This window comes from Terrabacter sp. FW104-15G4B, assembly GCF_058790095.1.
Genome location: NZ_JBYTCI010000015.1, coordinates 1 through 57,671, shown reverse-complemented (window position 1 = coordinate 57,671; position 57,671 = coordinate 1). Strand labels below are relative to the sequence as shown.

The window sequence follows — 57,671 nt, the reverse complement described above, 5'->3', positions numbered from 1 at the left end:
CGAAGCACGGGGGTTGGCCTCGATGACGTAGAGGATGTCCTGGGCCAGGGCGAACTGGACGTTCATCAGGCCCCGGACGCCGATGCCCTCGGCGAGCTTGCGCGTCGCGACGCGCACCCGTTCGAGCTCGCCGTCGCCGAGCGTCGCCGGCGGCAGGGTGCACGAGCTGTCGCCCGAGTGGATGCCGGCCTCCTCGACGTGCTCCATGATGCCGCCGAGGTACATGTCCTCGCCGTCGAAGATCGCGTCGACGTCGATCTCGATCGCGTCGTCGAGGAAGCGGTCGATGAGGATCGGGTGGTCGGGGGAAGCCTCGGTGGCCTTCTCGACGTACGTGACGAGGGAGTCGTCGTCGTAGACGATGACCATGCCGCGGCCGCCGAGGACGTAGGACGGGCGCACGAGGACGGGGTAGCCGATCTCGCGGGCCACCACGAGCGCCTCGTCCGAGCTGTATGCCGTCCCGTGCTTGGGCGCGATCAGGCCGGCCTTGGCGAGCACCTGGCCGAAGGCGCCACGGTCCTCGGCGAGGTGGATGGCGCTCGGGGACGTGCCGACGATCGGCACTCCTTCGTCCTCGAGAGCCTGGGCGAGACCGAGCGGCGTCTGGCCGCCGAGCTGCACGATGACGCCGGCGATCGGGCCGGCCTGCGACTCTGCGTGGATGACCTCGAGGACGTCCTCGAGGGTGAGCGGCTCGAAGTAGAGGCGGCTGCTCGTGTCGTAGTCCGTTGACACCGTCTCGGGGTTGCAGTTGACCATCACCGTGTCGAAACCCTTGTCCCGCAGGGCAAACGACGCGTGGACGCAGGAGTAGTCGAACTCGACGCCCTGGCCGATCCGGTTCGGGCCCGAGCCGAGGATGATCACGGCGGGCCGCTCACGCGGCGCCACCTCGGTCTCCTCGTCGTAGGAGCTGTAGTGGTAGGGCGTCGTGGCGGCGAACTCGGCCGCGCACGTGTCGACGGTCTTGTAGACCGGCCGCACGCCCAGGGCGTGCCGCACGCCGCGGACCACGGCCTCCGGCATACGGCGGACGGAGGCGACCTGGGCGTCGCTGAAGCCGTGCCGCTTGACGAGCCGGAGCAGCTCCGGCGTCAGCTGCGGAGCCTCCGCGAGCATCGCGGCGAGGTCGTTGATCAGCGCGATCTGGTCGAGGAACCACGGGTCGATGCCGGTGGCCTCGTGAACCTCCTCGACCGTGCACCCACCGCGCAGCGCCTGCTGGACGAGCACGATCCGGCCGTCGGTCGGGACCTTGGCCTCCTCGAGCGCCCGCTGGGCGAGCAGCGGGCTGATCTCCCCGTCCCAGTGGAAGCTCGCGCCCCGCTTCTCGAGCGAGCGCAGCGCCTTCTGCAGGGCCTCGGAGAAGTTGCGGCCGATCGCCATCGCCTCGCCGACCGACTTCATCGTCGTCGTCAGCGTCGGGTCGGCGGCCGGGAACTTCTCGAACGCGAAGCGCGGCACCTTCACGACGACGTAGTCGAGGCTCGGCTCGAAGCTCGCCGGGGTCTCGCGGGTGATGTCGTTGGGGACCTCGTCGAGCGTGTAGCCCAGGGCCATCTTCGCCGCGATCTTGGCGATCGGGAAGCCGGTCGCCTTGGACGCCAGCGCGCTCGACCTCGAGACGCGCGGGTTCATCTCGATGACGATGATCCGACCGTCGGCCGGGTTGACCGCGAACTGGATGTTGCAGCCGCCGGTGTCGACGCCCACTTCGCGGATCACGGCGATGCCGATGTCGCGCAGCCGCTGGTACTCGCGGTCGGTCAGCGTCAGCGCGGGCGCCACGGTGATGGAGTCGCCGGTGTGCACCCCCATCGGGTCGAGGTTCTCGATGGAGCAGACGACCACGACGTTGTCGGCGTGGTCGCGCATGACCTCGAGCTCGTACTCCTTCCACCCGAGGATCGACTCCTCGAGGAGAACCTCAGTCGTCGGGGAGTACTGCAGCCCCTGGCCGCCGATGCGGCGCAGGTCGGTCTCGTCGTAGGCGAAACCCGAGCCGAGGCCGCCCATCGTGAAGGACGGGCGCACGACGACCGGGTAGCCGAGCTCCTCGGCGCCGGCGAGCAGGTCGTCCATCGAGTGGCAGATGATCGACTTCGCCGACTCGGCGCCACAGCGCTCGACGACGCCCTTGAAGGCCTCGCGGTCCTCGCCGAGCTGGATCGCCTCGACGTTGGCACCGATGAGCGGGCAGCTGTACTTCTCGAGAACGCCGTTCTCGTGCAAGGCGATCGCGCAGTTGAGCGCCGTCTGGCCGCCCAGGGTCGCGAGCACCGCGTCGGGCCGCTCCTTGGCGATGATCGCCTCGACGACCTCGGGGGTGATCGGCTCGATGTACGTGGCGTCGGCGAACTCGGGGTCGGTCATGATCGTCGCCGGGTTGCTGTTGACGAGGACCACACGGATGCCCTCCTCGCGCAGCACCCGGCAGGCCTGCGTGCCGGAGTAGTCGAACTCCACTGCCTGGCCGATGACGATCGGGCCGGACCCGATGACGAGAACGCTCGTGATGTCGTCGCGCTTGGGCATGCTCAATTGCTCCCTTCGCGCGCCGAAAGCTCTTGGTGGGTGGTCCGTCGGTTGGTCATGAGCTCCACGAATCGGTCGAAGAGGTAGGAGGCGTCGTGCGGCCCGGCCGCCGCTTCCGGGTGGTACTGCACCGAGTACGCGGGCAGGTCAAGGCATTCCAGTCCCTCGACGACGTCGTCGTTGAGGCACACGTGCGAGACGCGGACGCGGCCGTATGCCGTGTCGCTGTCCTTGTCGAGGGGCGCGTCCACGGCGAAGCCGTGGTTGTGGGCGGTGACCTCGACCTTGCCGGTCGTTCGGTCCATGACCGGCTGGTTGATGCCGCGGTGGCCGTACTTCAGCTTGTAGGTGCCGAAGCCGAGGGCGCGGCCGAGCAGCTGGTTGCCGAAGCAGATGCCGAAGAACGGGATGCCCCGGTCGAGCACCTGGCGCAGCAGCGTGATCTCGTGCTCGGCGCTCGCCGGGTCGCCGGGGCCGTTGGAGAAGAAGACCCCGTCGGGGCCGGACTCCCCCACCGCGAGGACGTCGTCGACCGTCGCGGTGGCCGGCAGCACGTGCACCTCGATGCCGCGCTGGGCCAGGAGGGCGGGCGTCATCGCCTTGATGCCGAGGTCGACGGCCGCGACGGTGAAGCGCTTCTCGCCCACGGCCGGGACGGCATACGGCTCGGTGGTGGTGACCTCGGCGGCGAGCGCGGCGCCGGCCATCTGCGGGCTCGTGCGCACCGCCTCGAGCAGCTCGTCGTCGGAACGGTCTGCGACCTTGCCGCTGAAGATGCCGACACGCATGGCGCCGCGCTCGCGCAGGTGGCGGGTCAGGGCGCGGGTGTCGATCTCGCAGATGCCGACGACGCCCTGGTCGACGAGCTCGTCCTCGAGGTCACGCGTCGCGCGCCAGTTCGACGAGCGGATCGCGGGGTCGCGCACGACGTAGCCGGCAACCCAGATGCGGGTGCTCTCGGCGTCCTCGCCGTTGACCCCCGTGTTGCCGACATGCGGTGCGGTCATGACGATGACCTGCCGGTGGTAGCTCGGGTCGGTCAGCGTCTCCTGGTAGCCGGTCATGCCCGTGGAGAAGACCGCCTCGCCGACCGTCTCCCCGAGCGCGCCGTAGGAGGCACCCCGGAAGATGCGGCCGTCCTCGAGCACGAGGGTGGCCGCCTCTCGGGTTCGGGCGGGCCAGCCGTCACGACTGGGCACGGTCAGGGGTGTCTGGGTGGTCACAGGTCTGCTCCCGAGGTGGTCGCGTTCGTCAGTTCTCGTGGGGTGCCCGCGTCGTTGCGGACGTCGTGGGTGACGCGCCCCGCGTGGACTGTCGCGATGACGGCTCCGTGCAGCGTGCGTCCGTGCCACGGGTTGTTGCGCGAGCGGCTCCGGCTCGTGGCGGCGTCGACGGTGACCTCGCGGTCGGGGTCGACGAGGGTGAGGTGGGCGGGGCTGCCGACGGCGAGCTCCCTTCCCTGGTGGGCGAGCCCGCCGATGCGGGCGGGTGCGCTCGACATGACGCGTGCGACGTCGGCCCAGTCGAGCAGACCCGGACGCACCATGAAGTGGCTGACGACCGAGAGGGCCGTCTCGAGGCCGAGCATGCCGAACGCCGCGTCGACGAAGGCGTGCTCCTTGTCGTGGCGGGCGTGCGGTGCGTGGTCGGTGGCGACGGCGTCGATGGTGCCGTCCGCCAGGCCGGCGCGCAGCGCCTCGACGTCCTCGCTCGGCCGCAGCGGCGGGTTGACCTTGTAGACGGGGTCGTAGCCGAGCAGCAGGTCCGTCGTCAGGGCCAGGTGGTGCGGCGTGACCTCGGCCGTGACGGCGATCCCCTGCGCCTTGGCCCATCGGATGACCTCGACGGTGCCGGCACTGGAGACGTGGGCGACGTGGACGCGCGAGCCGGTGTGGCGGGCCAGCATGACGTCGCGCGCGACGATCGACTCCTCGGCGATGCCGGGCCAGCCGGGCAGCCCGAGCCGGCCGGACACCTCACCTTCGTGGCAGCAGGCCTCTCGGCCGGCGAGCCGCGGGTCCTGCGCGTGCTGGCTGACGACGCCGCCGAAGGGCTTGACGTACTCGAGCGCCCGTCGCATGATCCGCGCGTCGTGGACGCAGTGGCCGTCGTCGCTGAAGACCCGGACCTGCGCTCGTGAGCGGGCCATCAGGCCGAGCTCGGCGAGCTCCGCGCCGTCGAGACCCTTGGTGACGGCGCCGACCGGCACCACTTCGGTGAGGCCGCACGCGCGCCCGAGGTCGAGCACGCGTTCGGCCGCCTCGGCGGTGTCCGTGACGGGGCTTGTGTTGGCCATCGCGAAGACGGCGGTGAACCCGCCGGCCGCGGCGGCCGCCGAGCCGGTGGCGATCGTCTCGGCGTCCTCGCGCCCAGGCTCGCGCAGGTGCACGTGCAGGTCGACGAGGCCGGGCAGGGCGACGAGGCCGTCGGCGTCGACCACCTCGGCGTCGCCCGGTGCGGAGACGGAGCCGACCTCTGTGATGACGCCTTCCTCGACGAGCAGGTCTGCGGCCTGGGCGCCGAGGAGCCGGGCGCCGCGGATCACGAGGCGTGTCATCGGACGGCTCCTTCGGTGGAGGGGACGGCGGCAGGGACGGCGGGGACCGCTACGGGCGTGTCGTCGCCGGCGAGCAGGTGGTAGAGCACGGCCATCCGCACCGCGACTCCGGCGGAGACCTGGTCGAGCACCACCGACTGGGGCGAGTCCGCTGCCTCGGGCGCGATCTCGAGGCCGCGGTTCATCGGGCCCGGGTGGAGCACGAGGACGTCGTCGTTGCGGGCGACGAGCCGCTCGAGACGGTCGCGCGTCAGTCCGTAGCCGACGGTGTACTCGCGCGCCGTCGGGAAGTAGCCGCCGCTCATCCGCTCCCGCTGGACGCGCAGCATCATGACGGCGTCGACAGGGCCGTGCTCGCCCTCGCCGTCGAGGACGGGATCGAGGTCCCAGCTCGTCGCGAAGCCGTCGGCCGCGCTCCAGGCGCCGATGCCGCTCGGCATGAGCGTCGGCGGCGCGACGACGGTGACGCGGGCGCCGAGCGTCTTCAGCGTGATGACGTTGCTGCGGAAGACCCGTGAGTGGGTCAGGTCGCCGACGATGACGACGTGCTTGCCATCGAGGTCACCGAGGCGCGTGCGGAGGGTGTAGGCGTCGAGCAGCGCCTGCGTGGGGTGCTCGTGGGTGCCGTCCCCGGCGTTGATGACACTGCACCGCACCCACTGGGCCACCTGGTGGCAGGCGCCCGAGGCGTGGTGGCGGATGACGAGGGCGTCGACCGCCATGGCGTCGACCGTCATGGCGGTGTCGCGCAGGCTCTCGCCCTTGCTCGTCGAGGAGCCCTTCGCCGACAGGTTGATGGTGTCGGCGGACATCCACTTGCCCGCGATCTCGAAGGAGCTGCGGGTGCGGGTGGAGTCCTCGAAGAAGAAGTTGATGATGGTGCGACCGCGCAGGGTGGGCACCTTCTTGACCTCGCGCCGCTGCAGGTCGTGCATCGAGGCGGCGGTCTCGAGGATGTCCTCGACCTCGGTGCGGCTGAGGTCCGCGGAGGAGATGAGGTGCTTGGTCATCGCGCGTCACCGCCGCTGATGCGCACGACGTCGAGTCCGTCCACCTCGGAGACGCGCACGTGCACGCGCTCGTCGCGCGAGGTCGGGAGGTTCTTGCCGACGTGGTCGGCGCGGATCGGCAGCTCGCGGTGGCCGCGGTCGACGAGGACGGCGAGCCGCACGGCGCGGGGCCGCCCCAGCTCGGACAGGGCGTCGAGGGCGGCGCGGATGGTGCGGCCGGAGTAGAGGACGTCGTCGACGAGCACGACAACCTGGTCGTCGATGCCGCCGTCGGGGATGCGCGACCGGTGGGCGGTGCGCACGGGGTTGCGGCGCAGGTCGTCGCGGTGCAGCGTGATGTCGAGCTCGCCGACGGGGACGGCGTGTCCCTCGACGTCCTCGATACAGGCGGCGAGGCGCCGGGCCAGCGGGACGCCGCGCGAGGGGATGCCGAGGAGGACGAGGCCCTGGCTGCCCTTGTTGCGCTCGAGGATCTCGTGACCGATGCGCCGCAGCGCCCGGGAGATATCACCCTCGCTCATGACGTCTCTGGCGTCGTCGGGGATGCTCGAACGGTCGCCGGATGGCTGGGCGGGCGCACTCAGGTCAGGGCAGGTCACAGCCGCTGGACCTCCTTCCCCGCCTCACAGGACGGTGGTTAAAGGATGTCTTCGCGAGGGAGTCTAACCCGGCCTCGGCCGTGGTCCCGACACGCGTCCGCGTCTCGGCACGGCGGCGGTGGGGTGCCGCGCGTCCACACGTGGAGCCGGCGACACGGCATACGCACGAAGCCACCCGCGAACGGGTGGCTTCCTGCAGGCAGGGCGGCTGAGCGGTCTCAGACGATGGTCGCCTTGACCTCCGCGAGGCGCGCCAGCAGCCCGTTGACGAAGGCCGGCGACTCGTCGGTCGACAGGTCGGTGGCGAGCGCCACGGCCTCGGAGATGGCGACCGCGTCGGGGATCTCGTCGTTCCAGAGCACCTCCCACGCGCCGAGGCGCAGGATCGCGCGGTCGACGGCGGGCATCCGGTCGAGGGTCCAGCCCTGGCTGTAGTCGGTCAGCGCCGCGTTGATGTCGTTCCAGCGCCCGACCACGCCGCGCACGAGCTCCGCGGTGTAGGGGTTGTTCGCGGCCCGCGACTCGCGGTCGGCGAGGCGCTCGTCGAGGAGCGCCTCGGCGTTGAGGCCGCGCTGGTCCGCCTCGAAGAGGATGTCGAGTGCCCGCGTACGAGCCTTGCTGCGTGCTGCCAAGGGAGTTCGCGTCCGATCAGTCGTTGACGCGGCCGAGGTACGACCCGTCGCGGGTGTCGACCTTGACCCGGGTGCCGGACTCCAGGAAGAGCGGCACGTTGATCTGCGCGCCCGTCTCGAGCGTCGCGGGCTTGGTACCACCGGTCGAGCGGTCGCCCTGCAGGCCGGGCTCGGTGTGCGTGATCTCGAGGACGACCGACGCGGGCAGCTCCACGTAGAGCGGCAGGCCCTCGTTGGTGGCCACGAGGGCGTTCTGGTTCTCGAGGAGGTAGTTGGCGGCGTCGCCGACGACGGTCTCCGACACGTTGAGCTGGTCGTAGGTGTCGGTGTCCATGAAGACGAAGTCGGTGCCGTCCTTGTAGAGGTACTGCATCGTGCGCTTGTCGACGTTGCTCGTCTCGACCTTCGTGCCGGCGTTGAACGTCTTGTCGACGACCTTGCCGGACAGGACGGCCTTGAGCTTGGTGCGCACGAACGCGGGCCCCTTGCCGGGCTTGACGTGCTGGAACTCGACGACGGACCAGAGCTGTCCCTCGATGTTGAGCACCATGCCGTTCTTCAGGTCGTTGGTCGTAGCCATCGTGACAAACCGCTTTCGTATGCCGGCCGGCTCGCCGGGTGCCGCTGGGCACGCAGGAGCCCCGGGCGTTCGTTGACGTGGGGAGTTGCCGCACGAGTCTAGCCGGGCGCCCTGCGGATCGCGGAATCGCACAGAGCCGCCGCCGACGGGCCCGGTGTAGGCTCACCCGCTCCCCCACCCCGCAACACACCGAGCAGGTCACGACTCACCGGCGTCCGATCCCGGTGGGTTGGCACCTTCTCGGTGTGTTCCGCTGCAGGAAGGCCGCCGCGTGACCTCGCTCGACCACGGACTCGACAGCGAGCTCGCCCGGGAGCAGGCCTACCTCGACGACGCGCGGGCGCAGCTGGCGCGGATGCGCCGGCTGGCCGAGTCGCTCGACGCGTCCAAGGCCAGCGACGCCGTCTCCGGCGAGGTGCTCAGCCGAGTGCTGGCGCGGCGCATCGCCTCGCTGCAGGACGACCCGCGCACGACGCTCTTCTTCGGCCGCATCGACGTCGAGGCCGTGACCGATCCGCCCGAGCAGTTCCACATCGGTCGTCGGCACGTCACCGACGAGGCTGGTGATCCCGTGGTCGTCGACTGGCGCGCCCCGATCTCGACGGCCTTCTACCGTGCCTCGCCGATCGACCCGATGGACGTCGTGCTGCGGCGGCGCTTCGGGGTCGACCGCGGGCGACTGACCGCGCTCGAGGACGAGCACCTGCGCGAGCAGGAGCAGCCGGACGGGATTGCGGGCTCGCTCCTCTCCGCCGAGATCGAGCGCCCCCGCACCGGCCCGATGCGCGACATCGTCTCGACGATCCAGCCGGAGCAGGACGAGATCGTCCGCAGCGATGTCGCCGTCAGCGTCTGCGTGCAGGGCGCCCCGGGCACCGGCAAGACCGCCGTGGGGCTGCACCGCGCCGCCTGGCTGCTCTACTCCTTCCGCGAGCGCCTCGACCGCTCGGGCGTGCTCGTCGTCGGGCCCAACCGAGCGTTCCTCGACCACATCGGCGCGGTGCTGCCCTCGCTCGGCGAGGTGCGCGTCGGGCACGCCACCATCGAGACCCTCCTCGACCACGGCAGTGTCCGCGCCGACGAGCCGGCCGACGTGGCGACCCTCAAGGGGGATGCGCGGCTCGCTGTCGTGCTGCGCCGGGCCGTGTGGGCGAGCATCGTGCGTCCCACGGAGGCGCTCGTGGTGCCGCGCGGCGTGCGCAAGTGGCGCGTGCCGGCATACGAGGTCGCCGAGCTCATCGACGAGCTGGCTGCCCGCGGCGTGCGCTACTCGGCCGCGCGTGACCTCCTCCCCCAGCGGCTCGCCCACCACGTGCTGCTCGAGATGGAGCGGGCCGGCGACGCGCCCGACGACCGCGTTCAGGACGCCGTCGCGCGGTCCGCGCCGGTCAGGAGGTACGTCGCGTCGGTGTGGCCGGCGCTCGACCCGCAAGCTGTCCTGCACCGGCTGTGGTCCGACGCCGGCGCGCTGCGGGCCGCGGCCGGTGACGACCTCACGGACGTCGAGCAGGGAATGCTGCTCTGGGAAAAGCCGATTCGGACGAAGGGCGCGGCCCGCTGGTCGCTCGCCGACATGGCGCTGCTCGACGAGCTCGACGACCTGCTGCGACGGGTCCCGAGCCTCGGCCACGTCGTGCTCGACGAGGCTCAAGACCTCTCCCCCATGCAGCTGCGCGCCGTCGGGCGGCGCTGCTCGACGGGGTCGGTGACCGTGCTGGGCGACATCGCCCAGGGGACCACGCCGTGGGCGACCCGGTCATGGGACGACGCGATGCGCCACCTGGGCAAGGAGGAGCACGACCTCGTCGTGCTCGACCGTGGCTTCCGCGTGCCGGCGCTCGTCATCGACTTCGCCGCCCGGCTGCTGCCGTCCATGGCGCCGGGGCTCGGCGCTCCCGTGTCGGTGCGTGAGAACCCCGGCCGGCTCGACATCCGTCCGGTGGAGGTCGACGACCTTGACGCCGAGGTCGTGAACGCGGTGCGGCGTGCGGCGGAGTCCCCCGGCTCGGTGGGTGTCATTGCCGCCGACGAGGCCGTGGACCGGCTCTCCACGGTGTTCGCGGCCGCGGGCCTGTCGCACGGGCGCCTCGACCGGGACCACGGTGACGACGAGGACCACCAGGTCGAGCTCGTGCCCGCGCGGGTCGCCAAGGGCCTGGAGTTCGACCGCACCGTCGTCGTCGAGCCGGCGGCGATCACGGCGGCTGAGCCCGACGAGCGCACGGGGCTTCGGCGTCTCTACGTCGTGCTGACCCGCGCCGTGTCAGAGCTGACGGTCGTGCATGCCGAGCCGCTCTCGGGCGCGCTCGCCTCTGCCTGACCGGGCGCTTGGGGTTGCGTCGTGACACGGGTGGTCACTGGAGCCCGCGGTGCGCCGCCCAAACCTCGCCGGCGCGATCGGCCGCTGCATCGACGAGCGCTGCCAGCTCGGGCCGGTCGGGAACGGCGAACGAGACGTACGCCCCTCGTCCGCCCTCGACCGGCCGGCCGTACGCCTTGGCCGCGAGGTGTCCGTTCGGCAGCATCCGGACGTTGAGGGTGTCGAGCCGGAACGTCTGCCCGCGGCGGGTGTCGGTCCACCGCAGCGGCTCCGGGATGGAAACGTTGATCGCCATCGCGCTGATGACGAGGTCCTCGTCCTCGTTCATGATGGCAGGCTCCCACGGCCCGACGGCCGAGGGCGCTTGTACTGGCGCGCGGCGATGCCCGAGCCCGTCTCAGGGCAGGAGCCGTGCGGTTCCCCGTGTGGACGAGGACGATCTCGTGCGCTGCGCGGCCGTTGATCGGGTAGCTGCTCCCAACGACGTCGACCTAGGTCAGGCCGCGGGCGGCGCCTCGCGGTGTTGGCTGAGCTCGGCTTTCGAGGCACCGCTCACGACGGCAGGATGTTGATCACCCGGGAGAGCACCACGGCGAGAACTGCCAAGGAGATCATCGACTGGACCGCCATCAGCGCCTTGACGCGACGGGTCAGCGGGAGGGTGTCCGTGGGACTGAACGCGACGACATTGGTGAACGCGACGTAGAGGTGGTCGGGGAATCGTGGCTGCCAGTCGGGTGGCGCCAGTCCCTCCGTGGAGGTCTGGGGGAACTGGAAGTCGGGATAGCGCTCAGCGCCGGCCTGGCGCGCGTCGGGGCCGCCGCCGTCGATCTGCCAGTAGAGCAGCCCGAAGGTGACGATGTTGGTCGCGAGCAGGGTCACAGCCGTGACGAGCAGCTGGGTCACCGTCGGTGGCGTCTCGCCCTGAGGAGTGCTTCGCAGGACAAGTGTCACGAGCCTGGCCGCGGCGGCGGTGTTCGCCCCGATGAGGACGGCGAAGAGTGACAGGACCAAGGGGCGGGCAGCCCGCGGGACAGGGCCAGGCTTGGCAGCAACGACGAGGAGGATGAGGACGACCATCGCCTCGATGGCGGGGACGGCCAGCGGCGGTCCTTCACGGATTCTCGCGGGCACCAGGACCTGCGGAAGGATGACCAGGGTGAGGGCGACCAGGGGCCAGACGTAGGTCTCCGGCGAGGATGCGGCACGCGTCTGCTCGGAACCGACGGCACCGGGCAGGCCGGGCTGGGCACCGGTCGACGGCTCGTTGGGCATGGGCCCATCATCCGCCGAGTAGGTACGGCCGTCAGCCGACCATGGATCTGGTGATGAGACGAATCCAGCTGGCCCGCTCACTGACACCCAGTCGAGCTCGTATGCCGTGGCCGGCACCTCCCGCACAGCACTCCGTTGCCGACCACGAGGCAATCTGCGGCATCGCCACCCTTCCCGACGTGGAGCAGTCGAGATCCAGCATGCCCGCGCCGTGGCATTCGAAGATGCAGGTGGGGTGCACCGGCCTACTGCGCTCATGCGCCGATGCTCCCGTCGACCCCCTCGCGCAGCAGGTCGAGATGTCCGCAGTGCTGGGCGTACTCAGTGATCATCCGGAGCACCAGCCAGCGCAGGTCGACGTCCTCGTACCAGTCCAGAGGCCTGGCGATGTCGTCAAGGTCGTGCGCAGCGACAATCTCGCGCGATACGGCACACTCCGCGCGCCAGGTCTCCTGGTCGGCGGCGAAGTCGGCGTCAGCAGGAGGGTTGAAGTCGAGGTCGGGCTGGTCTTCCGTGAAGAAAAGGAACGGCACGTCTCGGCGTTCGAAGTTCTGCTGGAACCACCAGCGCTCGACGCCGGCAAGGTGTCGGACCAGGCCGTGCACGGACATCGTGGACGGCGGCATGGAGCGGGTCCGCGCCTGCTCTGGGGTGAGCCCGCGGCACTTCATCTCCACCGTCGCCCGGTAGTACTCCAGGTATGCCGTGAGCGCCTCACGCTCGCCGGCCACGCGCGGGATGCGCGGGCGGTCGTCGTCGACCCAGACCGGCGCGAAGTCGTCGTCGGTGAGGCCGGATTCCGACCGGGCATCGCCGTCCGTGAGAGGGTCCTCCACCATGCTCGCCACTCTGCCATGACCTCCGGCGCGCGCTACGTGTCCGTGCCCAGACGAAAGCGCAGCGCAGGTCACCCCTGCGCGCCACCGCCCACGAGAGCCGGGGACGCGTCGGCCGATGACCGTGGCGGGTAGTTGGAGCGGTCGTGCTGCTGGCCGCGGGCGGGACGGCGTACGCGTGTGAGCATCGCGCTCCCCGGCGCCTCCAGGCGGTGAGCGCCGACAGAGTCGGCTCGCCACACCCCCGGCGGCCCTCATGCACGATCGCGTGGCTTGGAGTATGCCGTGACGTCGAGTCGAAGAGGGTGCCGACGTGCTTCGGCAGCGACGCGCACAGGTGGTCGGCGATAGTGGCAGCCAGCTACATGTCCGCGACGACCGTCAGTGGTCCGTCGAGGACGGCTGTGTGCACAGCAGTCTTCGCTTCGGCTCCGCAGTCGGTCTCCTCGATTGACGATTCACGATATGAGAGTGAGCCGCTCATCCAACCGCCGCCGTTGGCTCCTGTATGGGTCGGGAGTTGGGGCAGGTGTCGGCCATGGGACCGTTGGCTCGCACTCGACGAGCTTCAAGCACCTGTGGTCGGACGACGTTTGGTTCTGTGCCCTCAACTGCATCCGAGCGGCCCGCGATCGCCGTGCAGGGGCGACACATGCGTGCCGAGGTGACGGTCGGCCTCGCCGCGGGACGTGCAAGCGGCTCGTTCCATGTCGTGCGTGGCACCGGCGCGGTCGCGGTTGCGGCGGTCGTGCCAGTAGGCAGCAGCGATCACCAAGACGCCTGCCAGCCGCCAAGCCGGCCATCCTGTCGGTGAGCGGTGACAGGATGGCAGCATGTCGGACGAGGTGACGCCCGAGGAGTTGGCCGGCCAGTCGGTGATCTCCTTCGCCACCGTCTCCGACTGCGAGGCCTGGTTCGCCGAGCACTACGCCGACCACCGCGGCTTCTGGCTCAAGATTGGCAAGATGGGCGCGGCCGAGACGGTCACCTACGTCGAGGCGCTCGACGTCGCTCTCTGCCACGGCTGGATCGACGGGCAGAAGCGGGGATACGACGAGACCTACTGGTTGCAGCGCTTCACTCCGCGCGGGCGGCGGAGCAAGTGGTCGCAGACCAACCGGGACAAGGCCGAGGCGCTGATCGAGGCCAATCGCATGCGCCCGGCCGGGCAGGCGCAGGTCGACGCGGCGAAGGCCGACGGCCGGTGGGCGGCGGCCTATCCCGGTCAGAAGAGCGCCACGGTCCCCGACGACTTGGCTGCCGCGCTCGCGGCCGACCCGCAGGCCAAGGCGTTCTTCGAGACACTCACGGGCGCCAACCGCTATGCGATCCTCTACCGCGTCCACGATGCGAAGAAGCCGGCGACCCGGGCCACGCGCATCGCGAGGTTCGTCGAGATGTGCCACAACCACGAGACCGTCCACTGACTGGTGGCCAGGCTCGGCGATCTCGCGGATCGGCCGGGACGAGGTCGCTCACGGCGGCGTACCACCTCCGGACGTCAGCCGCTCGATCCTGGCCAGCAAACGACTAGGGGACGAGGGCCTTACGCCGACCGGTGTCGCCCCGCGGAACGTCCGGACATCGGCTGTGGGTAAGAGTCAGGCCTCGCGACGGGAAGCGAGACGGGGACCTCCAGGTCACCTCCGGGATGCCGCCCCTGGCTCTCCCTTCCGGCGCCGGACGCAGCTGCTCTCCGCCTTCTCACCGCCTGAGTCGACGAGACTCTGGTGTCAGACGAGGGCGCGCAGAGCGAGCAGGTAGCTCTGCAGGCCGAAGCCCGCGACCGTGCCGGTGGCAACGCCGGCGACGACCGAGGTGTGCCGGAACTCCTCGCGCGCAGCGGGATTGGACAGGTGCACCTCGACGAGGCTGCGACCGCTCGTCGTCACGATCGCGCACGCGTCGCGGACGGCATACGAGTAGTGCGTGAAGGCGCCCGGGTTGAGCACGACGTCGGCGCCCATGTCGACGGCCTCCTGCAGCCAGTCGATGAGCTCGCCCTCGTGGTTGGTCTGGCGGCAGTCGGCGACCAGGCCGAGGTCACGTGCCTCGCGCTGGACGGCGGCGTGGACGTCGTCGAGCGTGTCGGAGCCGTAGATCTCGGGCTCACGGGTGCCGAGCCGGTTGAGGTTGGGGCCCGACAGGACGAAGACCGTGGGTGCCGTCATGGCCGCGAGTCTAGTGAGCGCGTGCGCCGACGCGTCGCGACACGAGGCCGTAGGCCGCCTGCAACAGTGTGTCGTCCGGCCCCGCGAGCCGGGCCGGACGAGCCAGCCCGTCGAGCACGACGAACCGCAGCCTCGAGCCCCGCGACTTCTTGTCGCGACGCATCGCGGTCAGCAGCTCGTCCCAGCGGCCGGCGGCATACGTCGTGGGCAGACCGAGCGACTCGAGGACCGAGCGGTGACGGGCGACGAGGGCGTCGCCCTCTTGGCCGTCGAGATGACCGGTGAGGCGGGCGAGCTCGGCGACGTAGACCATGCCGACGCTGACCGCCTCGCCGTGGCGCCACGTGTAGTGCTCGACCTGCTCGATCGCGTGCCCGAACGTGTGGCCGTAGTTGAGGATCTCGCGCAGCGAGCTTTCGCGCAGGTCGGCGGCGACGACGTCGGCCTTGACGCGCACGGCGCGCTCGATGAGCTCGCGCAGGTGCGGGTTGGCAGCGCTGCGCGCGCGCCCCGCGTCGTCGGCGACCGCGGACTCGACGAGCTCGAGGATGACGGGGTCTGCGATGAAGCCGCACTTGACGACCTCCGCCAGTCCTGCGACGAGGTCGGCCCGCGGCAGCGTGGCGAGCACGTCGACGTCGCAGAGCACACCGGCCGGCGGATGGAAGGCGCCGACGAGGTTCTTGCCCTCCGCGGTGTTGATGCCCGTCTTGCCGCCGACCGCCGCGTCGACCATGCCGAGCAGGGTCGTGGGCACCTGGACGACGCGCACCCCTCGCAGCCACGATGCCGCGACGAAACCGGCGAGGTCGGTGACCGATCCCCCACCGACGGCGACGACGGCGTCGGAGCGGGTGAAGCCCGCCTGCCCCAGACGCGCCCAGAGGTCGGCGGCGACGCCCGCCGTCTTGGCCGCCTCGGCGTCGGGCACCTCGGCGACCTGAACGGCATACCCCGCCTCCTCGAGCGACGCGGTCACCCGGGACGCCAGCTCGGGAAGCGTCGGGGCGTGGACGAGCAGGACCCGCTCCACGTCGGGGCCCAACAGGTCGGTGACGCGCCCGAGCACGCCGGAGCCGATGACGACGTCGTAGTCGTCGCCGACGGCGATGGTCGTCGGGCCGGTGTCACCGCTCACGCGCGGGCCGCCTCGAGCTCGATGACGACATGGTCGACGACCTCGTCGGGAGTGCGCCCGGCGGTGTCGACCCGCACGGTCGCCACCCGCTCGTAGGTGGGACGGCGCTGGTTCATCATCGCCACCCACGTCGCACGCGGGTTGACCGACAGCAGTGGACGCGAGCGGTCGAAGCCGATGCGCCGGCTAGCGTCGGCGATGGCGACGTCGAGGAAGACGACGGCGTGGCCGGCGAGCGCCGACTCGGTGAGCGGGTCCATCACGGCTCCCCCGCCGAGCGACACGACGCCCCGCTCCTCGGCGAGCGCCCGGGCCACCTCGGCCCGCTCCAGGTCGCGGAACACGGACTCGCCGTCGTCAACGAAGATGTCGGAGATCGGTCGGCCCTGGGCCGCCTCGATGGCGGCGTCGACGTCGTGGAAGCGGACGCCGAGGCGCGTGGCGAGCGCCCGGCCGACGGTGGTCTTGCCGGCGCCGGGAGGGCCGACGACGACGGCCACGGGACGCGCGGGCGTGGCTGCTTCGTTCACCATGTGCGCAGCCCCTCCCGGATGCCGTCGAGGTATGCCGCGTGGTTGCGCGAGGTCTCCGTGACCGAGTCGCCCCCGAACTTCTCGAGGCACGAGGCGGCGAGGACCAGCGCGACCATGGCCTCGGCCACCACGCCGGCGGCCGGCACGGCACACACGTCCGAGCGCTGGTGGATCGCCGTGGCCGCCTCCCCCGTCGCGACGTCGACCGTCGCCAGCGCTCGCGGCACGGTGCTGATGGGCTTCATGGCTGCCCGGACTCGGAGCACCTGACCGGTCGACATGCCGCCCTCGGTGCCGCCGGCCCGACCGGTGCGACGGGTGATGACCCCGTCGACCAGCTCCATCTCGTCGTGCGCCTGCGACCCGCGGCGACGGGCCGTCTCGAAGCCGTCGCCGACCTCGACGCCCTTGATCGCCTGGATGCTCATCAGCGCCTGGGCCAGCTGCCCGTCGAGCTTGCGGTCCCAGTGCACGTGCGACCCGAGGCCCGGCGGCACACCGTAGGCGAGGACCTCGACGACCCCGCCGAGGGTGTCGCCGTCCTTCCGGGCCGCGTCGACCTCGGCCACCATGGCGGTCGAGCCGTCGGGGTCGAGGGCGCGCACCGGGTCGGCGTCGAGGCGCTCGACGTCGTCGGGCGTCGGCAGCGCAGCGCCTTCAGGCACACCGGCCGTCCCGATCGAGACCGTGTGCGAGACGAGGCGGATGCCGTAGGACTGCTGGAGGAAGCGCGCGGCGATCTCACCGAGCGCGACGCGGGCGGCCGTCTCGCGGGCCGAGGCGCGCTCGAGCACGGGACGGGCGTCCTCATGGCCGTACTTCTGCATGCCGACGAGGTCGGCGTGGCCGGGCCGCGGTCGGGTCAGCGGCTTGTTGCGCGCGACCTCCTTCTCCGCGTTGACGTCGTCGGAGGCGGCATACGCCTCGTCGCTCACGGCCTCGGGGCTCATGACGGTCGTCCACCTGGGCCACTCGCTGTTGCCGATTCGCACGGCGATCGGCGATCCCAGGGTGACGCCGTGGCGCAGCCCGCCGAGGAACTCGACCTCGTCCTGCTCGAACTTCATCCGGGCCCCGCGGCCGTAACCGAGGCGACGCCGCGACAGCGCGGCCTGCAGGTTCTTCGCGCCCACCTCGACCCCCGCTGGGAGGCCCTCCATCATGGCGACGAGGGCAGGGCCGTGCGACTCACCGGCGGTCAACCAACGCAACATGTCCCGATCCTCCCACGCAGCCCGGGACCGTCCCCGACGTGCCCGCTCCGCGGAACCGGCGCGGGCGACCGGCTCACAGGAGCGGGCGCACCTGCACCACGAGCGAGACGAGCAGCCCCAGCAGCATCCACGGCCCGAACGCGATGTCGTCCTTGCGCGTGCCGCGGCGCAGGACGAGACGCACGAGCCCGTAGACCCCCGCGAGGATGAACGCGGCATACGACGCGACGAGGGTCGTCGACACGCTGACGTAGCCGGTGGCGAGCCCCACGAGCCCTGCGAGCGTCACGTCGCCGAAGCCGAAGCCGCTGCCGAGCAGTGCCGCCACCAGGGCGAGCAGGAAGTAGATCGTCCACAGCGCCGCGCCGGCGATGGCCGCTCGGCGCAGGGCCTCCCAGTCCCCCGACGCGAGCGACGCGAGCGCGAGCTGCCCGACGAGCAGGGGGTATGCCGGCCGGGTCAGTCCGCGAGGCAGGCGGTGCACGTCCGCGTCGATCCAGGCAAGAGCGACGGCAACGAACGCGAAGGCGAGGTAGGCAGGGGTCAGGGCCCACAGCGCGACGGGCCCGAAGCGCCAGGCCAGCAGGCCCCAGAGCAGCGCCAGAGCGATCGGCACGATCAGGGACGACACGCGCGGATGGGGCCCCGTCTCGTCGTCGAGCCGGTAGCCCCCCGAGGCCAGCCGCCGTCGGAGGACCTCGCCGACCAGTCCACCGGCGAGGGCGATGAGCACGACGAACCACCACGGCGACCCGACGGGGTCGACCCACGTCATCGGCGGCATCACCGGGCCGCGAGGGCGTCGCGCAGGGCGGCCGACATGGCCGCCAGGGGTGCGGTCCGACCGGTCATCAGGCGCACCTGCTCGGTGGCCTGGTGCAGCAGCATGTCGGTGCCGTCCGCCACGCTCCACCCGCGGCCTCGGGCGGCGAGCTGCAACGGCGTCTCGCCCGCGCCGTAGACGACGTCGAGCAGGACCGGGAGCCGCGCGCCGGGACGCGGCCGTGGCAGGCGCTCGAGTCCGGTCACCGCCGAGGCCGGCACGGTGCTCACGACCGCATCGACCTCCGAGGCGGCCTCCCACCTACCCATCGGCACCACCTCGACGGTGATGCCGGCGGCCTCCGACTGCGCGAGCGTCTCCGGGCGCACCTGGTCACGCACCATGAAGACCACGCGGGCCGCGGCCGGGGTGCCCGAGGGGACGCCGGTGGCCAGGGCGGCCACCGCCGAGCGGGCCGTGGCCCCCGACCCGACGACGAGCAGGCTCCTCGGGCCCTCCGCCCCGGCGAGTCGCAGGGCCATGGTGATGCCGTGGACATCGGTGTTGTGCGCCGCCCAGGCCGGCGGGTCGGCGGTGTCACGCACGAGCGTGTTGGCGGCACCAGTCGCGGTGGCGACCGAGTTGGCCGTCGTGGCCGCCCGCAGGGCGAGCTCCTTGAGCGGCATCGTCAGCGACAGGCCGCGCCAACTGTCGTCGAGACCGGCGAACGCCGCGGCGAAGCTCGCCTCGTCGACCTCGCGCCGCTCGTAGGACCAGCCGGTCAGGCCGAGGTCGGCGTACGCGGCGCGGTGCAGCACCGGCGAGAGGGAGTGACCGATCGGGCTGCCCCAGACCGCGCAGCGGCGGACCGGGACCTGCCCGTCGCTCAGCACTTGCCCTTGTTGTCCGCGCACCACTTCTGGAACTGGGCGACGTTGCGCTGGTGCTCCGGGTAGGTCGCGGCGAACTTCGTCTCACCGGTGTCGAGGTCGACCGTGACGAAGTACAGCCACGGGCCGGCCACGGGCTTGGCCGCAGCCGCCAGCGCGCTGTCACCGGGGTTGGAGATCGGACCCGGTGGCAGGCCGGGGAAACGGCGGGTGTTGTACGGGCTGTTGCTGTCGAGCATCTCCTGCGTCGGGACGCCGCGCTTCTTGAAGATGTAGTTGACCGTCGAGTCCATGCCGAGCGACATCTTGCTGGCCAGGCGGTTCTCGATGACGCGGGCGACCTTCGCGCGGTCGCCCTCCGTCTTGGCCTCGCCCTCCACGAGGCTCGCCACGGTGACGACGCGCTCCATCTGGTCGGGCGCGATGCCGAGCGCGGCAAGCCGCTTGGTCGACTCGGCGACCATCTGCTTGATCTGGTCGAGGGCCGTGGACGTCGGGCCGAACTCGTAGCTGGCCGGGAAGAGGTAGCCCTCGAGATTGCCCTTGGCCGACGGCGGTAGCCCGAGCTCCGAGACCTTCTTGGCCGCGGCGGTGTACTCCGCGACCGGGATGCCGGAGGTGGCCGACAGTCGGGCGAAGATCTCGTTCGCCCAGAGGCCCTCGGGGATCACGACGCGGGTGATGACGCGGTTCTTGGGGTCGATCAGGATGGCGAGGGCGTCGGACGCCTTCATCTGCTTCTTCATCTCATAGACCCCGGGCTGGATGCCGGCGCTCTTCGGCTCCCCGTTGGCAGCGTCGATGAAGGCCTTGCTCGACTTCACGACATCCTCGTCGGCGAGCGTCTTGGCGATGGCGGTGCCCCCGGCGCCCGGGTCGACGGTCACCCGGATCTCACCCGAGCCGGGCCCGGCGTAGTCGTTGGACTCGAAGAAGGTCTCGACGACCGGCCGCAGCGCCTTGTACGCCACGGCGACGCCGCCACCGATGACCGCCAGGGCGAGCACGATGACCACGAGCCGGCGGGCCACCGACGGCTTGCCGCGGGGAGCACCGCCTGACGGAGCACCGCCTGACGGTGCCGCGGCGGCGCGACGGCCGCTCCGGCGGCGGGCTGCCAGCTCCTGCTCACGCATCTCCCGACGGCTCAGGGTCGGCCCGGCCGCCGGCGGCCCGGCCTGGGCGGCTCCCGTCTGCTCGAGGTGCTCGACATGATCGACGTTGTCGACGTGGTCGACGTACTCCTCGTGCTCGAGGGTGTCCTCGTGGTCGCCGAAGATCGATGACTCAAGGTGGTCCTTCATCGACGACGTTCCTTCTTCCGTTTGCCCCCCGGCGTGACGATTTCCCCTGGCGGCCTGCCCGAGAGCGCCTCGGTGTCGAGGGCCGACTGCAGGATGAGCACCGCGGCGGCCTGATCGACGACAGCCCGTTGCCCCCTGCCCGGGACCCCGCTCTCGCGTAGTCTGCGGTGCGCATCCACGGTGGTCAAGCGTTCATCGACCATACGCACCCCAACACTACCCAGTCGAGCCGCGAGCCGACCGGCGTAGTCGCGGGCCAGGCGGGCCGCCTCCCCCTCCTCGCCGGAGAGCAGTCGGGGCAGCCCCACCACCACCTCGATGGCTTCGAGCTCGAGGGCCAGGGCGACGACGGCCTCGACGTCGGAGTCGGCGTCCGCATCCCGGGAAAGGGTGCGCACGGGGTGCGCGAACGTCCCGGAGGAGTCGGACGCGGCGACGCCGACGCGGGCGAGGCCCACGTCGACGCCGATGCGTGCCCCGCGGCGGGATCGGGCGTCGTCCAACGTCAGGCGCCCCAGCCGCGAAGCTGGTCCTCGACCGCTCCGAGGGCTGCCGACACGCGAGTCGGGTCGGTGCCACCGCCCTGGGCGAGGTCGTCCTTGCCGCCGCCGCCGCCGCCGAGCGCCTGTGCGGCGACCTTGACGAACGCCCCGGCGCGCAGGCCGGCGTCTCGGGCACGCTGGTTGGTCGCGACGATGACGACCGGCCGACCGGCCGACACGGCCGCCATGGACACCAGGACCGGACGGTCGTTGCCGAGGCGACCCCGGACGTCGGTGACCAGCTTGCGCAGGTCGTCACCGGTGACGCCGTCGCCGGCGTCGTGGCTGGCGAAGCTCACTCCGCCGATGTCGCGCGCGGTCGCCACGAGCCCGGCGGCGGCCCCGAGCACCTGGCTCTGGCGCACCGCCGCGATCTCCTTCTCGGCATCACGCAGACGTCCGAGGATGGTGGCGATGCGGTCGGGCAGCTCGTCACGCCGCACCCCGAGGGTGTCGGTGAGCTGGCTGACGATCGTCGCCTCACGGGCGAGGTGGGAGTACGCATCGGCGCCGACCAGCGCCTCCACGCGCCGCACGCCGGAGCCGATCGAGGACTCGCCGAGCAGCTTGACGACGCCGATCTGGCCGACCCGGGGCGTGTGCGTGCCGACGCACAGCTCGCGCGACCACTCGCCGATGGACACGACGCGTACGCGCTCGCCGTACTTCTCGCCGAACAGCGCCATGGCCCCGAGCCGCTTCGCGGCGTCGATGGCCATGATGTCGGCGGTGACGGGCAGGTCGTCGAGCAGCACGGAGTTGATCCGCGCCTCGATCTCGCCCATCGCGGCCGCGGGGACCGCCTGCAGCGACTTGAAGTCGAAGCGCAGCCGCCCGGGAGAGTTCTCCGAGCCGGCCTGCGTCGCAGTGTCGCCGAGCTCGTCGCGCAGCGCCTGGTGCACCATGTGGGTCGCCGTGTGGGCGCGAGAGATGGACCGGCGTCGCACGACGTCGACCTCGGCCTCCGCGTCCTCCCCGAGCCCCGCCTCGCCCTCGAGCACCCTGGCGCGGTGCACGACGAGCCCTGTGATCGGCCGCTGGACGTCGGTGACCTCGAGGAGCGCACCGTTCGCGAGCCGGATGCGGCCGTGGTCGGCCTGTTGTCCGCCGGACTCGGCGTAGAGCGGGGTCCGGTCGAGGACGACCTCGATCTCCTCGCCGGGGGCGACCCGGTCGACGACGACGCCGTCACGGATCAGTCCACGCACGCGCGTGTCGGTCACGACCTGGTCGTAGCCGGTGAACTCGACGTCACGGCCGAGCCCGTCCGACAGCTGGCGGTAGACGCTCGTGTCACCGTGCGCCGACCTCTTCGCCCTCGCGTCCGCCTTGGCACGGTCGCGCTGCTCGGCCATGAGCCGGCGGAAGCCGGCCTCGTCGACCTGCAGCCCCTGCTCACCGGCCATCTCGAGCGTCAGGTCGATCGGGAAGCCATAGGTGTCGTGCAGCGCGAACGCCTCGGCGCCGCCAAGGGTGGTGGCACCGGACGACTTCGCCCGCGCCACAGCGGTGTCGAGGATGGTCGTGCCGGAGCTGAGCGTGCGTCGGAAGGCGTCCTCCTCGGCGTACGCGACCTGGCTGATCCGGTGGAAGTCGGTCTCGAGCTCCGGGTATGACGCCTTCATCCGCTCCATGCTGACGGGCAGCAGCTGCTCGAGGGTCGGCGCGTCCACGCCCAGCAGGCGCATCGAGCGGACCGCGCGTCGCAGCAGCCGGCGCAGCACATAGCCGCGCCCCTCGTTGCCCGGCGTGACGCCGTCACCGATGAGCATGAGCGAGCTGCGGACGTGGTCGGCCACCACGCGGAAGCGGACGTCGTCCTCGTGGTCCGCGCCGTAGCGGCGGCCGGTCAGGTCCTCCGCCGCCGCGATGACCGGGAAGACCTCGTCGGTCTCGTAGATGTTGTCGACTCCCTGCAGCAGGAAGGCCACGCGCTCGAGACCCATACCGGTGTCGATGTTGCGTTTGGGCAGGTCGCCCGCGATGTCGAAGTCCTCCTTGGACCTGACGTTCTCGAGCTCGTACTGCATGAACACGAGGTTCCAGAACTCGAGGTAGCGGTCGCCCGCCTCCCAGTCGCCGTCGGCGCCGAACTCGGGCCCGCGGTCGAGCAGGATCTCCGAGCACGGACCGCCCGGGCCCGCGACGCCCATGTTCCAGTAGTTGTCCTTGCGCCCGAGACGCACGATGCGGTCGTCACCGAGGCCCGCGATCTTCTTCCAGAGCGCGATCGCCTCGTCGTCCTCGTGGTAGACGGACGCGTAGAGGTCCTTCTCGTCGAAGCCGAGGCCACCGTCGGCCTGGCTGCGGGTGATCAGCTCCCAGGCGAGCTCGATCGCGCCTTCCTTGAAGTAGTCACCGAAGCTGAAGTTGCCGTTCATCTGGAAGAACGTGCCGTGTCGGGTCGTCTTGCCGACCTCCTCGATGTCGAGGGTGCGCACGCACTTCTGCACGCTCGTGGCGCGCGTGAACTGCGGGGTCTCCTGGCCGAGGAAGTAGGGCTTGAAGGGGACCATGCCGGCGTTGACGAACAGCAGGTTGGGGTCCTCGTGCACGAGCGGGGCGCTCGGCACGACGGTGTGGCCGCGGCTGCCGAAGAAGGAGAGCCAGCGACGCCTGATCTCAGCGGTTTCCATGATGCGTCCTTGCGTTCGACGGTGTGGTCTTGCGGGAGGCCCGTCGCAGGTCGGGACGGGCAGGCGGGGCGGGGTCAGCCCTGCGCCTCACTGGGGCGCGGCTGACCCCCGGAGAGCTCGCCGCGCCTGCTGCAGGCCGCGCCGCGCGGTCGGCCTGGGTCCCTTCTGGGCCACGTTCATCGTCCTTCGGTCGTCGGCGCACGCTCGCGCCGAGGTGGTCCAACCCTAACGGACCTGCTCAGGTGGGCCCACCGGCGCGGCCCGGGTATGGCGCTGGGCCGGCCCCCGTGCGGGAGCCGGCCCAGCGGCATACGTGCTCGAAAGCCGTCTGTGACGGGTCAGACCGGCACCTCGGCGACGAGGTCGGTCCTGACCTCGGGGAAGTGGCAGGCCTGCAGGTGGACTCCGCCCTCGCGGAAGGTGCGCGTCGACTGGTCGGCCGTCGCCGACACGAGCGGCGGCTCCTGCTGGGCACAGACGTCCTGCGCCTTCCAGCACCGGGTGCGGAAGTGGCAGCCGCTCGGCGGGTCGATCGGGCTCGGCACGTCACCCACGAGGCGGATGCGCTCCCTGGGAGCGATGCCGCGCGCGACGTTGATGTCGGGCGCTGCCGACAGCAGGGCCTGCGTGTACGGGTGCTCGGGGGCCTCGTAGATCTTCTTCTTGTCGCCGTACTCGACGATCTTGCCGAGGTACATGACCGCGACCTGGTCGCAGAAGTGACGGACGACGCCGAGGTCGTGCGCGACGAAGATGAAGGCGAGGTCGAGCTCGTTGCGCAGCTTCGACAGCAGGTTCATCACCTGCGCCTGGATCGACACGTCAAGCGCCGAGACCGGCTCGTCGGCGATGATCAGCTTCGGCTCGACGGCCAGCGCGCGGGCGATGCCGATGCGCTGGCGCTGCCCGCCCGAGAACTCCGACGGGTAGCGGTTGATGTGCTCGGGGTTGAGGCCGACCAGCTCGAGCAGCTCCTGGACCCGGGCCTTCTCCTTGCCCTTGTGGAGGCCGTGCACGCGCAGCGGCGTGCTGAGGACGGCTCCGACCGTCTGGCGCGGGTTCAGGGAGGAGTAGGGGTCCTGGAAGATCATCTGCACGTCGCGGCGGATGTCGCGCAGCTCGTGCTCCTTCAGGTGCGTGATGTCACGCCCGCCGAACTCGATGGTGCCCCCGGTGGGCTCATCGAGGCGCGTCACGAGGCGCGACGTCGTCGACTTGCCGCAGCCGGACTCACCCACGAGGCCGAGGGTCTGCCCCTCCTTGACGGTGAAGCTGATGCCGTCGACAGCCTTGACCGTCGCCTTGACCATCCGCAGGCCCTGGACCTCGCGGAAGGGGAAGTGGCGCTGGAGGTCGGTGACCTTGAGCAGGGTCTGGTCGCTCATCGGACTCCCTCATCGTGCTGCAGCGTGGCCACGGGGTCGACCAGGTGGCAGCGGATCTCACGGTTGTGCAGGCCCGGGGCCGGGCGCAGCTGGGGCAGCTCGGTGAAGCACGCCTCTCCCGGCACCTGGCTCTTGAACTCGCAGCGCGGATGGAAGGAGCAGCCTGAGGGCAGGTTGAGCAGGCTGGGCGGGGTGCCCTTGATCGCCTTGAGCTCCTCGAGGTCCTCGGAGTGCGAGGGCAGCGACTGGAGCAGGCCGTAGGTGTAGGGCATGGACGGCTGGGCCAGCACCTCCTTGGCGCTCCCCTTCTCGACGCCTCGACCGGCATACATCACCAGGATGTCGTCGGCCGTCTCGGCGACGACGGCGAGGTCGTGCGTGATGAGGATGACCGCGGAGCCGAACTCCTTCTGCAGGTCGTTGACGAGGTCGAGGATCTGCGCCTGGACGGTGACGTCCAGAGCCGTCGTCGGCTCGTCGGCGATGAGCAGCTTCGGATTGTTGACCAGGCCGAGCGCGATCATGGCGCGCTGGCGCATGCCGCCAGAGAACTCGTGCGGGTAGGAGTTCGCGCGCCGCTGCGGGTTCGGGATGCCGACGAGGTCGAGCATCTCGACCGCGCGCTTGAACGCGACCTGCTTGCTGACCTTGTGGTGCGCCTGGTAGGCCTCGGCGATCTGCTTGCCGACCTTGTGGAACGGGTGCAGCGAGCTCTGTGGGTCCTGGAAGACCATGGCGGCCTTGGTGCTGCGGATCCTCTGGAACGTCGAGGACGGGGCGCCGACGAGCTCGATGCCGTCGAGCTTGATGCTGCCCGTGATCTGCGTGCGCTTCGGGTTGTGCAGGCCGAGGACGGCCATGCTGCTGACCGACTTGCCGGAGCCGGACTCGCCGACGATGGCGAGAGTGCGACCGAGACGCGCCTGGTAGCTCAGGTTGGAGACGGCCTTGACGACGCCCTCCTCGGTGGGGAAGGCCACCGAGAGGTCGTTGACGTCCAGGACGACGTCACCGGCGCTGTGCGCCTCGGTCGTCTGGGTGGAGACGGTGGTGGTGGCCGTAACGGTCACGAGAGCCTCACTCGCGGGTCGATGAAGGAGTAGGCGATGTCGACGACGAGGTTCATCACCACGACGACGACCGCGCCGATGAGCACGGTGCCCATGATGACCGGCAGGTCGAAGGACCTCAGCGCCGCGAGGCCTCTCCGGCCGATCCCGTCGACACCGAAGATCTGCTCGGTGATGAGGGTGCCTGTCAGCAGGGCGGCGATATCGAGCCCGAGGATCGTGGCGATGGGGCTCATCGCGGCCCGGAAGCCGTGCTTGAACAGCACGGTGCTCTCGTTGATGCCCTTGGACCGCGCTGTGCGGATGTAGTCCATCGAGAGCGTCTCGAGCATCGAGTTGCGGGTGTAGCGCACGTAGGAGGCCGACGTCACGAGGCCCAGGATCAGTGCCGGGGCGAGCATGCCCATGAAGTAGGGCCCGACGCCGCCGGAGATCGCGGAGTACTGCGGCAGGACGTTCCACAGGATGACCGGGTAGAGCGCGACGAGCAGGGCCAGCACGTAGTAAGGGATGGAGCCCAGCACCTGCGAGGCACCCACCAGGCCGCGGTCGATGGTGCTGCCGCGACGGATCGCGGCGATGATGCCCAGAGTGACGCCGACGGTGACGAACACCACGGCGGCCATCAGGGCCAGCACGACGGTGTTCGGGAAGCGGGTGAACAGCTCCTCGTTGACCGACCGGCGCGTCACGAAGGAGAAGCCCAGGCAGGGAGCGCCGCAGTGGACCGTGTCGCCGGCATAGACGAAGTCGCGACCGGCGAACAGTCCCTTGAAGTAGTCGAAGAACTGCACCGTCAGGGGCTTGTCGAGCCCGATGCTCTTCGTGATCGCCAGGAGCCGTGCAGGGTTGCACTTGGTCTCTGGACACATGGCCTGTGCCGGGTCGGAGGGACCTGCGAAGAAGAGCAGGAACGCCGAGACCAGCGTGGCCAGGATGACGCTCAGGGCGAGAGCCACCCGCCTGAGGATGTACGTGAGCACGTTTTGCCTTCCAAACGAGTTCGGGCGCCGGTGGTGGGGGTCCAGGGTGTGAAACCCCGGGCCCCCACCACGGCCGTCAGATCAGATCCGGCGCCCCCGAGGGGGCGCCGTCACCGCCGACTTACTGGTCGAGCCACACGTCGGTGAGGTCCGGCATGCCCTTGTTCGGGTTGTTGTGGACGTTCTTGACCTTCGTGCCGAAGACCGAGTTGCCCTTGTCGTTGTTGTCCGGGATGGCCAGGAGGTAGGTCTCGGTCAGCCACTTGTCCATCTTGCCCCACTCCGGGCCCTGCTCCGTGATCGAGAGCTGCTGGATGCGCTTGATCTCGGCGTCGATCTTGGCGTCGGAGAAGTTACCGAAGGTCGTACCACCCTGCGAGAGGGCGATCGTGCCGAAGGTGGGCGGGATGATGGAGTCGGCGGACGGCCAGTCGAAGCACCATCCACGCGGCGACTGGAGCATGTTGTACTTGCCCTTGGGGTCGCCGACGAGCTTGCGACGCTCGGCTCCCGGGGCACCGATGTCCTGCACCTTGAAGCCCGCGGCCTGCAGCTTCTGCTTGCGGACCTGGTTGACCTTCTGCGCGATGTCGTCGTCGTTGGTGTAGTAGTAGACGAGCTCGAAGGGCTTGTCGGGGCCGTAACCGGCAGCGGCGAGCATCTTCTTGGCCTCTTCGGCGTTGCCGTCGCCCTGGCCGTTCATCTTGAAGCCGGGGGCAGCCTCGGCCGTGTAGTCGAGGTGACCGGCGATCTGCGGCGGGATGATGGAGCTGGCGGGCGAGAACGAGTGGGTCGTCTCACCGCCGGCCTTGTGGATCGAGTCGAACGGCCACGCCACGGCGATCGCCTTGCGCACCGGCGCCGGGATCTTGCGGGCGTCCAGGTTGATCATCAGGACGCAGGAGGACGGGCCCTCCTCGAACTGGGCCTTCTTGTCGCCCTCGATCTGCGGGATGAGCGACGAGTCGATCGGGTCCCAGTTGAGGCTCGTGGCGTCGTCGCCGTTGGAGGCGAGGATGGCCGTCTGCGTCTTGATCGTGTCGACGCCCCACTTGAAGTGGAAGCCGTCCGGGTAGTCGTGACGCGCCGGGTCGGTCTTGGCGTCCCAGTTGGGGTTGCGCTTCAGGACCAGCTCGGTGCCCGGGGTGTACTTGTCGAACATGTACGGGCCGGTGGCGAGCGGGTGGAGCTGGTAGTCGGCCTTCTTGTCCTTCGCCTCGGGGATCGGCGTGAACTGGTTGAAGGAGACGAAGTAGGGCAGCGTCTCGAAGCGCTTCTCGAGGTGGAAGACGACCGTCTTGTCGTCGGTGGCCTCGACACCCTTCCAGTTCTTGTCGCCCTTGTAGGGGCCCTGGTAGTCGGCGCCACCCTTGAAGAACTCGCGCTGGTACGTCGGGCCGTTGGCGGCCAGGTCGGGGTCGAACGAACGCTTCGCCGCGAAGACGATGTCCTGCGCCTTGACGGGCGTGCCGTCCTCGTACTTGACGCCGTCCTTGAGGGTGAACGTCCACGTGAGGCCGTCCTCGGACGCCTTGCCGAGGTCGGTCGCGAGGTCCGGCACGAGCACCTGCTTGCCGTCGCGGGCGACGTAGGTCGTGAGGGCGCGGTGCGTCAGCGAGAAGATGACCGCCGTGTCCTGGTAGAACTGGTCGCTCGGGTCCATGTTGGCCGGCGTGGTGGCGTAGGGCACCGTGAGGATGCCGCCGCGCTTCGCACCCGGGACCTCCGGGGCCGGGCCCTTGGCGTTCGGGTCGAGGGCGGCGCCCGCCTGGTCGACCTTGCCGCCGTTGCCGTTGGTGCCGTTGCCGGCACCGCCGTTGGTGGCGGCCGGGGCGCCGCAGGCCGCGACGAAGCCGAGGGATGCCGCGGCTCCCACGGTCAGGACTTTGGTCCAGCGCATTGTTGTTTGCTCCCTTTTGTGCTTGTCCCGGCGTTTTGCCGGGAACATCTGTTGGCCGGACCCGGTGGGGTCAGCGGCGGCTGGAGGGGTCGAAGGCGTCACGGATCGAGTCGCCGAGCAGGCTCAAGGCGAGGACGAGCAGCGACAGGCCGATGACCGACGGCCAGAGCCACAGCGGATACGTGGCGAAGAGGTTCTGTGCGTCGGCGATCGTGCGACCCCACGACGCGGTCGGCTCGACGAGACCGGCACCGAGGTAGCTCAGGGTGGCCTCGTAGGTGATGTAGGCCGGCACGGCGATCGAGGCGGAGACGATGATCGGGCCGACGAGGTTGGGCAGGATCTCCCGGAAGAGGATCGAGCGGGTCGGCACGCCGATGGCCCGTGCGGCCTGCACGAACTCCCGCTCCCGCAGGCTCTTGACCTCACCACGCACCAGACGCGCCAAGCCCATCCAGCCGAAGACGACGAGGATGACGATGAGCACCCAGAAGCGGATCGTCGAGGTCTCGTCGGCCGTGAGGTCACCGCCGGCGGCGAGGCGCTTCTGCATGATCGGGATGATCGCGAGCACGAGCAGCAGGATCGGCAGCGACAGGAAGAAGTCGATGATCCACGAGACGATCTTGTCGGCCTTGCCGCCGAGGTAGCCGGCAACCAGTCCGAGGGTCACACCCAGCACCGTGGAAGCCAGGGCGGCGACGAAGCCGATGATGAGCGATGGACGGGCGCCGTAGGCCCAACGTGCGAAGAGGTCACGCCCGAGTCGCGGCTCGACACCCAGCCAGTGGGCGGAGCTCGCGCCGACCGTCGGCAGACCGTTGAAGTCGACGAGCTCGGTGTGCACCGTGCCCACATCGGCTTTGGCCTTGGTGATGGGGTCGACGGCCTCGAGCGACACGAGCAGCGGCGCGAAGATCGCGACGAGCAGGAAGAACAGGATGATGACGGAACAGACGATCGCGACCTTGTCCTGCTTCAGCCGGGCCCAGGCCACCTGACCCGGCGACCGACCGGTGCGAACGTCCTGGTGCCCGCGGACCGCCGTCGAAGGCTCCTCCTCGGACACCTCGATCAGCGTCCCTGCTGAGGGCTCCGGCATTGCGTTCAACGCGTTGTCTCCATCCTTGTGGGATCACATCCGACCCGGGGCTTGGTCACCGGGTCGCCCTCGGGAGGCGTGCCTGATCATGGGCTCGCGACCTCGCCGGGACGACGTGAGCCTGCCACACAGTCTTCCCCTGTCCAAGCATCGAGACGTGCATGGATGACAAATCGTTACCGAGCACCCCTTCTCGCCACACAATGTCCGGACGGCTCCAAAGTGGCCGAAACAATGCCCGACCGGGGCCTTTCGGGAGGCCCCGCTGGGGCTGGGTCACTGCTCCCCGCGGGTGCGTCCAAGCCTGGTCGAGAGCCACTCCCAGCGTGCACGCAGCCGTTCCTCGAACCCGCGATCCGTGGGCCGGTAGTAGCTGACGGCGTCGTGCAGGTCGTCGGGAAGGTACTGCTGGGCGGCCACGCCGTCGGGCTCGTCGTGCGCGTAGACGTATCCCTTCCCGTGGCCGAGGCGCTCGGCCCCCGCGTAGCCACTCCCCCGCAGGTGGGCGGGCACGACGCCACCGCGTCCCGCGCGTACGTCGGCGATGGCCTCGTTGATCCCGAGGTATGCCGCGTTGGACTTGGGTGCCATGGCGTTGTGCACCACCGCCTGGGCGAGGATGATCCGCGCCTCCGGCATGCCGATCTGGGCCACCGCATGCATCGCGGCCACGGCTGTCTGCAGGGCCGTCGGGTCCCCCATGCCGACGTCCTCGCTCGCGGAGATGACGATGCGGCGGGCGATGAACCGGGGGTCCTCCCCCGCCTCGAGCATTCGGGCGAGGTAGTGCAGCGCCGCGTCGACGTCGCTGCCGCGCATCGACTTGATGAGCGCGCTCGCCACGTCGTAGTGCTGGTCGCCGGCCCGGTCGTAGCGCACGGCCGCCTGGGCGACGGCCTGCTCCACGTGGGCGAGGGTGATCTCGACGGGGTCGTCCGAGAGGCGCCCGGCGGGCTGGGCGTCCAGTGCCACCCCGGCGGCCGCCTCGAGGGAGGTCAGGGCCCGGCGCGCGTCGCCACCGGCGATGCGCACGAGGTGGTCGGTGGCGTCCGCAGCGAGCGTGTGCTCGCCGGCGAACCCGCGCTCGTCGGTGAGCGCCGCGCCGAGCAGGTCGGCGATCTCCTCGTCGGACAGCGACTCGAGCGTCACGAGCACCGAGCGGGAGAGCAGCGGCGAGATGATGCTGAAGGACGGGTTCTCGGTCGTGGCCGCCACGAGGATGACGGTGCGGTTCTCGACCCCCGGCAGCAGCGCGTCCTGCTGGGCCTTGGTGAAGCGGTGGATCTCGTCGAGGAAGAGCACTGTCTGGCGCGCATAGAGGTCGCGCTCCCGAACGGCAGACTCCATCACCGACCGCACGTCCTTGACGCCGGCGGTCACTGCCGACAGCTCGACGAAGCGCCGGCCCGCCGCGGTCGCGACGAGGTGGGCCAGCGTCGTCTTGCCCGTGCCGGGTGGCCCCCAGAGAATGGCGGACAGCGGACCGGCCGCACCGCCGGACCCCTCGATGAGCCGGCGCAGCGGGCTGCCGGGGCGCAGCACCTTCACCTGGCCGCGGACCTCGTCGAGCGAACGTGGGCGCATCCTGACCGCGAGCGGTGCAACTCCCGCGGATGCCGGCTGGTCGCCGCGCTCGGCGGCGGAGGCCGCTCCGAAGAGGTCGTCCGTGCTGTTCGACGTCACTGTGGAAGGCTAACCGCGTGCAGAACCCCTCACCCGCGGCCCCGTCCCGGCCCACCCGGCTGGCTCGTCTCGGGGCCCTCATCGCGCGCCATCCCCGGTCCTGGGTGGCCGCCTGGGCCGTCGTCGCGGTCGCGTGCTTCGCCGTGGCCGTGGGCGGGGTGACCGGGGAGTCGCTCTTCGAGCGCCTCCACTCCGGCGCCCCGACCGTCGGGTCCGAGTCGTCACAGGCGCAGGAGGTCATCGCCGAGAGCCAGCCCGCGTTGCAGACGTTGACGATGCAGGTGACCGGGGCCGACCTGAGGGACGCCGCGACCGTCCGGGACGGCGTGGCCGCGACCGGCAAGATCGCGCAGGTCCCGGGCGTCAGGAGCGTGCGCTCCCCGCTGCTGGCGCCGGGCGGGGTGACCGACCCTTCCGTGGCGCCGCTGCTCGCGAGCGGGACCCCGGCTGCGGGAGGGTTCGTCACGGTGGTCGACTTCGAACCGGGTCTCGACAAGGCCGCCCAGGACGCGGCCGAGGAGCAGGCCGAGACGGGGCTGCTCGCCGTAGCCACGGCCATGGACGCGAAGGGGTCCGTCGGCAGCACGAGCAAGGTGATCTCTGCCATCACGACGACGGTCGAGCGCGACCTGCTCCGCGGCGAGGGCATCGCCCTGCCGCTCACCTTCCTCGTCATGTTCTTCGTCTTCGGCGGCTTCGTCGCGGCCGGCATGCCGATCGTCGGAGCGATCGTCTCGATCGGTGGAGCCCTGCTGTCGCTCTTCGGCTTCTCCCACGCCGTCGAGCTGGACGCGACCGTCGTCAACATCGTGACCCTGCTCGGTCTCGGACTGTCCATCGACTACGGCCTGCTCACCGTGAGCCGCTTCCGTGAGGAGCTCGCGCACTCACAGCACCGCGTGCCCAGCACCGAGGAGATCGCGCACGCCGCCGAGCGCACCGTCGCCACGGCCGGGCGCACGGTGCTCTTCTCGGGACTCACGGTCGCGATCGCCCTGGCCGGCCTGCTGATCTTCGAGGCGTCGATCATGCGCGCCATCGGAACGGCTGGTGTCAGCGTCGTGCTCGTTGCCATGGTCGTCGCCATCACCCTCGTGCCGGCCCTGTGTGTCGTGGGAGCAAAACGCTTGTCCCGCAAGGCGGTCGAGCCCACGTCTGACGTCGGGTTCTTCTCCCGGCTCGCTGTGGGCGTGCAGCGTCGACCGGTGCTCGTCATCGTCGGGGTCGTCCTGGTGCTCGTGACTCTTGCCCTGCCAGCGCTCTCCATGAAGCTCACCTCGTCGGGCACCGAGCTGCTCCCGAAGGCAGCGCCGCAGCGCGTCTTCTTCGAGCAGCTCGACCGGGACTACCCAGCCCTCTCCGCCCCGGAGGTGACCGTGGTCGCCCGGACTCCTGACACCGCCGCCGTCACCTCCTGGGCCCAGCAGTTCCGCACCCGTCCCGGCATCGAGGGCCTGGTCGTGCGCCCCCTCGGCAGCCACGACCAGCGCGTCGACGTCCGGGTCGCCGGGCGACCGACGTCCGAGCAGGCACAGGACCTCGTGTCCGAGATCCGCGGCTCGACAGCACCCTTCCCGACGTTGACCACGGGTCAGGCCGCCGGACAGATCGACTTCCTCGAGTCGATGTCTGAACGGGCGCCGTATGCCGTGGCCCTCGTCGTGATCGGCACGTTCGTCCTGCTCTTCCTCATGACCGGTTCCGTGGTCCTTCCGGTCAAGGCGTTGCTGCTCAACGTCATCTCGCTCGGGGCGGCGCTCGGCGTCGTCGTGTGGATCTTCCAGGAGGGGCACCTCGAGGCCCTGCTCGGTTTCACGTCGGTCGGGGCCGTGGAGTCGATGGTCCCCTTCCTGGTGCTGGCCTTCGGGTTCGGGCTGTCGATGGACTACGAGGTATTCCTCCTCGCGCGGATCGTCGAGTTCCACAGGCACGGTGCCGGGAACGACCGCGCGGTCTCGCTGGGCCTCCAGCGCACGGGTCGCATCATCACGTCGGCGGCTCTGCTCATCGTCATCGTCTTCGGCGGTTTCGTCGCCGGCGACATCCTCATCATCAAGCAGATGGGCGTGGCGCTCGTGGCGGCCGTAACCATCGACGCGACGCTCGTGCGGATGCTGCTCGTCCCCGCAACCATGACGGTGCTCGGCCGGTGGAACTGGTGGGCGCCGGCGCCGCTCCGGCGCCTCCACGACCGCTTCGGGATCACGGAGTGACTGCCGTCGCAACGGCGCACGGGCTGCACGAGCTGCTGAGCGCGACCGGCCGTCACCCCTTCGTCCGTTGGGAGGTCACCGAGGAGCTGGCGGGGACCTGGTGGCGCGTGCACGACGCCGTCGCGTTCCGCCGCACCCGCAAGAAGGTGCAGCACACCGTCAACGTCCTCGGCGACGACGACGGGGTGATCGAGCTGCTCGACCACCTGCCGCAGATCGCGGCCAGTGTCTCGCCCGAGCGACGGGCGCTGTCCGTCACCGTGCCGCAGCACCTCGAGCCGTGGCTCCGGGAGCGCTACCGCGTCATGGACGGCGGCGACTGGGAGTGGTTCCACACCACGACCGCCCCGGACGAGCACGCCTCACACGAGCGGGTGCTGCCGATCGACGACGTCGCGCGGGCTGCGGAGATCCGCGCGTTCCTCGACGTGCACTCCCCCACCGCGGACACCGAGCCAGCCCAGGGCGAACGCTGGTTCGCGGTGGAGCAGCCCGGTGGGTCGCTGTCCGCCGTCGCCGCGTGGGGCACGACGCGGGCCGGCGCGCCGCACCTGTCGTCCGTCGCCGTCGACACCAGCTTGCGGGGTCAGGGGCTCGGCCGCACGATCGTCGCTGCGGTCATGCGTCTGGCGGTCGCGGAGACCGGTGTCTGCACCCTCGGCATGTACTCCCACAACGCGGTGGCGCGCAGCCTCTACCTCTCGCTCGGCTATGACCGTGTCTGTGCCTGGTCGAGCCGCCCGGTCGTTCTCGGCCGCTGACCGAACAGCCTTGTCTCGCAAAGGAGCTCACCGTGTTGATGAGAGGGTGGTCAGCATGGCTCGTCGCGCGCTGAGCTTCGGAGCCGTCGCCGAGGCATACGAACGCTTCCGGCCCGGTTATCCCGACGAGCTCTTCCACACGGTGGCGGCCTACCTAGGCCGGCCGCTCACCAGCGCGCTGGAGATCGGCGCCGGGACGGGCAAGGCGACGCGTCTGTGCGCTCGAAGGGGCATCCACGTGACGGCCACCGAGCCTGACGGCGGCATGCTCGAGGAGCTGCGCCGCCACGTGCCCCCGTCGGTCGGGACCGTCCAGGCCACGCTCGAGGACCTCCGTCCGGGCCAGTCCTACGGGCTGGTCTACGCCGCGGCCGCGTTGCACTGGACCCGCCCCGAGGGCCGGTGGTCCCGGGTCGCTGCGCTGCTCGATGCCGACGGGGTGTTCGCCTCGTTCGGTGGACCGGTGCAGCTCGCTGACCCCGCTGTTGCAGCCGCGGTGCACGCGGCGCGCGCGCCCTTCCTGGACAGCGATGAGATCCCCTCCCCGGACGGGACGCCGCCCGAGGACACGATGCAGTGGCCGGGGACCGAGCTGCAGCAGTCACCGCTGTTCTCCGATGTCAGGCAGTCGGTCATCGAACGTCGCCTGTCGGTGAGTGCCGGCGACTACGTGGGCCACCTGTCGACCATCTCCGCCTACCTGCAGCTGCCGCCGACGGTTCGGCGGCGGGCCTTCGAGGCGATCCTGCAGGTGCTGCCGGAGGCGGTCGAGCTGGACGCCGACGTCACGGTCCACCTCGCCCGCCGGTGCGGCACGCCATAGATCCGGTGCCGGTCCGCGGCGGGCCAAAGAGTGAGGCGGGGCGGGGCGACCTGGCCCGCCCCGCGGGTCTCAGCTCCGCGCTGGGCTGACCTCGGGTGCGCCCTGCGGCGCAGGTGCCGAGGCGGCCGGCTCGGCGTCGACGCCGGCCTCCTTGCGCTGCTCGGGCGTGATCGGGGCCGGCGCGGCGGTCAGCGGGTCATAGCCGCCGCCGGACTTCGGGAAGGCGATGACGTCGCGAATGGAGTCGGTGCCCGCGAGGAGCGAGACGATGCGGTCCCAGCCGAAGGCGATGCCGCCGTGCGGCGGGGCGCCGAAGGCAAAGGCGTCGAGCAGGAAGCCGAACTTCTCCTGCGCGTCCTCCTCGGAGAGGCCCATGACCCTGAAGACCCGTTCCTGGACGTCGCGCCGGTGGATTCGGATCGAGCCGCCACCGATCTCGTTGCCGTTGCAGACGATGTCGTACGCGTACGCCAGCGCCGGACCCGGGTCGGTGTCGAAGGTGTCGAGGAACTCGGGCTTCGGCGAGGTGAAGGCATGGTGCACGGCCGTCCAGGCGCCGGCGCCCACAGCGACGTCACCGGATGCAACGGCGTCGGCGGCCGGCTCGAAGAGCGGCGCGTCGACGACCCAGAGGAAGCTCCAGGCCGACTCGTCGATCAGTCCGCAGCGGCGGCCGATCTCGAGACGGGCGGCACCGAGCAGGGCCCGCGAGGGCTTTGACGCACCGGCCGCGAAGAAGATGCAGTCCCCGGGTTGGGCTCCGACCTGGGCGGCGAGACCGGCGCGCTCGGCGTCGGTGAGGTTCTTGGCGACCGGGCCACCGAGCTGGCCGTCCTCCTGGACGAGGACGTACGCGAGGCCGCGGGCTCCGCGCTGCTTGGCCCACTCCTGCCAGGCGTCGAGCTGCTTGCGCGGCTGGCCGGCTCCGCCGGGCATGACGACCGCCCCGACGTAGTCGGCCTGGAAGACGCGGAAGGTCGTGTCCTTGAAGTAGTCCGTGCACTCGACGAGCTCGTTGCCGAACCGCAGGTCGGGCTTGTCGGAGCCGTAGCGGGCCATCGCGTCGGCGTAGGTCATCCGCGGGAAGGGCGCGTCGAGCTCGACGCCGATCAGGCGCCACAGCGCGGAGATGATCGACTCGCCGAGCTCGATGATGTCGTCCTGGTCGACGAAGCTCATCTCGATGTCGAGCTGGGTGAACTCCGGCTGGCGGTCGGCGCGGAAGTCCTCGTCGCGGTAGCAGCGGGCGATCTGGTAGTAGCGCTCCATGCCGGCCACCATGAGCAGCTGCTTGAACAACTGGGGGCTCTGCGGCAGGGCGTACCAGGAGCCCGGCGCGAGACGGGCCGGCACGAGGAAGTCGCGGGCGCCCTCGGGCGTCGACCTGGTCAGGGTCGGGGTCTCGATCTCGACGAAGTCGCGCTCCCCCAGAACCGCCCGGGCAGCGGCGTTCACCTTGGAGCGCAGACGGATCGCGGCGCCGGCCGAGCTGGCTCCAGGACGGCGCAGGTCGAGGTAGCGGTGCTTGAGGCGCGCCTCCTCGCCGACGGTGACTCGCTCGTCGATCTGGAACGGCAGCGGCGCCGAGGGGTTGAGCACCTCGAGCTCGCTGACGATGACCTCGATGTCGCCGGTCGGCAGGTCGGGGTTGGCGTTGCCCGCGGGGCGCTCACGCACCTCACCGGTGACCTTGACGCAGAACTCGTTGCGGACGTCATGGGCACCGCCCTGCGCCAGGACCTCGTCGCGGGCGACGACCTGCGCCACACCCGAGGCGTCGCGCAGGTCGAGGAAGGCGACGCCGCCATGGTCTCGGCGCCGCGCCACCCAGCCGGTGAGGGTGACGGTCTGGCCTGCGTGGTCGGCACGGAGAGTGCCGGCCTCGTGAGTGCGGAGCACGGAGGGTCCTTCCGGGGACGTGGTCGGGTGGCGCGTGGCCACCGGGGTTGAACCAGGTTGAACGGGGTCGAACGAGGTTGGGGGGCTGAACGAGGGCCCGACCGCCGGTCGGCCGCGGGCACCGGGGACCAATCCTAGACCGCCTGCGCCTAGGCTCTTCGACGTGGAGCACTCCCGCAACCGCGACCTCGACGGCGTCCGGGGCCTAGCGATCCTGCTCGTCGTCGCCGCCCACTCCGGGCTGCCGGTGCGCTGGGGTGGCCTCTCCGGCGTCACGCTCTTCTTCGTGCTGTCGGGCTACCTCATCACCAGCCTGCTCATCCGCGAGTGGGACCGGTGGGGCTCGATCAGCCTGTGGCGCTTCTGGGGTCGGCGTGCGCTGCGCCTGCTGCCGGCACTCCTCCTGCTGCTCGCACTCGCTCCCGTCCTGCTCTGGATGACGGGCGACAACCGGCTCTCGACGTACCCGACGGCGGCGCTGGCCTCGCTCTTCTACGTCGGCAACTGGGTGCGCATCGCCGGCACCGACCTCGGGGTGCTCAACCACCTGTGGTCGCTCTCGGTCGAGGAGCAGTTCTACGTGGTCTGGCCGGCGGTCTTCCTCGCCCTCATGACGTGGTTGCGCGGCCGGGCCCTCCAGATCGTCCTCGGTCTGGCTGCGCTTGCGACCTTCTACTCGGTCTGGACGCGTGGCAGCGCGATCCGTCTCGACATCTCGACGGAGACGAACGCCTTCGCCCTGCTCCTCGGTGCCGCGCTGGCGTTCGCCCTCGCCGGCGTGCGGGCGCGTCGCTGGGAGCTGCCGCCGGCGAGCCCGCTGGCGCCGTTCGTCGTCATGGTCGCCGTGTCGGCCTTCCCCGGGCACGGGCTGGCGGTCGACCACCCCCTCTTCCGCCCGCTCGGCGCCGTCTACGCCGTCCTCGGCCTCTGGCTGGTGTATGCCGCCGTGTCGGGTCACTCGCGCGTCGTCGGCTCCCGCGTCATGGTCTTCTTCGGCACGATCAGCTACGCGCTCTACCTCTGGCACCAGACCTTCATCAACAGCCGGCTGCTCGGCGAGCACTCGACGCCCCGCAACCTCGTGCTCATCGCGGCCGCGGTCCTCGTCTCGTGGCTCTCGTGGGTCCTCGTCGAGCGCCCGCTGGGCCGCCTCCGTGGGCCTCTGCACCTCGACAAGCCGTCACGTCGCCAGCAGGCCTTCGCCGGTTCCGGAACCCCGGGCCGAGCCGGCCCGAAGGACATGGAGAAGGAGGGGGTTCGCCCCTCCACTCCCAACGTATAGCGCAGTGGGGGCCTTGCGGCAAGCCCCCGGGTCTGCCGCAGAATCGCCCGTCGAGGACGACGACGACGGTCGTCGACCGGAAACGGAGCTGGTCATGAGCGCCCTGCACACCGAGGCCTTCGCCCTTCCCGACCACCTGGCCGCCAAGGCCGACCCGTCCTTGATCGAGGACGACGAGCGCCACTTCGCGGCGATCGCGCAGTGCCTGGAGGACACCCTCGCGGACCTGACGCAACGTCTCGATGCCGCGCGTCAACGGCCGGCGCGCGCGGGACAGCAGGCCCTCGAGCGCGACCAGGAGGTCCACCGTCTCGGCGCCCGCCTGCGCACGCTGCGCCGGTTCGGTCTCGACCTGTGCCTCGGCCGCATGGTCGCCGACGACGGGCACGTCGGCATGGGCACCCACGAGCGCGTCTACGTCGGTCGGCTGGGCCTGAGCGACGAGACCGGACGGCGGCTGCTCGTGGACTGGCGCTCCCCCGCCGCCGAGCCGTTCTTCGGCGCCACGCACGCCGACCCGATGGGCCTGGCGAGCCGGCGCCGCTACCGATGGAGCGGTGGTCGGGTCGCCGACTACTGGGACGAGGTGTTCACACCGGACAGCCTGCAGGGCAGCGCCGCCCTCGACGACCAGTCCGCCTTCATCGCGAGCCTCGGCGCGAGCCGATCCGCCCGCATGCAGGACGTGCTCGCGACGATCCAGGCCGACCAGGACGCCATCATCCGCGCCGGCTCGCGCGGCGCCCTCGTGGTCGACGGCGGCCCGGGCACGGGCAAGACGGTCGTCGCCCTGCACCGCACGGCATACCTGCTCTACTCCGACCCGCGCCTCGGTCACCGCCGCGGCGGCGTGCTCTTCGTCGGACCGCACGAGCCGTACCTCGCCTACGTCTCGGACGTGCTGCCCGCCCTGGGCGAGGAGGGGGTCCAGACGTGCACGCTGCGCGACCTGCTGCCCCAAGGTGCCTGCGCCGGGGTGGAGGCCGACCCGCAGGTGGCACGGCTCAAGGCCACGGTCGACCTCGTGCGTGCCGTGGAACCTGCCGTGGCGCTCTACGAGGAGCCGCCGGAGCAGGGCATGGAGGTCGTGACCCCGTGGGCGGAGGTCTGGCTCTCGGCGGAGGACTGGGCCGACGCGTTCGCGGCCGGGCGCGACACCCCGCACAACGAGGCCCGTGACGACGTCTGGGAGGCCCTGCTCGCGATCCTCGTCGAGCGCCACGACCTCGACTCCGGGTTCGACGAGGACGGCCTGGATGTTGCACAGGAGACGACACCCGAGATGGTGCGTGGCTCCCTGGAGCGCAACAGGGAGCTCCGCGCCGCCTTCGACCGGGCCTGGCCGATCCTCGATCCCGAGGACCTGGTCGGCGACCTGTGGACGGTGCCGGCCTACCTGTGCCGGTGTGCGCCCGGGCTCACCGTCGAGGAGGTTCGCCGGCTCCAGCGCCCAGACCCGGCCGCCTGGACCGTCTCGGACCTGCCGGTGCTCGACGCTGCCCGACGGCGGCTCGGCGATCCGGAGGCGTCAGCACGCAGGCGCAGGCGCGAGGTCGCGCTGACAGCCGCCGAGGAGGAGATGTCCACGGTGGTCGAGCACCTGGTGGCCACCGACGACTCGGACCTGCAGGTCATGTCGATGCTGCGGGGGCAGGACCTGCGTGGCGCGCTCGTGGACGAGTCGGCCGAGCCCGAGCCCGACCCGGACCTGCTCGCCGGTCCGTTCGCCCACGTCGTCGTGGACGAGGCCCAGGAACTGACCGACGCGGAGTGGCAGATGCTGCTCGGCCGCTGCCCGTCGCGCAGCCTCACCATCGTCGGCGACCGAGCGCAGGCGCGGGACGGGTTCGCCGAGAGCTGGGAGGACCGCCTCGGGCGGGTCGGGCTCGAGCAGGTCGCGCGGGCCGGCCTGACCATCAACTATCGCACCCCGGAGGAGGTCATGGCGTACGCCGAACCTGTCATCCGGGAGGTCCTGCCCGAGGCCAACGTGCCCACGTCGGTGCACCACAGCGGTCACCCGGTGCTGCACGGCGCCCGGTCGGACCTCCCCAGGGTCCTGGGCGGCTGGCTCACGGAGCATCCCGAGGGAGTCGCGTGCGTCATCGGCGACGACGCGGTGCCGGAGTCGCCTCGCGTGCGGTCGCTGACGCCCCAGTTGGCCAAGGGCCTCGAGTTCGACCTGGTCGTGCTCCTCGACCCCGACACGTGGGGCGCCGGCGCGGACGGCCAGGGCGGCATGGACAGCGGCATCGAGCCCGCCGTCGACCGCTACGTCGCGATGACGCGGGCCACCCAACAGCTCGTCGTGCTCACGAGCGCCTGAGGTCGATGACCGCCGCCCTCAGGTGAGGTCGCGTGAGCCCTCTGCCGCGAGGGCGGCCACGGCCGCGGCGAGCGCCGGGCGGTCGGTCATGGTGCGACGCCACACGAGGCTGACGGTCCGCTTCGACACCGGATCGACGATGGGGACGGCGACGACCCCCGCGGGCAGGGGCCTACGCCCAGTCGGGGGACCAGGGCGATGGCCTCGCCCTCGGCGACGAGCGCCACATGCGTGGCGAAATCGAGCGCCACGTGCGCGATACGCGGCGCCCGGCCGACGTCGGAGTACATCTTCTGCAGCCACTGGTGGCAGATGGAACCAGGAGCGACGCTGGCCCAGGCCTCGCCGAGGACGTCGGCGACGCCGATCCTGGACCGATCAGCGAGCGGGTGGTCCTGGTGCACGAGGACGTCAGCGCGCTCGCGTCCGAGGTCGCGCACCTCGAGGTGGTCGGGGATCGCGAGCGGGATCGGCTCCCAGTTGTGCACGAGGGCGAGGTCGTGCGAGCCGGATGCCACCGCGTCGACCGCTTCCCACGGGTCGATCTCGTCGGGTCGCAGCACGACGTGCGGGGTGTCCGCGCGCAGGCGCCCGATGGCACCGACGACGATTCCGCGGTAGGCGGTCGCGAACCTCGCCAGCCGCACCGTGCCGACCGCCTCGCCGCTCACTGCGTGCAGGCGTGACTCGAGCCGCTCGAGGTGTGAGAGCAGCTCGCGAGCGGACTCCGAGAGCGTACGGCCTGCCTCGGTGAGCAGCACCCCGCGGCCCTGGCGCTCGAGCAGCCGCACCCCGGTCTGCCTCTCGAGCCGCTTGATCTGCTGCGACACCGGTGTAGTCGCCTTGGGCGAGCGACCCAACACGCTCGAGCTCGTCGGCGGATCGGTGCTGCTCGCCGGGGTCGCGGTCGCGGTGCTGCGGCGTCGGGGCGGGGCCGCGACGGCGCTGCACGGCGACGGGTCAGTCGTGGTCACCGTCGACGTAGAGCCAGCGCCCGGCTCGCCGCTCGAACCTGCTGAGCTCGTGCAGCCGACCCCCAGTGCTCCTGGCGCCCGCTGACCCGGCCCACGTCGCGACGAACTCGACGAGGCCCTCGTCGTCGTCGGCGCGGCCGCGCTCGGTCCGCACCAGCTCCAGACGGGTCCACCGTGTCCCGGTGTCGAGCTCGACGCCCTCCGGCCGGGTGCGCGGGTGCCAGGTGCGCAGCAGGTGTGCCTCGTCCCCCACGGCGAACGCGGTGTAGCGCGAGCGCATCAGCTCCTCGGCCGTCTGCGCCGAGCGCTCCGCGCGAAGGAGCGGACCGCAGCACCCGGCATACGCCATCGCACTGCCGCACGGACACGCTGCCGGTGCGGAAGCCCCGAAGGCACCGCTCACGAGCGTTTGCGCTGCGCCTCGCGGGCCGGCCACGGGGCGTCGTGCGGGCGCAGCGTCGACCAGCCACGGGCGCGGGAGAGGCCCGCGCTGAGCAGTCCGACCAGGGTGGCCGAGTTGCTGATCTGCCCGGCGAGCGCCGCGTCGACGGCGTCGTCGAGCGGCACCCACAGCGGCCGGATGTCGAGCTCCTCCGCGGTGCGCTCGTGCGCGTCTGCCTCGGCCACGTCGTGCAGGTCCCGCGCGAGGAAGATGCGTACCGTCTCGGGGAAGGCACCGGGCGACGTGACGTCATCGGCCAGCACGTGCCACTGGTCGGCGATGAGGTCGACCTCCTCGGCCAGCTCGCGGGCCGCAGCGCGCGACGGCGCCTCGCCGTCGACGTCGAGCAGCCCGGCAGGGAGCTCCCACACGTGCCCGCCGCTGGCGTGGCGGTACTGGTGGATCATGAGGACGTGTTCGACCCCGTCGAGCTCGCGCAGGGCGAGCACGGCGACGGCGCCGGGGTGGGCCACGAAGTCACGTGTGACGACGCCCCCGTCGCCGAGGTCCACGCGATCACGCACGACGTCGAAGATGATGCCCTCGAAGGGCGTGGTGGACTCGAGGACCGGCGCGGCGGTCCAGTCCTCGACGAGGTCGGCTCGGGTGCCGCGCTGCGCATCCAGGCTCACGGGCGGCTCAGGCGTCGTCTGACGAGGACCGCGAGTCGGACGCCGACACGGAGACGTACTGGTCGTGCCGGGTCCGCTCTGGGGACTCGTGCTCAGCCTGGCCGGCATCGACGGCCGCGCGGTGGCGCTCGACCTCGACGAGCCGCTCGCTGCGCTGGCGCTCCAGTGCCGCGCCCACGAGACCCGCGAAGAGCGGGTGGGCGCGGTTGGGACGCGACAGGAACTCGGGGTGCGCCTGCGTCGACACGTAGTAGGGGTGGACGTCCCGCGGCAGCTCGACGAACTCGACGAGCATGCCGTCGGGCGACGTGCCGGAGAAGACGAGACCCGCCGTCTCGAGGTCGGCCCGGTAGGCGTTGTTCACCTCGTAGCGGTGGCGGTGGCGCTCCTGCACCTGGGCCGCGCCGTAGGCCTCACGGATGACGCTGCCCTCCTCGAGAGCCGCCGGGTAGAGACCCAGGCGCATGGTGCCACCGAGGTCGCCCGCTCCCTCGACGAACGCCTTCTGCTCCTCCATCGTCGCGATGACCGGGTGCGCCGTCTCGGGGTCGAACTCCGTCGAGCTGGCGTCACGGTTGCCGAGCACCTCACGGGCGTACTCGATCACCATGCACTGCAGGCCGAGGCAGATGCCCAGCGTCGGCACCTGCTTCTCGCGGGCCCACGTCAGCGCCCCGAGCTTGCCCTCGATGCCGCGGACACCGAACCCGCCCGGCACGAGGACGGCGTCGACGCCGCCGAGCGCCTTCTGGGCGCCTGCCGGGGTCTGGCACTCGTCGCTGGCGACCCAGCGGATCTTGACCCTGGCGTCGTGGTGGAAGCCACCGGCGCGCAGTGCCTCCGTGACCGAGAGGTAGGCGTCGGGCAGGTCGATGTACTTGCCGACGAGCGCGATCTCGATGGCGTGCTCCGGATCGTGGACGCGCTGGAGCAGCTGATCCCACTCGGTCCAGTCGACGTCGCGGAACTTCAGGCCGAGGCGCCGGATGACGTAGGCGTCGAGGCCCTCGCGGTGCAGCACCTTGGGGATGTCGTAGATGCTCGGCGCGTCGACGCATGCGGCGACCGCCGTCACGTCGACATCGCACATGAGCGAGATCTTGCGCTTGATCCCGTCGGGGATCTCTCGGTCTGCACGCAGGACCAGCCCGTCAGGCTGGACGCCGACCTGGCGCAGGGCGGCGACCGAGTGCTGGGTCGGCTTCGTCTTCAGCTCACCGCTCGGTGCGAGGTAGGGCACGAGCGAGACGTGCAGGAAGAAGCTGTTGTCGCGGCCGATGAGGTGACGCACCTGGCGGGCCGCCTCGAGGAACGGCAGCGACTCGATGTCGCCGACGGTGCCGCCGATCTCGGTGATGATGACGTCCGGGGCGTCCGGACCTCCGGTGGCGAGGGCGCGCATCCGGGCGACGATCTCGTTGGTGATGTGCGGGATGACCTGGACGGTGTCGCCGAGGTACTCGCCGCGGCGCTCCTTGGCGATGACGTTGTTGTAGACCTGCCCGGTCGTCACGTTGGCGCTGCCGACGAGGTTCACGTCGAGGAAGCGCTCGTAGTGCCCGACGTCGAGGTCGGTCTCGGCCCCGTCGTCGGTCACGAAGACCTCGCCGTGCTGGAACGGGTTCATCGTCCCTGGGTCGACGTTGATGTAGGGGTCGAGCTTCTGCATCGTGACCCGCAGGCCCCGCGATCTGAGAAGTCGTCCGAGGCTCGAGGCGGTCAAGCCCTTGCCGAGAGAAGAGGCCACGCCTCCGGTCACAAAGATGTGCTTCGTCGTTTCCGCCACGGGCTTTAAGTCTACGTCATGCCGAGCAGGTCGCGGCGTACCGCGTCGCCCATCGGCGTGCCTCGTCCTCGGGGGTGGGCCATGAGGCCGCCACAGACCTCGCGTCAGCGGCACGTCGGCGCCGCTCGGCGGGGTCTGCGAGCAGCTGGTCCACGTGCGCAGCGACCGCAGCCGGATCACCAACTGGCACAAGAATTCCGGCGTCGCCGACGAGCTCGGGAAGCCCGCCGGTGCGGGTTGCCACGACGGGGACCCCGGCTGCCATCGCCTCCTGCACGACGAGGGCCCGGGCCTCCCACCGGCTGGTGAGCACGAACGCGTCCGCCGCACGGAGCCACTGGGTCACGTCGGGGCGGGCGCCCAGGAAGCGGACCACGCTCCCGCGCCCGGCGCCGTCACGGTTGCGTATGCCGTGTGCCTCCTGCTCGAGACGCGCGCGCAGCCGCTCGTCGCCGGCGCCGATGACGACCCAGGTGGCTGGGGTCCGGGCGAGGTTGGCGGCGTGCACCAGCACCGGCAGGTCCTTCTGGGGGGCGATCCTCGAGACGGTGAGCACGAGCGGCCGGTCGGTGGGAGCACCGGCAGCCGCGAGCAGGCGCTCACGCTCGGCGCGCTCGAGACGCGTCGAGGCGAGCAGGCCGCTGACCGCTGGCGACGGCACGAGCGCCAGCTCGGTCCGGCGCGCCCCCAGGGAGGCCGCCAGCTCGACGAGGTCTGTGCTGGCGCCGGTGACGAGCTCGGCACGGCGCAGCGCCCAGCCAACGGCTCGGTGCCCGGCGGCCGCGAGTGCCCGCCCGGTGACCCAGGAGGCGCGGGGCGGAAGGTCGTTGTGGAGCGAGACGACGAGGCGAGGGCGCGGCTTGGCGCGGGCCACGGCGACGGCAGCCACGACCGCCGCCTGGTGCCCGTGCGCATGGACGATGTCGACGGTTCCGGCCAGGCGCATGATGCGGTGCCAGTCGACCAGGCCCCGCGGGGCCTGCAGGCCACCGTGGACCGGCCACAGCACGTGGGCGTCGGACCAGCCGAAGGACTCGGCGGTCGACGTCGCGGTGGCCAGCTCGACGACGTGCCCGTCGGCCCTCAGGCCGGACGTCAGGCTGTCGACGTGCGCCCCTACTCCCCCGGTGGCACGGCCGAGGACCATCAGGACTTTCATGAGGGCACCTGCACCGCTGGGTCCGCCGGGTCCGCGGAGGCCCGCCGACGCGCCAGCCGCCGGGCGATGGACGGGTCGATCGCGAGGGCGAGACCCAGCATGACGACGAGGGCGAGGAGGCCGGCGCCGGCACCGACGAAGACGGTCGAGCCCATGGACTGACCGACGCTCCGCAGGGACAGCCACGAGGCCAGGCCGCGCCCGGCCAGCGCCCCCGCCACGGATCCCGTGACGGCCGCCACGACGGGCCGCGGCGGCAGGCTCAGCGCGTGCCAGCCCCACGTGCGCCCGACGAGCACGACGAGCAGCACCGCGCCGAGCGCTAGACCGGCGCTCGAGCCCGCGGCGAGGGCGCGCAGCGTTTCAGGGCCACCGGCGCCGGAGGGGTCGAGGACGACGAGCGGCAGCACGACGGTGGCGAGCCAGCCCGTCGCGGCGAGGCCTCCGGCGACGAGGGCCGCGCCACGCACGTAGGAGGCGCGCGTCAGCAGCCCGACGACACCGAGCGCTATGACCGAGGGCGCGAAGAGCGTCACGGCATCGCCCATCGTCGCCAGGGTCTCGAGCGACGAATCCGACCCGGACCCGGCGTCGAGCGAGGCGAAGAAGGCGCCCACCGGTACCGCGACGGCGACCAGGAGCGCGGCGCCGAAGAGCGATGCCAGCAACGTCGCCAGCCACGCCCGGCGAAGGGTGCCCGCCGCGGCGTCCACGTCCTTGACGCCTTCCGACGGCTGGTCCGCGGCATGGGCACCCGCCAGGGAGGGGAACGCCGCGGTGGCCAGCGGAACGGCCAGGACGGCATACGGCAGGAGGGTGACCGCCTGGGCGTAGGTGTAGACGTTCAGGGTGCCGGCCCCGCCTCGGTCGTTGGCGAGGCGGATGACGACGAGGGTCGCCAGCTGCTGGCCGGCGACGGCGAGCAGGCCCGACAGCGCCAGCACCCGGACGCGGCGCCCGACCCCTTCAGGGAAGCGCAGGGCCGGACGGAGCCGGATGCCGGCTCGGCGCACCGGCAGGACCAGCGGCAGGGCCAGGGCCAGCACGCCGAGGGTCGTGCCCACGCCGAGGACGAGGAGCGCCGTGGGCGGGACCCCGTCGACCGGCGCCGTCGGGTCCGGCACCAGCGGGCGGTAGGCGAGGTAGGCCGCGATGACGACGACGCTCGAGAGCAGGGGCGCCAGGGCGGCGCCGACGAAGCGGTGGTGCGCCTGCAGGACACCGGCCAGCACGATGGCCACCCCGTAGAGCGGTATCTGGACCGCGAAGACGCGCAGCAGCTGGGCGCCGAGCTCGACCTCCCCGCCGCACCCCGTGCCGAGCAGCGCCTCGGCGATGGGGCGCGCCGCAAGGGCGACGACCGCACCGAGCGGGACGAGGACCACGGCCGCCCACGTGAGCAACGCCGACGCCGTCGCGTCGGCGTGGTCGGTCCGCCCTCGAGCGAGGGCGGTTGCGACCAGTGGCACCGCGACAGCCGCGAGGACACCGCCGGCCGCGATCTCGAAGAGCACATTGGGCACGGCGTTGACCGACTGGTAGACGCTGCCGACACATGTGGCGCCGACGGAGTGCGAGAAGGCGAACCACCGTCCGAAGCCGACGATGCGCGCGAGCAGGGTGATGGCCGCGATGGTGCCCGCGGCCGCGAGCAGGCCGGGTCGGGACGGCTGCCCTCGGCGTCGGGCCTCGTCGCTCATCGAGGCTCCCGACCCCACTCGTCAAGCCGGCGCAGGACGGCGTTGCCCTCGATGACGCGGGTGAAGCTGACCCGCTCCGAGGCGAGCGTGAGTGCGGCCAGACCCGCGAGCGCCACGGCCCGTCCGACCGGCCCGGTGCGCTCGACGAGCGCGAGCCCGAGCAGTGCCCCGGCAGCGTTGGCCCCGGTGTCGCCGAGCATGGCGGTCGCTGCCAGGTCGTGGCGCACGACCCCGAGGGACGAGCCCACCGCCACCGCCGCCGGGAGGCCGGCCGTCACACCGACGGTGAGGGGGACGCCGGCCGCGACGGCAACCTTGAGGGCCCGGCCCGGGCGCAGGTCGAAGAGGTTGACGGCGTTGGCCGCGCCCGCGACGACGGCGCCGCCGAGCAGGGTCGGGAGCGCGGTGGAGAGCAGGCCGGCCCGGTTGCCTCGGTGCCCGTCGGACCGCTGGTGGGCGTCGGACAGTGCCGCGCCGAGCAGACCGATGAGCCCCAGACCGACGACCTTCACGGCCCCGGTGGTGACCTCCCCGCGCCCGAGTGCCGCCAGGTGACCCTTGAGCCCCTTGTCGGAGCCGCCCCCGGCAAGGTCGTCGAGGGCGCCCAGGGCACCGGTCGCGAGCGCCACGACGACCGTCGCGACCCCGGAGCCGTGCGTCGCCTGACCGGTACGGCGCGAGACTGCGGCCGCGCCGGCCGCGCCGAGGAGGGCCCCGCCGACCCAGGCGGGTCCCTCGAGGAGGGTGACGGTGCGTCCGGCGTGGTTGGTGCGCTCGAAGGGCGCGCGCGCGGCCGACGGCATACGGGATCGGCCCAGGTGCAGCAGGACCGCGGATGCGACGGTCGACCCGGCCACAGCCGTGAGCCGTGCTGTCGCGCCGAGGCGCCGGCGGGCTCGCCCCCACGTCACGGCAGGACCCGCGGCACGGTGGCGGTGGCCCCGGCCTCGACGCCGTAGTGCCCGATCCGCTCGTCGAGGGCACCTTCGACGGCGAGGACGACGGTGGCCGGGCCGTTGCCCGCGCGGGCGTGGTCCACCGTCGCGGCGAGGCCCGCCGTCTCGGACTTCTCGCGGACGGCCTGCACGGCGTTCGACGTAACCGGTTGCCCCGCCGCTGCGACGGCCTCGCCGCCTGCCACGACGGTGGCGTGGGACGAGCCCGAGAGCGCTGTCACGAGGGCGCGAACGGCGTCCGACCGCGCGGTGACCACGGGCTCGGTGCCGGCGTAGTCACCCGACACGACGAGGGCGACGTCGGCTGGCGGCAGGTCGGCGTTGGAGGTGTCGACCAGGTCCGCGTCACTCAGTGCCTTGAGTGCAGTGGTGCGCTGCGCCGAGGTGGTGGTGGCGGTCGTCGACACGGCGAGATCGGTCAGCACCTCGACGAGCAGCGCGTCCCCGGTGGCCGTCGAGCGAAGGCCGAGCGCGGTCGCGGCCGCGCTCGCAGCCTCCGCACGATCGGACTCCCGACTCGGGTCGAACCAGTCCTGGCTCAGCTTGAGGGTGCCGGTCAGCGCCGCACCGCTCTGGGTCACGACCCCCTCGAGGTTGGAGACCATCGTGCCGTCGGCCGAGGGCATCACGACGATGGCCACACGGTGACCGACCAGCCGGCCGCGCACGACGCGCTCCTGCACCGCTGTCGCGTACTGGTCCGATGCGTCGACGACCTTCTCGCTCGTGGTCAGCTTGTCGTTCAGGGCTTGCTTCTCGGTGCGCAGGGCCGCCACCTGGTCGCCCAGCTGGTCGCCGAGGTTGGCCTGGAGGGGCCCTGCACCGAGCACGATGCCGACCGCGAGCGCCAGGAAGACGGAGATGATGGAGACCAGGTGGTAGCGGAAGTCGATCACGAGGCGATCCCGACGAATGCGGTCCAGAGGTCGTCCCAGCGGGCGGCGAAGACCTGCAGCCACACCTGTCCTGCCGGAGTCGAGGCCAGGGCCGCGACGAAGGCCAGCAGGCCGACGAGGAGCATCGTGACGAGCAGCCGCCCGGGTAGACGCGCCCGGTAGAGCTGGCTGACGCCCTTGGCGTCGACGAGCTTGCCGCCCACCCTGAGCCGGGTCAGGAAGGTGGACGCCTGGCCGTCTCGACCCTTGTCGAGGAACTCCACCAGCGTGACGTGCGTGCCGACGGCGACGATGAGCTCGGCGCCCGAGTCGTCGGCCAGCAGCATTGCGACGTCCTCGCTCGTCCCGGCCGCCGGGAACACCACCGGTGCGATGTCCAGGGCCTCGACGCGCGCCAGGCCCGGCGCGCGCCCGTCACGATAGGCATGCACCACGATCTCGGCGCCGCAGCGCAGGGCCCGGTCGGAGACGGAGTCCATGTCGCCGACGATGAGGTCCGGCTTGTGGCCGGACTCGAGGATGGCGTCCGCGCCGCCGTCGACGCCGATGAGGATCGGGCGGTACTCACGGATGTAGGGCCGGAGCGCCTCGAGGTCCTCTCGATAGTGGTAGCCGCGCACGACGATGAGGCAGTGCCGCCCTTCGATCTCGGTGGTGATTGGCGGCACGCCGATGCCGTCGAGGAGCAGGTCGCGCTCCTTGCGGATGTACTCCATCGTGTTGGTCGCGAAGGCCTCGATCTGGACGGCGAGCCCCGCCCGCGCCTCGTGCATCCGGGCCTGCACCGACTCGGCGTCGAGACGGGTGCCCGTCGCGACGAGGCGTTCCTCGAGCCACAGGTCGGCGCCGTCGAGCCGCACGCGCTGGCCGTCTGTCAGGGCCATGGCGTCCGGGCCGGCTGCGTCGAGCACCGGGATGCCGGCGTCCACCAGGATCTGGGGTCCGAGGTTGGGGTAGCGGCCGGTGATCGAGGCGCTGGCGTTGACCACGGCGGCCGGGCGCGCCGACACGAGTGCGTCGGCGCTGACCTTGTCGAGGTCGGCGTGGTCGATCACCGCGACGTCTCCCGGCTGCAGGCGCTTGGTCAGGCGCTTCGTGCGGCGGTCCACGCGCGCCGGGCCCGCGACGCCGGGGCCGGTGTCGCGAGGATGTGCGCGGCGGCGGATGGGGAGGGCCATGATGGCCTCAATCGTGCCACGTCGCGTGCTCAGTGAGCCCAGCGGCCGGCGCGGCGCCGAGGCCGGTCGCCCCCGCGCCGGCGAGGACGCGAGCCGCCCGGGCGTCAGAGGCCAGCCCCGCTGCGAGCCTCGCTGGGAGTGCCGTTGCGACGTCCCCCGCGAGCACCGCCCCTGGGGCTCTTGGGGCGGGCCACGCTGAGCACCGTGTCGGACCGGACGCCTGCCGTCTGCTCCAGCAGGTCGCCGGCGTGCGCAAGTCCGGCCTGCGAGTCCGGGTCGCCGCCCATCATCCGGGACAGCTCGCGCAGCCGCGCCTCGCCCTCCACCACGGAGACGCTGCTGGAGGTGATCCGACCGTCGTCGGCCTTGTGCACCACGAGGTGACGGTCGGCGAACGCCGCGACCTGCGCCAGGTGCGTGACGACGATGACTTGCGCGTGCTGGGCCAGGGCCGCGAGGCGGGCGCCGACGTCGAGAGCCGCGCGGCCGCCGACCCCGGCGTCGACCTCGTCGAAGACGAAGGTGGGTGGCCCGCCCGCGGAGTCACCGGACGGGCTGCGCGAGCCGACGACCTCGAGTGCGAGCATCACCCGGGAGAGCTCGCCGCCCGAGGCTGCGCGAGCGACGCTGCGGGGGGTGGCTCCCGGGTTGGCGGCCAGCAGGATCTCGACCTCGTCGATCCCGTGCCGCGACAGTCGTACCTGGTCGCCGTCGGGAAGGGTGACGCCCTCGGGGTCGGCGCGCCGTCGGACCTCGACGTGCACGACGGCCTTGCCCATCGCCAGGTGGGAGAGCTCCTCGGACACCCGGGCGCCGAAGTCGTCCCCGGCAGCGCGGCGGGCGTCGGACAGCGCGACGGCGTCCGCGACGACGGACGTCCTTAGCTCGGCGACCTCGGCGCCGAGCCGCTCGACCCGGTCGTCGGCAGTCACCAGCTCGTCGAGCCGGGCCGCTCCCCGACCGGACCACTCGAGCACCTCGTCGACGGTCTCGCCGTACTTGCGGGTGAGGACGCCGAGCGCCGCCCGGCGTTCCTGGACGTAGCCGAGGCGCCCGGGGTCGAGGTCGACGTCCTCGAGATATGCCGTGAGGTCGGCCGACAGGTCCGTGACGAGGGTGCCGACCTCGTGCAGTCGCTCGTCGAGGCCAGCGAGCGCCTGGTCGTGGGCGCTCGCCGTGGCCAGCGCCCCGCGAGCCGACCCGACCAGGTCACGAACGTTGGGACTGGGCTCCGCGGCATACTCGTCACCGCTGAGGTGCGAGAGGGCCTGCGCCGCGGCCAGCCGGAGGGTGTCGGCGTGCGCGAGGCGCTCGTCCTCGGCGCGCAGCGCTGCGTCCTCCCCCGGCTGTGGGTCGACTGCCTCGATCTCCTCGAGGGAGGCCGTCAGGGAGTCGATCTCACGGGCGCGCTCCCGCGCCTCGGAGACGAGGCGTTCGTGCTCGCGCGCGGACTCTCGCCAGCGGTCGTAGAGCTCGCCGACCCGGTTACGCAGGGCGGCGAGCTCCGAGCCGCCGAAGTCGTCCAGGACGGCGCGGTGGGCGTCGCCCTGCTTGAGGCGCCACTGGTCGGCCTGGCCGTGGACGGCCACGAGCATCTGCCCGAGCTCGGCCAGCACGGAGACGGGCGCCGTGCGGCCGCCGACGTGGGCGCGCGACCGGCCGGCCGCGGCGATCGTACGGGCGAGGACGAGCTCGCCGTCCTCGTGGTCCGCCCCGGCCTCGTCGGCACGCACGAGGGCCGGGTGGTCGAGCGGCAGCTGCACGACGCCCTCGACGAGCGCGGCGTCCGAACCGGTGCGCACGAGTCCGGAGTCGGCCCGTTCGCCGAGCAGCAGGCCGAGGCCAGAGACGACCATGGTCTTGCCGGCGCCCGTCTCGCCCGTGAGGACGTTGAGGCCCGGGCTGAGGTCGAGGACGGCGTCGTCGATGACCCCGACGCCGCGAATCCTCATCTGGCTGAACACGGCACCACCTTAGGGCCGGGCACGCTCACCAGCGACGAGGTCGTCCACCGCGGCTCTGTCGCCGTTGCCTCGCCAGCCCTCGACGGACAGGTTGAACTTGGCGACGAGCCGGTCGGCGAAGGGGGCGCTCGTGAGGCGGGCCAGCCGCAGGGGGCGCACGCCACGGCGGACCTCGATGCGCGCGCCCGGTGGGAGGTCGACGTGCCGGCGACCGTCGCACCACATGACCCCCGACCCCTCGGTCGCCGCCTTGATCTCGACGGCCAGGTGGGTGTCCGGCCCCAGCACCAGGGGCCGGGCGAAGAGGGCGTGCGCGGCGCTCGGAACCAGGAGCATCGCCTCGACCTGTGGCCAGACGACGGGACCTCCGGCCGAGAACGCATATGCCGTCGAGCCGGTGGGGGTGGAGACGATGACGCCGTCGCAGCCCCAGCTCGACAGGGGACGGCCGTCGACCTCGACGGTGACCTCGAGCATTCGTTCCCTCGAGGCCTTCTCGACGCTGACCTCGTTGAGCGCCCAGCTGGTGGCGATGAGGTCGCCGTGCAGCTTCGCGTCGACGTGCAGGGTCATGCGCTCCTCGACGGCGTAGTCGTTGCGAGCGATGTGCTCGACCGTCGCGTCGAGGTCGTCGCGCTCGGCCTCCGCGAGGAAGCCGACGTGACCCAGGTTGACGCCCAGGAGGGGCACGTCGACGCTGCGGGCGAACTCGGCACCGCGCAGGATGGTGCCGTCGCCGCCGAGCACGACGACGAGGTCGCACCCCTCGGCGACCTGCTCCTCTGCCGAGGAGATGTGCACCCTGGAGCTGTCCTTCAGGTCGAGGGCCTGCGCCTCGTCGGCCTGCAGCGAGACGTCGATCCCGAGGTCGGTGAGGCGCTCGACGACTCCCCTGGCGACCGCCAGCGCCTCAGGACGTCTCGGGTGGGCCACGAGCAGGATCCGGCGCGTCACGGGTCTCCCTCCAGGTCGATGGCCTCCAGCATGTCATCCACCGACGTCGCAGACGCGCCGGGGACCGGGCGGGGCGCCAGCCAGAAGAGGAACTCCCGGTTGCCGTCGGCGCCGGTGATCGGACTGGTGAGGGCGCCCTGCAGGTGGAGCCCCTCTTCGACGACGACCCCCGCGACGTCGCGCAGCACCCGCCGGTGCTCGTGCGGCGAGGTGACCACACCCGTACGGCTGAGCCGTTCGCGCCCGACCTCGAACTGCGGCTTGACGAGCACCACCAGGTCCCCGTCGTCGGTGACGAGCGGGCGCATGGCCGGCAGGGCGATGGTCAGCGAGATGAAGCTGAGGTCGGACACGACGAGGTCGAAACGACCGCCGAGGGATGCGGCGTCGACGTCCCGGATGTTCGTTCCCGGCAGGTCGACGACGCGCGGGTCGGCGGAGATGGAGCCGACGAGCTGGCCGTGACCGACGTCGAGGGCGGTCACGTGTGCGGCGCCTCGCTCGAGGAGGACCTGGGTGAAGCCGCCGGTGCTGGCCCCGACGTCGAGGCAGCGGCGACCCTGCACCGGCACCGGCCAGGTGTCGAGCGCGTGGAGCAGCTTGAGGGCGGCCCGACCGACCCAGCGGTCCGGCTCGCGGGTGAGCTCGAGCGTCGAGCTCTCGGTCACCGGCAGCGCGGGCTTGCTGGCCGTCCGGCCGTCGACGAGCACCGATCCGGCGGTGACGAGCTCACGGGCCTGGGTGCGGGACCTGGCCAGACCCCGGGCGACGAGCTCGACGTCGAGGCGACGGGTCACGCGCCGCCCAGGCCGCCGAGCCGGCTCTGCAGGCTGCGGTGGGCGTGCTCGCCCGACTCGATGCGCTCCGCGAACGAGCCGGCCTGGGAGCGCGCGAGGCGCATCATCGCCTCGTCCACCGCCTCGTCGCCGGTCACCGGCGGCGTGGGCACGGCCTGCAAGGAGTCGTCCGTGGAGTAATCCACGACGTCGTCCGTCGCTGCCAGCTTGTCGTCGCGCTGGGAGTCGTGCTCGCCGAACATGGTGTGCCTCCGTACCGGGTGTGCTGCCGTGGCATCACGCTACCGGGTCAGCCGTCACGCGTTGTCGACCAGCCTGTCGAGGGCCTCGGCGTCACGCCGGAGCCGCTTCCCCGAACCGCCGTCCGCGCGGGCCGCCTGGAGGGCGGCCAACCCTGCCCGCACCACCTGGACGGCGGTGCTGGTGCCCTGCTCGATGACGAGCCCATCGCGCCCGTGTGTGACAACGGCCTCCCCGCACCGCCACCGCGTCCCGCCACCGGTCGCTCCGGCATACGACTGCAGCAGCTCGGCGAGCGACGCGACGACGTACGTCGGGGACGCGTCGGTGGCCAGCAGGTCCGACGGCCGGTCGACGCCGGTCAGCACCCAAGCGGAGTCGATGCCGGTGGCCGACGCACCGATGATGTCGGTGTCGAGCCGGTCCCCGATGGCCAGGGTGCGAGTCGCGCCGGTGCCGAGTCGGTCCATGGCGAGGCGGTAGAGGGGCGGGTGCGGCTTGCCGACGACAGCGGGACGCCGGCCGGACGCTGTTGCCACCAGGTCGACGTATGCCCCGTTGCCCGGCGCCTGCCCCCACGGCACCGGCAGGGTCGCGTCGTCGTTCGTGGCGACCCAGGCGAGGCCTTGGCCCAGCAGCTGGGTCGCGGTCTCGAAGTCCCGCACCGTCAGGTCGTGGCCGAAGCCCTGGAGCACGGCCGAGACGGCGTCGTGCGCTCCCTTGTGCACCGCCGCCGGGGCGACCGCCAGCAAGCCGGCGCGCTCGAGCGCCTGGGCGACGCCCTCCCCACCGAGGGCGAGCACCGGCGCTCCCCTGGGAAGCTCGCCTGCGAGCCGCGCGGCGCCGGCCTGAGCGCTGGACACGACGTCGTTCTCCGACGCGGGTGCGCCGAGCGTCGTGAGGTGGCGGACCACCTCCGAAGGGACGCGTGACGCGTTGTTGGTCGCGTAGACCACGCGTATGCCGCGCGCCACCAGCCGCTGCAGCGACGCCGAGGCGTCAGGTACGGCGTCGTCGCCGCGGTACACCACGCCGTCGAGATCACACACGACCCCGTCGTAGGCCGCGATGAGCGGTTCGTCACTCGCGTCCATCAGCCCTCCTCGCGACGACCCTGATGGCCGACCGGGTCGATCCTGACACGGCCCCGGATCGCCGAGCGGGCCCGGCCCTCGGGAGGGCGGGCCCGTTCGGCATTCGTCCGGACGTCAGTCGTCGAGGTTCGCGTCGTCCTCGTCCTCGTCACCGAGCAGGTCGGTGACGTCGACCCCGTCGAGCTCCTCGAGCCGCTCGGCGGCATCGGTCGTGAGCTCGTGGTCGGCGTCGGCAGCACGCGCGAACCACTCACGCGCCGTGACCAGGTCGCCGGCGGCGAGCTTGGCATCGGCGTAGGCGTAGAACAGCCGTGCGGCCGACGGACGGTTGGGGTTGATCCGCTTGACGAGGTCACTCAGGCCGGCCGCCGCCGCGTCGAGCTGGCCCAGGTCGCGTCGGATCCCCGAGACGACGATGGCGAGCTCCACGCGGTCGTCGATGGCCAGGTTGTTGGCCTCGTCGGTCTGGGCGAGCTCGAGGGCCTTGTCGTGACGGCCAAGAGCGCGCTCGCAGTCGACCATGAGCGGCAAGAGGTGGCTCGATCCGGACAGGCGACGCACCGTCCGGAACTCACCCAGGGCACGAGCCCAGTCCCCCAGCCGGTAGGCCACGAGCCCCAGGGCCTCACGGGCAGCGGGGACTCGTCCTGCGCGTCGCACCGCGGTCTCGGCGTGCGCCAGCGCCGCCTCGGGCTCCACGTCGAGCAGCTCGGCCACCATGACGAGGTGCTGCGCCACGCCCTCCGCGTTCTCCTTCGACAGCGTGCGAAGCTGGCTCTTCACACCGCGGTCGACCTCGTGGCCGGTCACACCCTCGCGGATGGCCGGCTCCGGCTTGCGCGGAGACTTGGGGGTCAGGCGCGGGCCGCCACGGCGCTCCTCCTCCTGGGGCCGTCCGGCACCCCCGCGGGCGCGATCATCGGAGCGATAGCTGCTGCGGTCGCTTCCGCCGCTGGAGCGTCGGTCGTCGGAGCGGTAGCCGCCTCGATCGTCACGGCCGGGCGCGGAGCGTCGGTCGTCCGAGCGGTAGCCGCCGCTGGAGCGTCGGTCGTCAGAGCGGTAGCCGCCGCTGGAGCGTCGGTCGTCAGAGCGGTCGTCAGAGCGGTAGCCACCGCGGTCGCTTCCGCCGCTGGAGCCTCGGTCATCGGAGCGGTAGCCGCCTCGATCGTCACGGCCGGGCGCGGAGCGTCGGTCATCGGAGCGGTAGCCGCCTCGATCGTCACGGCCGGGCGCGGAGCGTCGGTCGTCCGAGCGGTGGCCGCCGCTGGAGCGTCGGTCATCGGAGCGGTAGCCGCCTCGATCGTCACGGCCGGGCGCGGAGCGTCGGTCGTCCGAGCGGTAGCCGCCGCGGTCGCTTCGGCCGCTGGAGCCTCGGTCATCGGAGCGGTAGCCACCTCGATCGTCACGGCCGGGCGCGGAGCGTCGGTCGTCCGAGCGGTGGCCGCCGCTGGAGCGTCGGTCGTCAGAACGGTAGCCGCCGCGGTCGCTTCCGCCGCTGGAGCGTCGGTCGTCAGAACGGTAGCCACCTCGATCGTCGCGGCCGGGCGCGGAGCGTCGGTCGTCAGAGCGGTAACCACCGCGGTCGCTTCCGCCGCTGGAACCTCGGTCGTCCGAGCGGTAGCCACCGCGGTCCGGCGCTCCGGACCTGGGGGAACCAGAGGCCCGGCGAGCACCGTCACCTCGTGCCGGTCCGCGCTGACCGTCTTTGCGGTCGCCGCGCCTGTCGTTGGCGTCCTGGTCACTCATGTTCAGTATCCTTCCGCGCCGACCGTGGTCAGCGCCACCTCTACGTTCGTCGAGCACAAAAGAAAGAGCGCCCCAGTCGGATCAATGAAGTTCCGTCTGGGGCGCTCTGACAAAGTGTGTCCGGCTGCGTCCTACTCTCCCACACCGTCACCAGTGCAGTACCATCGGCGCTGAAGGGCTTAGCTTCC

Annotated in this window: 49 protein-coding genes (1 of these 49 running past the window's edge); 7 read left to right on the top strand and 42 right to left on the bottom strand. The window is 71.5% G+C overall.

Going from position 1 to position 57,671, the window contains the following annotated elements; all coding sequences use genetic code 11:
* From carB to efp, 7 genes are all read right to left on the bottom strand, one after another.
* On the bottom strand, positions 1-2,538 hold the 5' portion of the coding sequence (gene carB / locus AC3WRT_RS13035) for a carbamoyl-phosphate synthase large subunit (RefSeq protein ID WP_492722521.1). Its footprint begins 810 nt before the window's first position; the window shows 2,538 of its 3,348 coding nt (coding positions 1-2,538); its start codon is at positions 2,536-2,538; its stop codon lies beyond the left edge, outside the window.
* A gap of 2 nt (positions 2,539-2,540) precedes the next feature.
* Positions 2,541-3,761, bottom strand: coding sequence for a glutamine-hydrolyzing carbamoyl-phosphate synthase small subunit (gene carA, locus AC3WRT_RS13030; protein ID WP_492722519.1), 1,221 nt, complete (start codon positions 3,759-3,761; stop codon positions 2,541-2,543).
* Positions 3,758-5,095 carry a dihydroorotase gene (locus AC3WRT_RS13025; RefSeq protein ID WP_492722517.1) on the bottom strand — a complete coding sequence of 446 codons (1,338 nt, stop codon included), beginning with the start codon at positions 5,093-5,095 and terminating at the stop codon, positions 3,758-3,760. The genes carA and AC3WRT_RS13025 overlap by 4 nt, the downstream gene beginning before the upstream one ends.
* Entirely contained in the window at positions 5,092-6,105 is a 1,014-nt protein-coding gene (locus AC3WRT_RS13020) for an aspartate carbamoyltransferase catalytic subunit (protein ID WP_492722515.1), read from the bottom strand. The genes AC3WRT_RS13025 and AC3WRT_RS13020 overlap by 4 nt, the downstream gene beginning before the upstream one ends.
* On the bottom strand, positions 6,102-6,650 hold the full coding sequence (pyrR, locus tag AC3WRT_RS13015; protein WP_492722618.1) for a bifunctional pyr operon transcriptional regulator/uracil phosphoribosyltransferase PyrR: 549 nt from the start codon (positions 6,648-6,650) through the stop codon (positions 6,102-6,104). Before pyrR ends, AC3WRT_RS13020 begins: the two co-directional genes overlap by 4 nt.
* Before the next feature lie 272 nt (positions 6,651-6,922).
* Complete coding sequence (nusB, locus tag AC3WRT_RS13010; RefSeq protein WP_492722513.1) at positions 6,923-7,336, bottom strand: transcription antitermination factor NusB; 414 nt, start codon at positions 7,334-7,336, stop codon at positions 6,923-6,925.
* Between the two features lie 16 nt (positions 7,337-7,352).
* Positions 7,353-7,916, bottom strand: a complete 564-nt coding sequence (gene efp, locus AC3WRT_RS13005) for an elongation factor P (protein WP_492722511.1) — start codon at positions 7,914-7,916, stop codon at positions 7,353-7,355.
* 271 nt (positions 7,917-8,187) lie between these two features.
* Between efp and AC3WRT_RS13000 the strand changes: the two genes are divergently transcribed.
* Complete coding sequence (locus AC3WRT_RS13000; protein WP_492722509.1) at positions 8,188-10,236, top strand: HelD family protein; 2,049 nt, start codon at positions 8,188-8,190, stop codon at positions 10,234-10,236.
* 34 nt (positions 10,237-10,270) lie between these two features.
* On the opposite strand, the gene AC3WRT_RS12995 is transcribed toward AC3WRT_RS13000, so the two are convergent.
* The 3 genes from AC3WRT_RS12995 to AC3WRT_RS12985 all read right to left on the bottom strand — a co-directional run bounded on the left by AC3WRT_RS12995 (position 10,271) and on the right by AC3WRT_RS12985 (position 12,350).
* Positions 10,271-10,564 (bottom strand): hypothetical protein, encoded by a 294-nt coding sequence (locus tag AC3WRT_RS12995; protein WP_492722508.1) that lies wholly within the window; start codon positions 10,562-10,564, stop codon positions 10,271-10,273.
* A gap of 224 nt (positions 10,565-10,788) precedes the next feature.
* On the bottom strand, positions 10,789-11,511 hold the full coding sequence (locus tag AC3WRT_RS12990) for a hypothetical protein (RefSeq protein WP_492722506.1): 723 nt from the start codon (positions 11,509-11,511) through the stop codon (positions 10,789-10,791).
* Between the two features lie 254 nt (positions 11,512-11,765).
* Complete coding sequence (locus AC3WRT_RS12985) at positions 11,766-12,350, bottom strand: DinB family protein (RefSeq protein WP_492722504.1); 585 nt, start codon at positions 12,348-12,350, stop codon at positions 11,766-11,768.
* Positions 12,351-13,180: 830 nt separating this feature from the next.
* Here AC3WRT_RS12985 and AC3WRT_RS12980 point away from each other — a divergent pair.
* Positions 13,181-13,774, top strand: coding sequence for a YdeI/OmpD-associated family protein (locus AC3WRT_RS12980; RefSeq protein ID WP_492722502.1), 594 nt, complete (start codon positions 13,181-13,183; stop codon positions 13,772-13,774).
* Positions 13,775-14,080: 306 nt separating this feature from the next.
* On the opposite strand, the gene aroQ is transcribed toward AC3WRT_RS12980, so the two are convergent.
* The 15 genes from aroQ to AC3WRT_RS12905 all read right to left on the bottom strand — a co-directional run bounded on the left by aroQ (position 14,081) and on the right by AC3WRT_RS12905 (position 31,661).
* Positions 14,081-14,518 (bottom strand): type II 3-dehydroquinate dehydratase, encoded by a 438-nt coding sequence (gene aroQ / locus AC3WRT_RS12975; RefSeq protein ID WP_492722500.1) that lies wholly within the window; start codon positions 14,516-14,518, stop codon positions 14,081-14,083.
* A 10-nt stretch (positions 14,519-14,528) separates the two neighbouring features.
* The gene (gene aroB, locus AC3WRT_RS12970; RefSeq protein ID WP_492722497.1) at positions 14,529-15,656 is read right to left on the bottom strand and encodes a 3-dehydroquinate synthase; all 1,128 of its coding nucleotides are present in this window, start codon (positions 15,654-15,656) and stop codon (positions 14,529-14,531) included.
* Positions 15,653-16,189: a shikimate kinase gene (locus tag AC3WRT_RS12965; protein ID WP_492722494.1), complete on the bottom strand. Its 537-nt coding sequence runs from the start codon at positions 16,187-16,189 to the stop codon at positions 15,653-15,655. The genes aroB and AC3WRT_RS12965 overlap by 4 nt, the downstream gene beginning before the upstream one ends.
* Positions 16,183-17,403: a chorismate synthase gene (gene aroC, locus AC3WRT_RS12960; protein ID WP_492722491.1), complete on the bottom strand. Its 1,221-nt coding sequence runs from the start codon at positions 17,401-17,403 to the stop codon at positions 16,183-16,185. Before aroC ends, AC3WRT_RS12965 begins: the two co-directional genes overlap by 7 nt.
* A 73-nt stretch (positions 17,404-17,476) precedes the next feature.
* On the bottom strand, positions 17,477-18,178 hold the full coding sequence (locus tag AC3WRT_RS12955) for a prepilin peptidase (RefSeq protein ID WP_492722490.1): 702 nt from the start codon (positions 18,176-18,178) through the stop codon (positions 17,477-17,479).
* A gap of 8 nt (positions 18,179-18,186) precedes the next feature.
* Positions 18,187-19,059 (bottom strand): shikimate dehydrogenase, encoded by an 873-nt coding sequence (locus tag AC3WRT_RS12950; RefSeq protein ID WP_492722487.1) that lies wholly within the window; start codon positions 19,057-19,059, stop codon positions 18,187-18,189.
* On the bottom strand, positions 19,053-20,360 hold the full coding sequence (gene mltG / locus AC3WRT_RS12945) for an endolytic transglycosylase MltG (protein WP_492722484.1): 1,308 nt from the start codon (positions 20,358-20,360) through the stop codon (positions 19,053-19,055). The genes AC3WRT_RS12950 and mltG overlap by 7 nt, the downstream gene beginning before the upstream one ends.
* Entirely contained in the window at positions 20,357-20,863 is a 507-nt protein-coding gene (gene ruvX, locus AC3WRT_RS12940; RefSeq protein ID WP_492722483.1) for a Holliday junction resolvase RuvX, read from the bottom strand. Before ruvX ends, mltG begins: the two co-directional genes overlap by 4 nt.
* Before the next feature lie 2 nt (positions 20,864-20,865).
* On the bottom strand, positions 20,866-23,538 hold the full coding sequence (gene alaS, locus AC3WRT_RS12935) for an alanine--tRNA ligase (RefSeq protein WP_492722481.1): 2,673 nt from the start codon (positions 23,536-23,538) through the stop codon (positions 20,866-20,868).
* A 338-nt stretch (positions 23,539-23,876) separates the two neighbouring features.
* The gene (locus AC3WRT_RS12930; RefSeq protein ID WP_492722479.1) at positions 23,877-24,923 is read right to left on the bottom strand and encodes an ABC transporter ATP-binding protein; all 1,047 of its coding nucleotides are present in this window, start codon (positions 24,921-24,923) and stop codon (positions 23,877-23,879) included.
* On the bottom strand, positions 24,920-25,993 hold the full coding sequence (locus AC3WRT_RS12925) for an ABC transporter ATP-binding protein (protein WP_492722478.1): 1,074 nt from the start codon (positions 25,991-25,993) through the stop codon (positions 24,920-24,922). Before AC3WRT_RS12925 ends, AC3WRT_RS12930 begins: the two co-directional genes overlap by 4 nt.
* On the bottom strand, positions 25,990-26,976 hold the full coding sequence (locus tag AC3WRT_RS12920; RefSeq protein WP_492722477.1) for an ABC transporter permease: 987 nt from the start codon (positions 26,974-26,976) through the stop codon (positions 25,990-25,992). The genes AC3WRT_RS12925 and AC3WRT_RS12920 overlap by 4 nt, the downstream gene beginning before the upstream one ends.
* Positions 26,977-27,097: 121 nt before the next feature.
* Positions 27,098-28,876, bottom strand: a complete 1,779-nt coding sequence (locus tag AC3WRT_RS12915; RefSeq protein ID WP_492722476.1) for an ABC transporter substrate-binding protein — start codon at positions 28,874-28,876, stop codon at positions 27,098-27,100.
* 70 nt (positions 28,877-28,946) lie between these two features.
* The gene (locus tag AC3WRT_RS12910) at positions 28,947-29,945 is read right to left on the bottom strand and encodes an ABC transporter permease (RefSeq protein ID WP_492722474.1); all 999 of its coding nucleotides are present in this window, start codon (positions 29,943-29,945) and stop codon (positions 28,947-28,949) included.
* A 309-nt stretch (positions 29,946-30,254) separates the two neighbouring features.
* Positions 30,255-31,661, bottom strand: a complete 1,407-nt coding sequence (locus AC3WRT_RS12905) for a replication-associated recombination protein A (RefSeq protein ID WP_492722472.1) — start codon at positions 31,659-31,661, stop codon at positions 30,255-30,257.
* A 17-nt stretch (positions 31,662-31,678) separates the two neighbouring features.
* Here AC3WRT_RS12905 and AC3WRT_RS12900 point away from each other — a divergent pair, with 17 nt between their 5' ends.
* From AC3WRT_RS12900 to AC3WRT_RS12890, 3 genes are read left to right on the top strand one after another with little or no spacing between them, the layout of a single operon-like run.
* Positions 31,679-33,874, top strand: coding sequence for an MMPL family transporter (locus AC3WRT_RS12900; RefSeq protein ID WP_492722471.1), 2,196 nt, complete (start codon positions 31,679-31,681; stop codon positions 33,872-33,874).
* Positions 33,871-34,635: a GNAT family N-acetyltransferase gene (locus AC3WRT_RS12895; RefSeq protein ID WP_492722469.1), complete on the top strand. Its 765-nt coding sequence runs from the start codon at positions 33,871-33,873 to the stop codon at positions 34,633-34,635. Before AC3WRT_RS12900 ends, AC3WRT_RS12895 begins: the two co-directional genes overlap by 4 nt.
* Before the next feature lie 55 nt (positions 34,636-34,690).
* Positions 34,691-35,458 (top strand): class I SAM-dependent methyltransferase, encoded by a 768-nt coding sequence (locus tag AC3WRT_RS12890; protein ID WP_492722467.1) that lies wholly within the window; start codon positions 34,691-34,693, stop codon positions 35,456-35,458.
* Positions 35,459-35,527: 69 nt separating this feature from the next.
* On the opposite strand, the gene aspS is transcribed toward AC3WRT_RS12890, so the two are convergent.
* On the bottom strand, positions 35,528-37,357 hold the full coding sequence (gene aspS, locus AC3WRT_RS12885) for an aspartate--tRNA ligase (protein WP_492722466.1): 1,830 nt from the start codon (positions 37,355-37,357) through the stop codon (positions 35,528-35,530).
* A 163-nt stretch (positions 37,358-37,520) separates the two neighbouring features.
* Here aspS and AC3WRT_RS12880 point away from each other — a divergent pair, with 163 nt between their 5' ends.
* Together AC3WRT_RS12880 and helR are read left to right on the top strand one after the other, a co-directional pair.
* Positions 37,521-38,639: an acyltransferase family protein gene (locus AC3WRT_RS12880; RefSeq protein WP_492722464.1), complete on the top strand. Its 1,119-nt coding sequence runs from the start codon at positions 37,521-37,523 to the stop codon at positions 38,637-38,639.
* Between the two features lie 94 nt (positions 38,640-38,733).
* Complete coding sequence (gene helR / locus AC3WRT_RS12875; protein ID WP_492722462.1) at positions 38,734-40,965, top strand: RNA polymerase recycling motor ATPase HelR; 2,232 nt, start codon at positions 38,734-38,736, stop codon at positions 40,963-40,965.
* 86 nt (positions 40,966-41,051) lie between these two features.
* Here the strand turns inward: helR and AC3WRT_RS12870 are convergent, their stop codons facing one another.
* The 16 genes from AC3WRT_RS12870 to AC3WRT_RS12795 form a co-directional block, all read right to left on the bottom strand.
* Positions 41,052-41,795 carry a LysR substrate-binding domain-containing protein gene (locus tag AC3WRT_RS12870; protein ID WP_492722461.1) on the bottom strand — a complete coding sequence of 248 codons (744 nt, stop codon included), beginning with the start codon at positions 41,793-41,795 and terminating at the stop codon, positions 41,052-41,054.
* Positions 41,796-41,925: 130 nt separating this feature from the next.
* Positions 41,926-42,288 (bottom strand): YchJ family protein, encoded by a 363-nt coding sequence (locus AC3WRT_RS12865; protein ID WP_492722459.1) that lies wholly within the window; start codon positions 42,286-42,288, stop codon positions 41,926-41,928.
* Positions 42,289-42,338: 50 nt separating this feature from the next.
* Complete coding sequence (locus AC3WRT_RS12860) at positions 42,339-43,013, bottom strand: NUDIX domain-containing protein (protein ID WP_492722457.1); 675 nt, start codon at positions 43,011-43,013, stop codon at positions 42,339-42,341.
* 7 nt (positions 43,014-43,020) lie between these two features.
* On the bottom strand, positions 43,021-44,799 hold the full coding sequence (gene pyrG / locus AC3WRT_RS12855; RefSeq protein ID WP_492722456.1) for a CTP synthase: 1,779 nt from the start codon (positions 44,797-44,799) through the stop codon (positions 43,021-43,023).
* Between the two features lie 16 nt (positions 44,800-44,815).
* Positions 44,816-45,958 (bottom strand): glycosyltransferase family 4 protein, encoded by a 1,143-nt coding sequence (locus tag AC3WRT_RS12850; RefSeq protein ID WP_492722454.1) that lies wholly within the window; start codon positions 45,956-45,958, stop codon positions 44,816-44,818.
* The gene (murJ, locus tag AC3WRT_RS12845) at positions 45,955-47,658 is read right to left on the bottom strand and encodes a murein biosynthesis integral membrane protein MurJ (RefSeq protein WP_492722453.1); all 1,704 of its coding nucleotides are present in this window, start codon (positions 47,656-47,658) and stop codon (positions 45,955-45,957) included. Before murJ ends, AC3WRT_RS12850 begins: the two co-directional genes overlap by 4 nt.
* Positions 47,655-48,569, bottom strand: coding sequence for a hypothetical protein (locus AC3WRT_RS12840; RefSeq protein WP_492722451.1), 915 nt, complete (start codon positions 48,567-48,569; stop codon positions 47,655-47,657). Before AC3WRT_RS12840 ends, murJ begins: the two co-directional genes overlap by 4 nt.
* On the bottom strand, positions 48,566-49,510 hold the full coding sequence (locus AC3WRT_RS12835; RefSeq protein ID WP_492722449.1) for a copper transporter: 945 nt from the start codon (positions 49,508-49,510) through the stop codon (positions 48,566-48,568). The genes AC3WRT_RS12840 and AC3WRT_RS12835 overlap by 4 nt, the downstream gene beginning before the upstream one ends.
* Positions 49,507-50,688 (bottom strand): putative cytokinetic ring protein SteA, encoded by a 1,182-nt coding sequence (gene steA, locus AC3WRT_RS12830; protein WP_492722447.1) that lies wholly within the window; start codon positions 50,686-50,688, stop codon positions 49,507-49,509. Before steA ends, AC3WRT_RS12835 begins: the two co-directional genes overlap by 4 nt.
* Before the next feature lie 104 nt (positions 50,689-50,792).
* Positions 50,793-52,652 carry a DNA repair protein RecN gene (recN, locus tag AC3WRT_RS12825; protein WP_492722445.1) on the bottom strand — a complete coding sequence of 620 codons (1,860 nt, stop codon included), beginning with the start codon at positions 52,650-52,652 and terminating at the stop codon, positions 50,793-50,795.
* 9 nt (positions 52,653-52,661) lie between these two features.
* On the bottom strand, positions 52,662-53,606 hold the full coding sequence (locus AC3WRT_RS12820; RefSeq protein ID WP_492722443.1) for an NAD kinase: 945 nt from the start codon (positions 53,604-53,606) through the stop codon (positions 52,662-52,664).
* Positions 53,603-54,403, bottom strand: coding sequence for a TlyA family RNA methyltransferase (locus tag AC3WRT_RS12815; protein WP_492722441.1), 801 nt, complete (start codon positions 54,401-54,403; stop codon positions 53,603-53,605). The genes AC3WRT_RS12820 and AC3WRT_RS12815 overlap by 4 nt, the downstream gene beginning before the upstream one ends.
* Positions 54,400-54,645, bottom strand: a complete 246-nt coding sequence (locus AC3WRT_RS12810; protein WP_492722439.1) for a hypothetical protein — start codon at positions 54,643-54,645, stop codon at positions 54,400-54,402. The genes AC3WRT_RS12815 and AC3WRT_RS12810 overlap by 4 nt, the downstream gene beginning before the upstream one ends.
* A gap of 54 nt (positions 54,646-54,699) precedes the next feature.
* Positions 54,700-55,737, bottom strand: a complete 1,038-nt coding sequence (locus AC3WRT_RS12805) for an HAD-IIA family hydrolase (protein WP_492722437.1) — start codon at positions 55,735-55,737, stop codon at positions 54,700-54,702.
* Positions 55,738-55,851: 114 nt separating this feature from the next.
* Positions 55,852-56,547, bottom strand: a complete 696-nt coding sequence (locus AC3WRT_RS12800) for a tetratricopeptide repeat protein (RefSeq protein ID WP_492722435.1) — start codon at positions 56,545-56,547, stop codon at positions 55,852-55,854.
* 44 nt (positions 56,548-56,591) lie between these two features.
* The gene (locus tag AC3WRT_RS12795) at positions 56,592-57,479 is read right to left on the bottom strand and encodes a hypothetical protein (RefSeq protein WP_492722433.1); all 888 of its coding nucleotides are present in this window, start codon (positions 57,477-57,479) and stop codon (positions 56,592-56,594) included.
* Between the last annotated feature and the right edge of the window lie 192 nt (positions 57,480-57,671).

Bases quoted from the DNA above. Each gene is read 5' to 3' on its own strand.
- AC3WRT_RS13025 (WP_492722517.1), bottom strand. From the start codon at position 5,095: ATGACACGCCTCGTGATCCGCGGCGCCCGGCTCCTCGGCGCCCAGGCC.
- AC3WRT_RS13020 (WP_492722515.1), bottom strand. From the start codon at position 6,105: ATGACCAAGCACCTCATCTCCTCCGCGGACCTCAGCCGCACCGAGGTC.
- efp (WP_492722511.1), bottom strand. From the start codon at position 7,916: ATGGCTACGACCAACGACCTGAAGAACGGCATGGTGCTCAACATCGAG.
- AC3WRT_RS12995 (WP_492722508.1), bottom strand. From the start codon at position 10,564: ATGAACGAGGACGAGGACCTCGTCATCAGCGCGATGGCGATCAACGTT.
- AC3WRT_RS12990 (WP_492722506.1), bottom strand. From the start codon at position 11,511: ATGCCCAACGAGCCGTCGACCGGTGCCCAGCCCGGCCTGCCCGGTGCC.
- AC3WRT_RS12985 (WP_492722504.1), bottom strand. From the start codon at position 12,350: ATGGTGGAGGACCCTCTCACGGACGGCGATGCCCGGTCGGAATCCGGC.
- AC3WRT_RS12980 (WP_492722502.1), top strand. From the start codon at position 13,181: ATGTCGGACGAGGTGACGCCCGAGGAGTTGGCCGGCCAGTCGGTGATC.
- aroQ (WP_492722500.1), bottom strand. From the start codon at position 14,518: ATGACGGCACCCACGGTCTTCGTCCTGTCGGGCCCCAACCTCAACCGG.
- AC3WRT_RS12965 (WP_492722494.1), bottom strand. From the start codon at position 16,189: ATGGTGAACGAAGCAGCCACGCCCGCGCGTCCCGTGGCCGTCGTCGTC.
- aroC (WP_492722491.1), bottom strand. From the start codon at position 17,403: ATGTTGCGTTGGTTGACCGCCGGTGAGTCGCACGGCCCTGCCCTCGTC.
- AC3WRT_RS12955 (WP_492722490.1), bottom strand. From the start codon at position 18,178: ATGACGTGGGTCGACCCCGTCGGGTCGCCGTGGTGGTTCGTCGTGCTC.
- mltG (WP_492722484.1), bottom strand. From the start codon at position 20,360: ATGAAGGACCACCTTGAGTCATCGATCTTCGGCGACCACGAGGACACC.
- alaS (WP_492722481.1), bottom strand. From the start codon at position 23,538: ATGGAAACCGCTGAGATCAGGCGTCGCTGGCTCTCCTTCTTCGGCAGC.
- AC3WRT_RS12930 (WP_492722479.1), bottom strand. From the start codon at position 24,923: ATGAGCGACCAGACCCTGCTCAAGGTCACCGACCTCCAGCGCCACTTC.
- AC3WRT_RS12915 (WP_492722476.1), bottom strand. From the start codon at position 28,876: ATGCGCTGGACCAAAGTCCTGACCGTGGGAGCCGCGGCATCCCTCGGC.
- AC3WRT_RS12890 (WP_492722467.1), top strand. From the start codon at position 34,691: ATGGCTCGTCGCGCGCTGAGCTTCGGAGCCGTCGCCGAGGCATACGAA.
- helR (WP_492722462.1), top strand. From the start codon at position 38,734: ATGAGCGCCCTGCACACCGAGGCCTTCGCCCTTCCCGACCACCTGGCC.
- AC3WRT_RS12865 (WP_492722459.1), bottom strand. From the start codon at position 42,288: ATGGCGTATGCCGGGTGCTGCGGTCCGCTCCTTCGCGCGGAGCGCTCG.
- AC3WRT_RS12850 (WP_492722454.1), bottom strand. From the start codon at position 45,958: ATGAAAGTCCTGATGGTCCTCGGCCGTGCCACCGGGGGAGTAGGGGCG.
- murJ (WP_492722453.1), bottom strand. From the start codon at position 47,658: ATGAGCGACGAGGCCCGACGCCGAGGGCAGCCGTCCCGACCCGGCCTG.
- steA (WP_492722447.1), bottom strand. From the start codon at position 50,688: ATGGCCCTCCCCATCCGCCGCCGCGCACATCCTCGCGACACCGGCCCC.
- AC3WRT_RS12810 (WP_492722439.1), bottom strand. From the start codon at position 54,645: ATGTTCGGCGAGCACGACTCCCAGCGCGACGACAAGCTGGCAGCGACG.
- AC3WRT_RS12805 (WP_492722437.1), bottom strand. From the start codon at position 55,737: ATGGACGCGAGTGACGAACCGCTCATCGCGGCCTACGACGGGGTCGTG.